Raw genomic sequence first — 55,617 nt, 5'->3', positions numbered from 1 at the left:
GCACGACCGGCTGACGGTCCGTCGCGTCCAGGGTCAGCGCGGTGACCAGCGTCTTGCCGAAGTCCGTCGAACGACGCAGCGCCAGCCCCTCCATCACCCACACCGTGCCGTCGCTGGCGAGCTGAGGTTCGTTCTGGAAACTCTGCTCGACCCAGGTCGCGCCGCCATCCGCCGTCGCGCGCAGGCGGTAGCCGTCGACCAGCGCCAAGGTGTTCGCGCCGGCCAGCTGGAGTTTGGGCGAGTAGGACTGGGCCGTGCCCACCGGTTGCAGCGTCCAGTGAGCGCCGCCGTCCGTGGTGCGCAGCAACGCGCCGAAGTCGCCGACGATCCAGCCGTTCTTCGCGTCGGCGAAGCGCACGCTGTTCAGGCGGGTCGTCACGCCGCTGGCGACCTTGGACCAGGTCTGCCCGCCGTCGACGGTGCGCAGGATCTCGCCGGCATCGCCCACCGACCAGCCGGTGTTGACATCCAGGAAGCGCAGATCGTTCTGCGTGGTGCCGGTCGGCCGCGGCGCCTGCCAGCACCAGCCGGCGTTGTCGGCGGCCGTGCAGTTCAGCCCCAGGACGTGGGCGCGGTTGAGCACCGTCACCGTCCACTTGACCTCCTTGGACGCGCCCGCGGCGTTCGAGACCTTCAGCGTCACCTGATAGTCGCCGACCTTGGCGAAATCATGCTTCGGACTGGCGTCCGTGCTGGTGCTGCCGTCGCCGAAGGTCCAGGCGAAGGTCAGCCCCGTGGTCGCGGCGGCGTTGCTGGTGAACGCGGTGGCCGAGGTGACGTCGGTGGTCGCGGACGCGGCGATCGCCAGGTTGTCCGGAATCGCCACGCCCTGCACCGGCGGGGGCGGCGGAGGCGGGGTCGGGGCGTCGTCGCCGCCGCCACCGCAGGCGCTCAGCAGCGCGGCGCTGATCAGCACGCCGGCCCAGCCGGCGCGCATGCGTTCATTCATGCTCATGGAATCCTCCCGATGTTTCAATTTGTTTGCTTTTTTAGCGGGCGGATTCTGCACCAGCTTCACGCGATCTGAACGCCGACTCATCTCGCCCGAACGGGGGATCGCCCCGAGGCAGAATCTCGTCCACATGACTCAGGCCAGCACCGCTCCATCGCCACCGCCGCCGCCCGCCAAGCCGGGTCGCGCGGGCTCGGGCCCGGATGCGGCGCCGGCCAAGTCCGCGCCGCAGAAGGCGATGGAGAAGATGGGGCTGACGCGCGACATCGACCTCGCGCTGCACCTGCCGCTGCGCTACGAGGACGAGACCACGCTGACCCCGCTGGACCGCGCCCACGACGGCGACACGCTCCAGTGCGAGGGCGAGGTGATCGAGTGCCGCATCGAGATCCGCGGCCGACGCCAGCTGCTGGTGAAGTTGCGCGACGACGACGGCGCGCTGGTGACGCTGCGCTTCCTCCACTTCTATCCCGCGCATCAGAAGACGATGGCGGTGGGCCATCGCGTGCGCGTGCGCGGCGAGATCCGCGTCGGCTTCTTCGGCCGCGAGATGGTCCATCCGAACTTCCGCAAGGTCGACGCGGACACGCCGCTGTCGACCTCGCTCACGCCGGTCTACCCGACCAGCGCCCAGTTGCCGCAGGCCTACCTGCGCAAGGCCGTCGCCTCCGCGCTGCGCAGAGCGCCGCTGGACGAAGTGCTGCCGCTGGCGCTGGTCCCCAAGGGCCTGCCCGCGTTGCGCGACGCACTGAACTTCCTGCACCACCCGCCGCCGTCGGCCGGTCTGTCCACGCTCGAGGACCACACGCATCCGGCCTGGCAGCGGCTCAAGTTCGAGGAGCTGCTCGCCCAGCAGCTCAGCCAGCAGCGCGCCCAGCGCGAGCGCGCCCATCTGCGCGCCCCGGCGCTGCGCGGCACGCCCGGCGGGCTGCATGAGCGGCTGCTCGCCGCCCTGCCCTTCGCGCTGACCGGCGCGCAGCACCGCGTGGCCGAGGAGATCGCCGCCGACCTCGCCAGACCGCAGCCCATGCACCGGCTGCTGCAGGGCGACGTGGGCTCCGGCAAGACCGTGGTGGCCGCGCTGGCCGCCGCCGTGGCCATCGACGCCGGCTGGCAGTGCGTGCTGATGGCACCCACCGAGATCCTCGCCGAGCAGCACTTCCGCAAGCTCATCGGCTGGCTGGAACCGCTGGGCATCCGCGTCGCCTGGATCACCGGCAGCGTGAAGGGCAAGGCGCGGCAGAAGATGCTGGACGCGGCCGCCTCGGGCGAGGCCACGCTGATCGTCGGCACGCACGCGGTGATCGAGGACAAGGTGCGCTTCCACCGCCTCGGGCTGGCGATCATCGACGAGCAGCACCGCTTCGGCGTCGCGCAGCGCCTGGCGCTGCGCAAGAAGCTCGCGGACGAGGCCGCCGGGGCCGCCGAGCCCGGTTCAGGCCCGCTCGAACCGCACCTGCTGATGATGAGCGCCACGCCGATCCCGCGCACGCTGGCGATGACCTACTTCGCCGACCTGGACGTGTCGACCATCGACGAACTGCCGCCGGGTCGCAGCCCCATCGTCACGCGCGTCTTCGCGGACGGCCGGCGCGACGACGTGATCGAGAAGATCTCGGCCGCCGTCGAGGACGGGCGGCAGGTCTACTGGGTCTGTCCGCTGATCGAGGAGTCCGAGGCGCTGGACCTCAAGAACGCCACGGAGACGCACGCGGAACTCGGCGCCGCGCTGCCGGGGAAGATGGTCGGGCTGCTGCACGGCCGGATGCCGGCGGCGGAGAAGGCGGCGGTGATGTCGCTGTTCACGGCCGGGCAGATGCAGATCCTGGTCGCGACGACCGTCATCGAGGTCGGCGTCGACGTGCCCAACGCCAGCGTCATGGTGATCGAGCACGCGGAGCGTTTCGGCCTCTCGCAGCTGCACCAGCTGCGCGGACGCGTCGGGCGGGGCTCGGTCGCCAGCGTGTGCGTGCTGATCTACACCGGGCCGCTGTCGGACACCGGCAAGTCGCGCCTGCGCGCGATGGCGGAGACCACGGACGGCTTCGAGATCGCGCGACGCGACCTGGACATCCGCGGGCCGGGGGAGTTCATGGGCGCGCGCCAGAGCGGCGCGCAGCTGCTGCGCTTCGCCGACCTGCAGGAGGACGCGCCGTTGCTGAGCGCGGCGCGGGCGCTGGCGCCGCGGCTGCTCGACGAACAGCCGCGCGCCGCGCAGCTGCAGGTCGAGCGCTGGCTCGGCCACAAGACCGAGTACCTCAAGGCCTGACCCCTGGCGCCGGGCCGCGTAGCGCGGGGCCCGGGCGCCCGGGGGACCCGATCACTTCAGGCGGATGACCCAGTACAGCAGGACTTCCGTCGCCGTCGCTTCGGCGCCGCTGAAGAGCTGCGGCTCGGCGTTGATCTTGTCGACCGTGGCCTGGCCCAGGATCACGCGGCCGAACGCGGCGTAGCCGGGATCCGCGGCGGTCTTGTAGTCCAGCACGGTGCTGTTGTCGACCGAGTTGAAGAAGAACTGGCTGGTCGCCGAATCGGGCACCGAGGTGCGCGCCATCGCGATCGTGTACTTCAGGTTGGACACGCCGACGTTGGTCTCCAGCTTGATCGCGCCGCCCAGGTCGCTGCCGGGGGCCTTGGAGACGTAGCCGGTGGTGAAGCCGCCGCCCTGCGCGACGAAGTTCGGCACCACGCGATGGAAGATCGTGTTGTCGTAGTACTTCGCGGTGACGTACTTCAGGAAGTTGGCGGTGGTGATCGGCGTGCGGGAGTCGAGCTCGACCACCATCTCGCCGTCGCTGGTGAGCATGCACACGACGGCGGTCGCGGTGCTCTGATTGGCCGCGGCGATGCCGGCGGCGCTGCAGGTCGTGGTCGGCGCGACCGGCACCGGGTTCGGCTTGGGCGTCTGCGACGGGTTGCCGCTGTTGTCGTCGCCGCCGCCGCCGCAGGCAGCCAGCATCAACGCGCCGCCCAGTGCGGCGGAGAGCGCCAGCAGACGGGGCTTGGAGGAGATCGAGGAGGTGAGGGTGATCGACTTCATGTGGGCTCGCGTTGGAAGCTCGTGGCTCCCGCTTTCTGGCAAAGAAGCGCGAAGTATCGAGGGCAGATTGACACAAGTCATGGGGGCGGGTGCGCGCGCCGCACGAAATCTGATCGGGGTTTCCCTAACGCGCTCTTTACAGAGTGTCGGACCTCACCGAGCGGGTTCCGGAAGGCCCAGGATCCCGTCCGGAAAGACACGTCCGGTTTCAGTCGGCTTTCAGAACTCGAGGTTGTCGATCAGACGCGTCTGGCCGATGCGCGCGGCGGCCAGCGCCACCAGCGGTTCGCCGTCACGCGCCGCGCCGAGGTCGTGACGCCGGCGCAGCGTCAGGTAATCCGGCACCCAGCCCGCGTCGCGCAGCGAGGCCATCGCGTCGGACTCGATGCGGTCGAGGTCGCGCTCGCCGGCGGACCAGCGCGCGATCATCGCCTTCAGGGTGCGCGACAGCAGCAGCGCGTCCTGTTTCTGCTGCTCGCTCAGGTAGCCATTGCGCGAGGACAGCGCCAGGCCGTCGGCGTTGCGCTCGGTCTCGCCCGCGAGGATGCGGATCGGCATCGCCAACTGGTCGACCATGCGGCGGATCACCATCAGCTGCTGGTAGTCCTTCTTGCCGAAGACGGCGACGTCCGGCTGGACGATCTGGAACAGCTTGGCGACCACCGTGCAGACGCCGATGAAGAAGCCCGGGCGGAAGTGGCCTTCGAGGATGTCGGCCAGCTCGACGGGCGGGTGCACCTTGTAGCCCTGCGGCTCGGGGTACATCTCGCGCTCGTCGGGTGCGAAAACGAGGTCGCAGGTCGCGCCTTCCAGCAGTTCGGCGTCGCGGGGGAGCGTGCGGGGATAACGGTCGAAGTCCTCGTGCGGCGCGAACTGCAGCCGGTTGACGAAGACGCTGGCGACGACGAGGCCGTCCGGACCGACCGCCGCGCGGGCCTGGCGCACCAGCGCCAGATGGCCGTCGTGCAGGTTGCCCATCGTGGGCACGAACGCGACCGGGCGGCCGCCCGCGAGCGCGGCGCGCAGGCCGGCGATGTCATGGTGGATCTGCATGATCAGTAGGTGTGTTCGGCGGCGGGGAAGGCGCCGGACTTGACGTCGCTCACGTAGCGCGAGAAGGCCTCGCCGATCGAGCCCGCGCCCTGCATGAAGTCGCGCACGAAGCGCGGCTTGCGGCCGCCGCCCACGCCCAGCATGTCGTGCATCACCAGCACCTGGCCGGAGCATTCCGCGCCGGCGCCGATGCCGATCACCGGCACGCCCAGCGAGCGGGTCAGCTCGCCGGCCAGCGCCGCCGGCACCATCTCCAGCAGCAGCATCTGCGCGCCGGCGTCGACCAGCTCGCGTGCGTGCGCCTTGATGCGCGCGGCGCCGGCCTCGTCGCGACCCTGCACCTTGAAGCCGCTCAGCGCGGTGACGGTCTGCGGCGTCAGGCCCAGATGGGCGCAGACGGGGATGCCGCGTTCGGTCAGGAAGCGGACCGTCTCGGTGGTCCAGCCGCCGCCTTCGAGCTTGACCATGTGCGCGCCGGCCTGCGCCAGCTGCATCGCGTTCTTCCACGCCGCCTGGGGCGACTCGTGGTACGAGCCGAACGGCAGGTCCGCCAGGATCCAGGCGGTGCGACGCGCGCGCGCCACGTTGGCCGTGTGATAGACCATCGCCTCCAGCGTCACCGGCACGGTGGTCTGCAGGCCTTGCACGACGTTGCCCAGCGAATCGCCGATGAGGATCGAATCCACGCCGGCGTCCTCCATCGCATGCGCGAAGGTGGCGTCATAGGCGGTCAGCATCGCGATCTTCTCGCCGGCGGCGTGCATGTCGAGCAGGCGCTGCAGCGTGACGGGCTTGCGGTCCGGCGACGAGCCCGCGGGACGCGGCACGGCGTAGAGGGACGTCGGCGAGGACGCCGGGGAAGAGCTCGGAGGGGCGGTCGGTTCGGTCATGCGTGTCCCCTGGAGGGAGGTCCGGGGAGGGTCCGGGGGGTGGGGCGGCAGTGTACCGGGACGGTGTCACGATGCCGCTTTCTGAGGACAATGCCGGCCCATGACCCTCACCGAACTGCGCTACATCGTCGCCGTCGCCCGCGAGCGCCACTTTGGCCGCGCCGCGGAAGCCTGCTTCGTCTCCCAACCGACCTTGTCGGTGGCGATCAAGAAGCTGGAGGAGGAGCTCGACGTCAAGATCTTCGAGCGCGGCGCCAACGAGGTGACGATGACGCCGCTGGGCGAGGACATCGTGCGCCAGGCGCAGTCGGTGATCGAGCAGGCCAGCGCGATCAAGGACATCGCCAAGCGCGGCAAGGATCCGCTGGACGGGCCGCTGCGGCTGGGGATCATCTACACGATCGGGCCCTACCTGCTGCCGGAGCTGGTCAAGCACTGCATCGACCTCTATCCGCGCATGCCGCTGATGCTGCAGGAGAACTTCACCCAGAAGCTGCTGGACATGCTGCGCACCGGCGAGTTGGACTGCGCGATCATGGCCGAGCCCTTCCCCGACGCGGGTCTGGCGGTGGCGCCGCTGTACGACGAGAGCTTCGTCGTGGCGGTGCCGGCGGTGCATCCGCTGGCGAAGAAGGAACGCATCAGCGCCGAGGAGCTCAAGGCCGAGACCATGCTGCTGCTGGGCAACGGCCACTGCTTCCGGGATCACGTGCTCGAGGTCTGCCCGGAGTTCGCGCGTTTCTCCACGGACGCCGAGGGCATCCGCAAGAGCTTCGAGGGCAGCTCGCTGGAGACGATCAAGCACATGGTGGCGTCCGGGATGGGCGTCACGGTGGTGCCGGCGCTGAGCGTGCCGGACCACGTCCCGCCGCACCTGCGCTACGTGCCCTTCGAGGCGCCGGCGCCGACGCGGCGCGTCGTGCTCGCCTGGCGCCGCACGTTCACCCGCTACGAGGCCGTCGCGGCACTGCGCAACGCGGTGTATGCGTGCACGCTCAAAGGGGTGACGTTGTTGTCGTGAAGCCGCGCAAGACCCGACCCCTTGCCAATGCCGCCTCCGGGCGGCTTTAGTTTTTCCCAATCGCCACGCTTAAGCTATCCAAATATCGCCATCGATAGCATTTCTCTAAAGTCCTCCTCATGCGCCGCTCAGGTCTTCCTTCCGGGGGAGTTCAAGGGCGGTCCGGACCCCTACAAAGCGTCCCTGTCTGAAGCATCGAGGAGTGCCCATGAGTGCCAAGCCCCAACATCCCGCCCAGTGCCCGGTCATGACGACGAGCGCCGGCGCGCCGATCGCCGACAACCAGAACTCGCTGACCGCCGGCCCGCGCGGCCCCGTCCTGATGCAGGACTACCAGCTGATGGAGAAGCTGGCCCACCAGAACCGCGAGCGCATTCCTGAACGCGTCGTGCATGCCAAGGGCTGGGGCGCCTTCGGCACGCTGACCGTCACGCAGGACATCTCCCGCTTCACCCGCGCCAAGCTGTTCGGCGCGGTCGGCAAGCAGACGCCGATGCTGGCGCGCTTCTCGACGGTGGCCGGCGAGCAGGGCGCCGCCGATGCTGAACGCGACGTCCGCGGCTTCTCGCTGAAGTTCTATACCGAGGAAGGCAACTGGGACCTGGTCGGCAACAACACCCCGGTGTTCTTCATCCGCGACCCGCTCAAGTTCCCCGACTTCATCCACACGCAGAAGCGCCATCCGGTCACCAACCTGCGTTCCGCCACCGCCGCGTGGGACTACTGGAGCCTTTCCCCCGAAAGCCTGCATCAGGTCACCATCCTGATGAGCGACCGCGGCATTCCCGCCAGCCCGCGCTTCATGGACGGCTTCGGCTCCCACACCTACAGCTTCTGGAACGCCGACGGCGAGCGCTTCTGGGTGAAGTTCCACTTCAAGACCCGCCAGGGCCATCGCACGCTGACGAACGCCGAAGCGGCCGCCGTCATCGGGCAGACCCGCGAGAGCTACCAGGAAGACCTCTTCGGCGCGATCGACCAGGGTCAGTTCCCGCAGTGGACGATGGCCGTGCAGGTGATGCCGGAACTCGACGCGGACAAGACCTCCTACAACCCCTTCGACCTGACCAAGGTCTGGCCGCATGCCGAGTACCCGCTGATCGAAGTCGGCGTGCTGGAGCTCAACCGGAATCCGGAGAACTACTTCGAGGAGATCGAGCAGGCCGCGTTCTCGCCGAGCAACATCGTGCCGGGCATCGGCTTCAGCCCCGACAAGGTCCTGCAGGCGCGCATCTTCAGCTACGCCGACGCGCACCGCTACCGCCTCGGCACGCATTACGAAGCGCTGCCGGTGAACGCGCCCAAGTGCCCCGTCCACCACTATCACAAGGACGGGTCCATGAAGTTCTTCCGGACGCCGAGCGGCAACCCGAACGCGTACTACGAGCCCAACAGCTTCGGCGGCGCGACGCAGGATCCGTCGGTGGCCGAGCCGCCGCTGCGCCTGCAGGGCGACGCGGCGCGCTTCGACCACCGGGAGGGCAACGACGACTACGCGCAGCCCGGCGCCCTCTTCCGCCTGCTCGGCGAAGCGCAGCAGCAGCGCCTCGGCCGCAACATCGCCGAATCGATGCGCGGCGTGCCGGCTTTCATCGTGGATCGTCAGCTGGGTCACTTCGACAAGGCGGATCCGGACTACGGTCGCGTCGTCCGCGCCGCGCTCAGCGCGCTCGACATCGAGTTCACCGTCTGACCCCGTCGGCTGTCATCTGCAAGGAGCAAGACATGACCCCTCGTTCCGGACAACGCACACTCGGATGGCTGCTGGTGGCCGCCGGCGCCGCGCTCAACGTGCAGTCGCTGATCGACTGGATGCAACACAGCGTCGCCTGAACAGCACCCACCGGTCGCCCCGCAGTCACTGTGCCGATCACCCGGATCGGTTAGGCTGCGGGGCGTCTTTTTCCTTCCATTTCCGCAAGGAGTTTCACGATGGCCAAGAAGAGCCCCTCTCCCGCCAAGGCAATCTCCGCGAAGGGTGCGCCGTCCATCCAGATCGGCATCAGCGACAAGGACCGCGCGGCGATCGCGCAAGGCTTGTCCAAGCTGCTGGCCGACACCTACACGCTCTACCTGACCACGCACAACTTCCATTGGAACGTGACGGGTCCGATGTTCAACTCGCTGCATGCGATGTTCATGGCCCAGTACACCGAGCTGTGGAACGCCGTGGACCCCGTCGCGGAGCGCATCCGTTCGCTGGGCCACAAGGCGCCGGGGTCGTACGCGCAGTTCGCGGCGCTGAGCTCGCTGCCGGACGCACCGACCACGCCGCCCAAGGCGCTGGACATGGTCCGCATCCTGGTCGACGGTCATGAAGGCGTCGCCCGCACCGCGCGCGCGTTGTTCGACCTGGTCGACAAGGCCAGCGACGAGCCGACCGCCGACCTGCTCACCCAGCGCCTGACGGTGCACGAGCAGACCGCGTGGATGCTGCGCTCGCTGCTGGAAGAGTGATCAGCCCACGGCCTTGATGCGCCCGTCCCGGCGGGCCTGCGCCAGCATCGAGGCCAGCGCGCACGACGCGAGCCGCGCCGTGCGCGAATCGGCGCGGCTGGTCAGCACGATCGGCACCTTCGCGCCGAGCACCACCCCGGCCGCGTAGGCCTGCGCCAGGAAGCTCAGGCTCTTCGCGAGCATGTTGCCGGCGTCCAGGTCCGGCACGATCAGCACGTTGGCCTTGCCCGCCACCGGCGACACGATGCCCTTGATGCGCGCCGCCTCGGCGTCGATGGCGTTGTCCATCGCCAAGGGGCCGTCCAGCACCGCGCCGGTGATCTGCCCGCGGTCCGCCATCTTGCACAGCGCCGCCGCATCCAGCGTCGACGGCACCTTCGGATTCACCGTCTCCATCGCCGACAGCAGCGCCACCCGCACCTCCGGCAGGCGCAGCGCGCGCGCGAGGTCGATCGCGTTCTGCACGATGTCGACCTTCTCCTCCAGCGTCGGCGCGATGTTGATCGCCGCATCCGAGATGACCAGCGGCTGCGCGTGTCCCGGCACGTCCATGACGAAGCAGTGGCTGATGCGCCGTGAGGTGCGCAGTCCGCCTTCGCGTCGCACCACCGCGCCCATCAGTTCGTCGGTGTGCAGGCTGCCCTTCATGAGCGCGTCGACCTCGCCCTTGAGCGCCATCGCCACGGCCCTCTCCGCCGCCGCATGGCTGTGCGGCACGTCGACCTGCGCATAGCGCGAAAGGTCTACACCGGCCGCCGCGGCGGCTTCGGCCACCTTGCCCGCCGGGCCGATCAGGATCGGTTCGATCAGACCCAGCGCCGCCGCTTCCGTCGCCGCGAGCAGGGACACGTCGTTGCACGGATGGACGACCGCCATGCGCAGCGGCGGCAGCTCGCGCACCGCCTCGATGAGGCGGTCGTAGTGCGGATGGGCATGGGGCGTTTGTTCGGTCATTGGTCGATCACCCTGCGTCTCCCTCGGACATTGACAACGAGTCGCGGTCGATGATGCATGCTGCGGTGCAACAAATCAAGCCGAGCGGACCTCGCGAGGCGGTGCTGGGAGCAAGGCGAATGTCCGGAAATTCCGACTGGATCCACGACTGGCAAGCGTACGCGACCGACGCGTGGCAGCGCACGGTGCTGACGCTGGACACGATGCGCGAGCGCGGCAACGTGTTCCTCCACCATCTGCAGGCCGGCAAGCCCGCGCTGCTGAAGTTCGAACATGAACTGCTGATCGACGGCCGCGACCTGCCGCAGCCCTGCAACTATGCGCTGCTGCGCATCCTGCCGGCGGACGGCGACATCGTCGATCCCGCGCGGCGGCCCATCGTCGTCATCGATCCGCGCGCGGGCCACGGGCCCGGCATCGGCGGCTTCAAGCCGGACTCCGAGATCGGCGTCGCGTTGCGCGCCGGCCACCCGGTCTACTTCATCACCTTCGAGCCGGAGCCGGTCGAGGGTCAGACCTTGCTCGACGTCGCACGCGCCGAGGCGCACTTCATCGAGGACGTCGCCCGCCGCCATCCGAAGGCGCCGGGCCTGCCCGCGGTGATCGGCAACTGCCAGGCCGGCTGGGCCGTTGCGGCACTGGCGGCCGTGCGCAGCGACCTGATGGGCCCCATCATCCTGAACGGCGCACCGCTGTCGTACTGGGCCGGCTCGCCGGAGCAGAACCCGATGCGTTACGCGGGCGGCGCGCTCGGCGGCGCGTGGATGTCGGCGCTGTCGGCGGACCTCGGCGGCGACCGCTTCGACGGCGCGCACCTGGTCTCCAACTTCGAGAACCTCAACCTCGCCAACAGCTGGTGGGACAAGTACTACCACCTCTACGCCAACGTCGACACCGAACGCGAGCGCTTCCTCGACTTCGAGCGCTGGTGGGGCGGCTACTTCCGCATGACCGGCGAGGAGATCGAGGCCATCGTCGAGAACCTGTTCATCGGGAACCGCCTGGCGCGCGGCGAGGTCGAACTCGAAGGCTACCGGCTGGACCTGCGCAACATCGCCGCGCCGATGGTGATCTTCGCGTCCTGGGGCGACAACATCACCCCGCCGCAGCAGGCGCTGGACTGGATCATCGACGTCTGGGGCAGCGAGAAGGCGCTGGTCAAGGCGGGTCGCACCATCGTCTACATGCTGCATCCGAAGATCGGCCACCTGGGCATCTTCGTCGGCGGCGGCATCGCGCGGCGCGAGCATGAGCAGATTCTCGACACGCTCGAACAGATCGTCGAACTGCCGCCCGGCCTCTACGAGATGAAGATAGCTGCCCGCGATCCCGAAGCGCCGCTGGCGGCGCTCGAATCGGGCGACTACTCGGTGAGCTTCGAGACCCGCACCGTGGACGACCTGCGCGCGCTGAACCCGGAATGCCGCCGCGATGAAGCCCTCTTCTCCACGATCGCGCAGGTTTCCGAGATGAACATGCGCCGCTACCGCCAGTGGCTGCAGCCCGCCGTGCGCGCGGTCGGCAGCAAGGCGTTCGGCGACTGGCTGCGCTGGGTGCATCCGCTGCGTCAGCAGCATCTGGCCCTCTCCGATCTGCATCCGCTGGCGCCGTGGATCAAGCAGGCCGCCGACGACGCCCGAGAGCGTCGTCAGACGGTCGACGCGGAGAACGCCTGGCTGAAATGGGAGCAGCTCGGCTCCCGCGCGATCAGCGAATCGCTGGACCGGCTCGGACACCAGCGCGACGCGACGCTCGTGCACTGGGTCGAAGCGGTCTACGGACCGGGCGGTCTGGGCGCGCTGCTGCCGCCGCGGGAATCGGACCTCGCCTCGGGCGCCGCGCACGCGGCCGCCGATGAACGCGAAGGTCGTCGCATGGCGCTGGAACAGGTCGGGCAAGGCGGCTTCGCCGACGCGGTCTGCCGCATCCTGCTGGCGGGGCTCGCCCATCGCGGCGTCGTGCAGCGGCGCGGACTGGTGCTCGGCCAGTTGCTGGCCGATTCCCACCGCCGCATGGCCGAGGACGCCGAAGGCGCCGTCGCCGCCGAGGCGGTCCCCGGCGAGGACTGGGCGACGCTGCTGCACCGGCAGGCGCTGATCGTGACCTTCGCGCCGGAGGAGGCGATGGCGGCGCTGCCGACGCTGCTGCCCACGCTGGAGGACCGCGAACAGGCGCTGGCGCTCGCGAGCGCGGTGCTGATGAGCGAATCCGAGCTCGCCGATCCGAAGTCGCCGACCGCCCGCTACGTCCACGAACTGCTGCACGTCGACCCGGCCCGCGTCGCCGACATGGCGCTCGCGCTGTCCGCGCCCGGCGCGACGACGGCGACCGCGGCCACGGTCTCGATCGCGGCCTCCCCCGCAGCGAAGACGGCGCGTCGCCGCAAGGCGGTCGCATGAACTCCGCCGCCGTGCAGTTCGGCCGGCTGCTGGCCGGGCGCAAGGTGCTGATCACCGGCATCGCCAACGACCAGTCCATCGCCTACGGCTGCGCCCGCGCCTTCCGCGCGATGGGCGCGGATCTGGCGCTGACCTACCTCAACGACAAGGCGCTGCCGCACGTGAAGCCGCTGGCCGACGCGCTCGGCGCCGACATGCTGCTGCCGCTGGACCTGCGCGATCCCGAGGCGCTGGACAGCGTCTTCGCCGCCGTGTCCGAGCGCTGGGGCGTTCTCCACGCGGCGCTGCATTCGATCGCGTTTGCGCCCAAGGACGACCTGCACGGACGGCTCGTCGACAGCAGTGCGGCCGGTTTCGCGCTGGCGATGGACATCTCGTGCCACAGCTTCATCCGCATGGCGCGGCTCGCGGAGCCGCTGATGCGCGCCGCCGGCGGCACGCTGTTCACGATGAGCTTCCAGGGCGCGAGCAAGGTCGTCGAGCACTACAACCTGATGGGCCCGGTCAAGGCCGCGCTGGAGGCCTCGGTGCGCTACCTCGCGCACGAGCTGGGTCCGGCGGGCATCCGCGTGCACGCGATCTCGCCGGGGCCGATCGCGACGCGCGCGGCGTCAGGACTGGAGGAGTTCGACCAGCTGCTCGCGGATGCCGCCGCCCGCGCGCCGGCCCATGCGCTGGCGACGATCGACGACGTCGGCTACGCGACCGCGATGCTCGCGGGCGATCACGCGCGGCTCATCACCGGCTCCACGCTCTACGTGGACGGCGGTTATCACATCATGGGGTGAGCGATGGATGCACGACTTGAAGGCGAATTCATCGCGGTCGTCAACGCGGGCTCCTCCAGCATCAAGCTGTCGATGTACTCGCTGCACGAGGACCGCCGGCTGGGGCCGCTGAGGCTCGAACTGCGCGCGCAGGTCGAAGGCCTCGGCACCGCCAAACCCCACTTCGAGGCGTCGCATGCCGACGGCTCGAAAGCCGGCTCGCGCGACTGGCCCGTCGGCGACACGCTGACGCATGAGGGCGCGCTCGATCACCTGGTCGAATTCGTCACCCACGAGTTCCCCGGCATCCGGATGCTGGGCATCGGCCATCGCGTCGTGCACGGCGGCACCGCGTTCGCGCAACCGGTGCGGGTGACGCCGCCGGTGCTGGCGCAACTGGAGACGCTCACGCCGCTCGCGCCGCTGCATCAGCCCCACAACCTGGCGCCGATCCGCCGCGCTTTCTCGGCCCTGCCCGGGCTGCCGCAGGTCGCGTGCTTCGACACCGCCTTCCACCGCGGCCAGTCCGACGTCGCCGACGCCTTCGCCCTGCCCTATGCGCTGTTCGAAGCCGGCGTGCGCCGCTACGGCTTCCACGGCCTGAGCTACGAGTACATCGCCTCGCGGCTGCCGGCGCTGTCGCCGCGACTCGCGGACGGGCGCGCCGTCGTCCTGCACCTGGGCAACGGCGCCAGCGCCTGCGCGCTGCACCGCGGCCGCAGCATCGCCAGCAGCATGGGCTTCACCGCCGTCGACGGCCTCCCGATGGGCACGCGCAGCGGCGCAGTGGATCCCGGCGTGCTGATCTACCTGATGGATGAGCAGCGCATGGACGCCCGCGAGCTCGAGACGCTGCTCTACAAGCAGTCCGGGCTGCTGGGGCTGTCCGGCGTCTCCAGCGACATGCGCCAGCTGCTGGCCAGCGACGCGCCGCGGGCGCGCTTCGCGATCGACGTCTTCGTCCACCGCGTCGCCCGCGAGATCGGCGCGCTCGCCGCGGAAATGGGCGGCCTGGACGGGCTGGTCTTCACCGCCGGAATCGGCGAGCATGCCGCGGAGGTCCGTCGCCGTGTGCTGTCGCGCTGTCTGTGGCTGGGAGTGTCGGTGCAGGACGCCGCGAACCGCGAGGGACCGGCCGAGCGCCGGATCAGCACCGTCGACAGCCGGTGCGAGGCCTGGGTCATCCCCACCGACGAGGAACTCATGATGGCCCGCCACACGTTCCGGCTGCTCGCCGGGGAGGAGTGACCATGCGAACGCCCAAGCAACGCTACAGCCACGAGGAATGGGAGAAGACCGTCGAGGACGTGGACCTGCAGATCGCGCAGCTGGCGATCATGTGCCACGTGCGGCTGCTCGATCCCGGCGTCATCGAGCGGGTGCTCGACAACGACCTGCGCATCTGCGGCGACGGCCACGAGAGCGGCTTCGAGAAGCTGCGCGGGATGCTCTACCTGCACTACGAGGTGCAGACCCGGCTGGCCGAGGAACTCGGCCCGGTCGACGCCGCCGAGGTGGTCCAGCGCGTGCGCCAGCACCTGCTGGTGCGCATCGGCACGCAGCTCGGCACGCTGGGGACGCCGCAGGCGCCGGGCACCGGCACCGGCAACGGCGGCAACGCCGGCTCCGGCGGTCAATAACCCCGACGGCTTGGGCGGGGCGGTCGTCGGCGCTACAGTGGGCCGCATCGCCTTGCGGGGTCACTCCATGCGCATCGCCATCCTTTCCTTCGACGGCTTCAACGAGATCGACAGCTTCATCCCGCTGGGATTGCTGAACCGGCTCAAGCCGCTGGGCTGGTCCGCCGAGCTCTGCGGACCCGGTCCGACGGTCACCTCGATGAACGGCGTGACCGTCCAGCTCAAGCATCCGCTCGAATGGGCCAACGAGGCGGACGCCGTCTGGTTCGGCTCCGGCATCTACACGCGGGCGATCGCGGAGAACTCGGCCGTGCTGGACCGGCTGCAGCTCGATCCGACGCGGCAGCTGATCGCCTCGCAATGCTCCGGCGCGCTGCTGGTGGCGCGGCTGGGGCTGCTCGGCGACGCGCCGGCCTGCACCGATTCGTCCACCCGGCCCTGGCTGGTCGAAGCCGGCGTGCGGGTCCTCGACGAGCCCTTCCACGCCCGCGGCCCGGTGGCGACGTCGGGAGGCTGCCTCGCGTCGCAGTACCTGTCCGCATGGCTCATGTGGCGCAAGGCCGGCGAGTCCGCCGCGCGCGATGCGCTGACCTACGCGGCGCCGGTCGGGGAGAAGGACGAGTACGTCGAGCGCCTGCTGGCCCGGGTGCGCCCCTTCATCGGCGACATGTAGACGGACTTACCGTTCTGCCAATCCATCGCAGTCTTCGGAGTAGAAAGAGCCGCTCCAAGATACCGGCCAATCGTGGTATCCGGAACCTGGAGGAAGCCGCCGGGCGGCGACGACGATGACCTCACGGATCCGCACGGGCCCATCGTCGGCGTGGAGACGCAGGGTCGGCGCAAAACTCCATTGAGGCACTTCGACGGGCCTCAAACCGCGTCGAGCTCTGATCAGGGAGGACGAATCGTTCGGCGCGTGCAAGGATCTCGATCCGCCCCTGGACCAAGTGTGATAACACATCGTCCCCTCTGCCGAGAATCGCATCATCAGTCCGACGAACTTGTCGCCTTGCCGCTGTAGCGGATCCCGCAAGCGGCCCAAAGTCCCCCCCGTCTTCACCATCACCTGGGACTCACTGGGCCCTCCCACGTACGTCGACATATCGAGCTGTGAGGGATCGTGGGACAAGTTCAGGGTCAACCAACCACCGTCTTCCACGTCCGCCGTCACAAGAACGCCGGGTTGGCGGGACAGGTGCCAAACGTCCATGGGGATGGCCTTGGAATTGTCTGGCTTCAGCACGAGATCATCGAATCGTTCATGTCTGACGATCTCCGGGGCCCGGCACCAGTGTCCTGAGGACTTGTAACCGTCGATTCCCCAGACCGAACGGTGGTGCTCGCCACAGATCAACGCTTTGACGGGAGGAAGTCCCGGCCCAGGACACAAGCCGGCATGAATTCCCGCGCCCAGGAAGTTGAGGCCTCCCTTGCGACAGGGGACAGGTTTTTCAGCCTCGCGCCTCTTGAGCTCGACATCCGCGGGACGCGAGCAGTTGACCCCGTCAAATGAATGGCACATGACGTGCCCTTCCGCAGTCGTCGAAAGCAGCATGTCGAGTCCCAGCGGGCGGTAGTCCGTCCATTTGGCAAACAGCGCGGCATGGGCCGCGTTGCACCAATGATCGGCGGACTCATAACCGCTGACGCCGTAATGCTTGCGATGTTCGTCGCCACACGACAAGGATTTCCATTCGGCATATTCGCCCTGGTCATACAGGTCGTGAAACAGCAGATGAAAGCCGAAGGACTCGGAAAGTGTGGAGGGCTTCTTCTGAGGCCGATCCCCCGGACCCGCGCACTGAACGCCATCGCGGGACCGGCAGCTGAGGTCGCCCTGCGCATCGATTCGGTAGTGCCTGCCGTTCCACTCCCTCCAGCCACCCTGCGCCGCCGCCGCCATGGGCAGCAGGACAGAGACAGCAAAAAGGACGGAAGAAGCCGCGCGGAAGGCAGTCAGCGATTTCATTGAAACGGGCAAGAGGTTGTTGTCTTCCTGTAGTCAGTCGACTTGCCGCGTGCACATGACAACCTTCCAACCGAGGCCTTCGGGGCCGCCTGTCGACCATCGTCGATAATCCCGCCCTTCGCCGCTGCCGCGGCGGTCCATTCCCGCGCCCGACGCCGATCGCGCGCCGCACGCCATGTCCACCGACCTCTCCCGCATCCCCTCCGAAGTGCGCCGTCGCCGCACCTTCGCCATCATTTCCCACCCTGACGCGGGCAAGACCACGCTGACGGAGAAGCTGCTGCTGTTCTCCGGCGCGATCCAGATCGCGGGGTCGGTGAAGGCGCGCAAGGCCTCGCGGCATGCGACCTCGGACTGGATGGAGATCGAGAAGCAGCGCGGCATCTCGGTGGCCTCGTCGGTGATGCAGATGGAGTACCGCGACTGCGTCATCAACCTGCTGGACACCCCGGGCCACCAGGACTTCTCGGAAGACACCTACCGCGTGCTGACCGCGGTCGACGCGGCGCTGATGGTGATCGACGCGGCCAACGGCGTCGAGCCGCAGACCCGCCGGCTGATCCAGGTCTGCCGCGCGCGCAACACGCCCATCCTGACCTTCGTCAACAAGATGGACCGCGAGGTCCAGGAACCGCTGGCGCTGATGGACGAGATCGAGCGCGAGCTGGGCATGACGGTGGTGCCCTTCACCTGGCCGGTCGGCATGGGCAAGCATTTCCACGGCGTGATGGACCTGCGCCAGCAGCGCATGCGGGTCTTCGCGCCCGGCGAGGACCGCGCCGCCGGCACCGAGGAAGTGCTGGACGGCCTGGACAACCCGGCCTACGCCGAGCGCTTCGGGATGCAGTACGACAACGCGCAGGGCGAGATCGAGCTGGTCAAGGAAGCCGCGCCGGCCTTCGACGAGGACGCCTTCCTCGCGGGCCAGCAGACGCCGATGTTCTTCGGCTCCGCGGTCAACAACTTCGGCGTGCAGGAAGTGCTGGACGCGCTGGTCGAGCTGGCGCCCGCACCGGCCGAACGCGCCGCGATGCAGCGCGTCGTGCAGCCGGAAGAGCCCAAGTTCACCGGCGTCGTCTTCAAGATCCAGGCCAACATGGACCCGGCGCACCGCGACCGCATCGCGTTCCTGCGCGTGGCCTCGGGCCACTTCGAGCGCGGCATGCGCCTGAAGGTCGTGCGCTCCGGCAAGGAGCTGCGCCCCAACACGGTGGTGAGCTTCCTGTCGCAGCGCCGCGAGCTGCTGGACGAGGCCTTCGCCGGCGACATCATCGGCATCCCCAACCACGGCGTGCTGCAGCTCGGCGACACGATCACCGAGGGCGAGGCGCTGCAGTACACCGGCCTGCCCTTCTTCGCGCCGGAAATGTTCCGGTCCGTGGAAGTCGCCGACCCGCTCAAGACCAAGCAGCTGCGCGAGGGCCTGCGCCAGCTCGGCGAGGAGGGCGCGATCCAGGTCTTCCGTCCCGAGGCCGGCAGCGTGCTGCTGCTGGGCGCGGTCGGCCAGCTGCAGTTCGAAGTTGTCGCGCACCGGCTGGAGCATGAGTACGGCGTCAAGGCCCGCGTCATGCCGGCGCGCTACAACGTCGCGCGCTGGGTGACCTGCGACGAGGCGGACGGCGGCGAGAAGGAACTGCGCCGCTTCATCGACCACAACGCGCACCGCGTCGCCTGGGACGCGGTGAACGCGCCGACGGTGCTGCTCGAATACGCCGGCGAACTCCGCGCGATGCAGGAGAACTGGCCCAAGATCAAGTTCCACGCGCTGCGCGAGCACGCCGGCCTGGTCTTCCAGAAGCAGATGGACGCCTGAGGGGTCAGGTCTTTCTCCGCAACCCCTCCTTGGAGGGACTGGGTTCCCGAGGCGGGCCGCCGTGACCTTGTTGACGTTTCTGCAACGACACCGTTGTCGGCCTGTCACCGCCCCTTCCTACACTGCCGCGATGCCCCACGAGATCCAGCCCCTGCCGGAGCGCCGTCTGTGCTGCCTCCTGCTGGCGGCTGGCCTGCTGCCGGGCGCCCTGCCCGCGGCGATGGCCTCGACGGCAGCGCGTCCGTCGGCGCATGCGGGCACGGGCGAGCTGGTCGCCTTCACCGAGAACCTCCCGCCGCTGAACCACGCCGAGAACGGCGAGGCGCGCGGCTTCAGCACCGAACTGCTGAAGTTGATGGCGGCCGAAGCCGGCATGCCGCTGCGCGTGCAGGTGCTGCCGTGGCAACGGTCGGTGCAGGAAGCGGCGCGGCGCACGGACAGTGTGCTGTTCTCGCTGACGCGCACGCCCGAGCGCGAGAGCCAGTACCGCTGGGTCGGGCCGATCAGCCCGCGGCGCATCCTCGTCTACCGGCTGAACCACCGCACGGACGTGCGTCCCCAGAGCCTGAAGGAGCTGAACGGCCTGCGCCTGGGCGTGACGCGCGATTCGGCCGCGGCGCGGCAGTTGATCGCGGACGGTCTGCGGCCCGAGGTCGAGCTGGAACTCGCCGTCGACGACGCGACCAACCTGCGCAAGCTGCTGGCCGGCCGCATGGATCTGATCGTGATGCTGGACTGGGCCGCGGCCTGGCACCTGCGCGAGCTGAAGCTGCCCTACGCCACCTTGACCCCGGTGCTGCCGATGGACGTCGACAAGTCCTACTGGTACGGCCTGCCGGCGGACAGCGATCCGGCGCTGGCGCGGCGTCTGCAGGCCGCGCTGGACCGCATCAGGCGGGATGGCCGCTACGAACGCCTGCGGCAGCACTACTTCGATTGAAGGTCGCCGAGGCCTGAGCGGCGGGCAGGCAACCCAGTGACTCCAAGGTGCGCTCGATCGCGACATCGAGCGGCGTGTGCGGGACGCCTCCGATGTCAGCCAGTTCGGCGGTCAGGCGCGCCTCGCCCATGCGCAGCGGCTCGCGCCACAGGTAGCGCATCTCCGCCACTTCCCGGAACAGCGGCACCACCGGCTGAGCCAGACGCACGGCCCACCAGGGGAAACGCGTGATCCGCGCCTGCACGCCGGTGCGTCGCTGCACGATGCGGCGGATCGCTTCCGCCATCTGGCGCCCGTCGGCATCCCAATGGCCCGCGAAGTGGAAGCGCGCGAAGGCCGGCAGCCTGTCGCAACGCTCGATCAGCGCGGCCATCGCCGTCGCGACGTCGGGCAGATAGGCCCATTGGTGGCCGACGCCGTCCGTCCCCGCCTGCTGGATCCGCGTCACCGGCTTGCCCGGCGTCACGAGGCCCTGCGAGAACCAGCTGTTCGCCGCGCCCGGGCCGAAGAAGTCCCCGGCGCGCAGGATGACGGCGCGGAAATCTCCGCGCTCGGCGCCTTCCTGCAGTCGTCGCTCCATCTCGACGCGGATCGCGCCCTTGCGCGTCACGGGACGCTGCGGCGAATCCTCCGTGGGGTGCGGCATCGCGTCGGGTCCGAAGTTGTAGACGGTGCCCGGCAACACGACGGTCGCGCCACGCGCCTTGGCGGCCGCGATGGTGTTGTCGAGCATCGGCAGCACCAGCTCGCTCCAGCGGCGGTAGCCGGGCGGATTCACAGCATGGACGATCACGCTGCAGCCCTGCGCGGCGCGCTGCACGTCGTCGGCGACGAGCGCATCGCCGCGCAGCCAGTGCAGGCCGTCCCGGTGTTCCGATTCGCTGGCCAGTCCGCGCTTGAGCGCCCGCACCGTCCAGCCCGCATCGCGCAAGGCCCTGGCCACCGCGCCGCCGATGCCGCCGCTCGCGCCCAGCACCAGCGCCGTCCGCCGCGCCACCGCCGTCATCGCGGCCAGCACACCGATCGCATCCATCGAAGTCATCGCATCCATCGTCAGCTCCTGCCGGACCGCCGGGGTCCTGTTGGGTGAAGGCATGGCATGGATTCTGGAAAGAAGCGTCTTTCCTGAAAATTACCGAGCATGAGCGAGCGGCTATACATTTCTGCATGGCTTCGAAGCACTCCCCGCGATCTGTGGATACCCCTGCCCCTGCGAATTCCACAGTCGCGACCTCCGACTCCTCGCGCTCCTCCGCGTCCTCCAGCGCCGGCATCGCCTGGGAGTGGTATCGCTCCTTTCTTGGCGTGCTGCGGGAAGGCTCGCTCTCAGGCGCCGCGCGGGCGCTGGATCTGACACAGCCGACCGTGGGCCGGCATGTGGCGGCGCTGGAAGCGCAGGTGGGGCAATCGCTCTTCGTGCGCACGCCCACCGGCCTGCTGCCGACGGAAGCGGCGCTCGCGCTGAGGCCCTACGCGGAGGCGATGGACAGCACCGCGGCCGCGCTCGAGCGCACCGCGCGCAGCCACGGCGACGGCGTGCGCGGCATCGTGCGGGTGACCGCGAGCGAGGTCGTCGGCGTGGAGGTGCTGCCGCCGTTGCTCGCGGAGCTTCGCGAGCGCCATCCGGCGCTGATCGTCGAGCTGGTGCTGAGCAACCGCGTACAGGATCTGCTGCGGCGCGAGGCCGACATCGCGATCCGAATGACGCCGCCGAAGCAGGAGCAGCTGATCGCCCGACGCGTCGGCGTGATCGAGGTAGGACTGCATGCGCACGAGCGCTATCTGGCGGCTCGCGGAACGCCGGCTTCGATGAAGGCGCTGGTCGCGGACGGCCACGTGCTGATCGGCTACGACCAGCCCGCGCCGTACGTGCGCGAGCTGGCGCGACGCTATCCCGTGATGGTGCCCGAGCACTTCGCGCTGCGCACCGATAGCGACCTGGCCCATCTCGCCCTCGTCCGCGCGGGCGCGGGACTGGGCTTGTGCCAGGTCGCGCTGGCCCGGCGAGATCCGGCGCTGCGCCGCGTGCTCGCGGAGGAGCTCAGCATCCCGCTGGAGACGTGGATCACCATGCACGAGGACCTGCGGGACAGCCCGCGATGCCGGGCGGTGTTCGATGCGCTGGTCGCCGGCCTCGAGCGTCACGCCGAAGCCGGCGGTTCCGGCGATTCAGTCGAATCCGCCCGCGCTAGCTGATCACGGCTTGATGCTGTAGTTCGCCGGCACCCAGCGGTAGCCCTTGCCGTCCGCGGCCACGTGGCCGAGGCCGGGGAAGGACACGTGCGCGATGGCGACCCAGTAGCCGTTCTTCGCCGCATCCGCGTAGGCCTTCTGGCGCTGCGGCATCGCCTGCTTCGAATCGCTGTCGAAGTTGATCGTGACCGACGGATCCGGGAACTGCACCGCCGCGACGTGCATCAGGTCGCCCCACACCGCCAGTTTCTGGCCCTGGCTCTCCACCATGTAGACGGTGTGTCCCGGCGTGTGGCCGTAGGCCGCATGGGTGCGGATGCCCGGCACCAGTTCCGTCTCGCCGCTGAACGGCTTCAGGCGGCCCGCATCCTGGTACGGCTTCAGCGCTGCGATCGCCGCACCGAAGAAGTCCTTGTGACCCGGCGCGGCCTTCGCCGCATTCGCCGTGTTCAGCCAGTAATCGGCGTCGTGCTGATCCATCCGGACCACGGCGTTCGGGAACACCGCCTGTCCGTCCTTCGTCAGGCCCGCCGCATGGTCCGGGTGCAGGTGGGTGATGTAGACCTCGTCGACCTGCTCCGGCTGGTAGCCCGCCGCCTTCAGGTTGGCGAGCAGCTTGCCCGTCGTCGGACCGAACACGCCGTTGGCGCCGGTGTCGATCAGCACCAGCTTGGTGCCGGTGTTGATCAGGTAGCCGTTGATCGAGGTCTCGACCGGCGGCTTCAGGTAGTTCTTGCTCAAGGCCTTCACCACCGTGCCGGGCTTGGCCTTGTCCATCAGCTGGTCGACCGGCAGATCGATGGTGCCGTCGCTCAGCGCGGTGATCTCGAAGTCGCCCAGCATCAGCCGGTAGTAGCCCGGCGCCTGCGTCTTCACCTGCGGCGCGGCCGCCTGCACGCCCGCGGCGGCCAGTGCGATCGCGAGGCCGAGTGCGGCGAATTTTCCGGAACGGATCATGGGGAACCTCCTGTGCATGTCATGCATGTGTTCGAGCAGGCGCGCAGCATAGCCACGCCTCACGCCGATCGCCCGACCCGTTCGCAAGAAGCACCGTCCGCCCGCAGGAGATTCCGGTGACATGCGCTCGTCAAGACAGCGTTGTGGCATGTCCTGGCCCCTTCAAAAAGACGCCGCTGCGGACCGCTGCGTCAGCCCCGTGAAAGTCACGTGCGGCGTCATGTGGAACCCCCGCGCCGCTGCGTCCACAGAGGCCCGAGGGTTAGCCCTTGCGCAATGCTGCGTAAAGGGTTTTACGCTGTCGAGGGCCCCCGCCAGGGCCCCTATATTCCTGGCTCCACTACAGAGGCACCGGACCACCGGCGCCCACCCTTGCGCCGATGAGCAACCTCATCCTGGAGACACGCAAACTGACCAAGGAGTTCAAAGGCTTCACCGCCGTGGACTCGGTCGACCTGCAAGTGCAGCGCGGGCATATCCACGCGCTGATCGGCCCCAACGGCGCCGGCAAGACCACCTGCTTCAACCTGCTCACCAAGTTCCTGACGCCGACCCGCGGGCAGATCCTGTTCAACGGCCACGACATCACCGGCGAGAAGCCCGCGCAGATTGCGCGCCGCGGCGTGATCCGCTCGTTCCAGATCAGCGCGGTGTTCCCCCACCTGACGGTGCTGGAGAACGTGCGCATCGGCCTGCAGCGCTTCACCGGCACCAGCTACCACTTCTGGAAGGGCCTCAGCGGCCTGTCGAAGCTGGACGGTCGCGCGCTGGAGCTTCTGGAACTCGTCGACCTGCGCGACATGGCGTCCCTGCGCGCCGCCGACCTGCCCTACGGCCGCAAGCGCGCGCTGGAGATCGCCACGACGATGGCGATGGAACCCGAACTGATGCTGCTGGACGAGCCGACGCAAGGCATGGGCCACGAGGACGTGGACCGCGTCACCGCGCTGATCAAGCGCGTCGCCGAGGGCCGCACCGTGCTCATGGTGGAGCACAACATGAAGGTGATCAGCAGCATCGCCGACCGCATCACCGTGCTGGCCCGCGGCGCCGTACTGGCCGAGGGCGACTACGCCACCGTGTCCCGCCATCCGAAGGTGCTGGAGGCCTACATGGGGTCCGAGGCCACCGAGCTGCAAGGGGCGCACTGATGGCGTACGCGCTCGAGATCAAAGGGCTTCAGGCCTGGTACGGCGAGAGCCATATCCTGCACGGCATCGACCTCGCCATCCCGCAGGGTCAGGTGTTGACGCTGCTGGGCCGCAACGGCGCCGGCCGCACGACGACGCTGCGCGCCATCATGGGCCTGACCGACCGCCGCAGCGGCTCGATCAAGGTCCACGGCCAGGAGAGCGTCACCCTGCCGACGCATCGCATCGCGCGACTCGGCCTGGGCTACTGCCCGGAGGAGCGCGGCATCTTCGCCTCGCTCAGCACCGAGGAGAACCTGCGCCTGCCGCCGGTCTTCAAGAGCGGCCGCGGCAAGGTCATGTCCGAGGACGAGATCTACGCGATGTTCCCCAACCTCGCCGAGCGCCGGCACAGCCCGGGCACGCGGCTGTCCGGCGGCGAGCAGCAGATGCTGGCCGTGGCCCGCATCCTTCGCACCGGCGCGGACATCCTGCTGCTGGACGAAATCTCCGAGGGCCTGGCCCCGGTCATCGTCCAGGCGCTGGCCCGCATGATCACCGCGCTGAAGGCGCAAGGCTTCACCATCGTGATGGTGGAACAGAACTTCCGGTTCGCCGCGCCGCTGGCGGACCACTTCGTCGTGATGGAGCACGGTCAGGTGGTCGAGTCCTTCAGCGCCGCGCAGCTCGACAGCAAGCGCGCGCTGCTGGACGAGCTGCTGAGCGTGTAAGCCCCGTCCGCCTACCGACATCCGCCTACTGATTCCCCGAGCTTCGAGTCTGAAACCCGCATGGGCCCGATGAGGCCGTTAGAACAAGGAGACAAGCGATGAAGACGACCCTCAAAACCGTTGCCCTGGCCTCGGTGCTGGCCTGCGGCAGTCTTGGCGCGCAGGCGCAGATTTCCGGCGACACGATCAAGATCGGCATCATCACGGACATGTCGAGCGTCTACGCCGACATCGACGGCGCCGGCGGCGTGGAGGCCATCCGCATGGCCATCGCCGACGCGAAGGGCCAGGTCGCCGGCAAGAAGATCGAGCTGGTCTTCGCCGACCACCAGAACAAGGCCGACGTCGCCGCCTCCAAGGCGCGCGAGTGGTTCGACACGCAAGGCCTGGACCTGCTGATCGGCGGCACCAACTCCGGTACCAGCCTGGCGATGGCCAAGGTCGCGGCGGAGAAGAAGAAGCCCTTCATCTCGATCGGCGCCGGCACCTCGCGCCTGACCAACGAGGAATGCACGCCCTACACCATCCACTACGCCTACGACACGGTGGCCCTGGCCAACGGCACGGGCGCGGCGGTGACCAAGTCCGGCGGCAAGACCTGGTACTTCCTGACGGCGGACTACGCCTTCGGCACCTCGCTGCAGGCCGACACCTCGGCGGTGGTGACCAAGTCCGGCGGCCAGGTGCTGGGCGCGGTGAAGCACCCGCTGAACGCGAGCGACTTCTCCTCCTTCCTGCTGCAGGCGCAGAGCTCCAAGGCGCAGATCCTGGGCCTGGCCAACGCGGGCGGCGACACCATCAACGCGGTGAAGGCGGCCAACGAGTTCGGCATCACCAAGACGATGAAGCTGGCCGGCCTGCTGATGTTCATCAACGACGTGCACTCGCTGGGCCTGAAGACCACCGAGGGCATGTACCTGACCGACAGCTGGTACTGGAACCAGAGCCCCGAGGCGCGCGCCTGGTCGCGCCGCTTCTTCGAGAAGATGAAGCGCATGCCGTCGTCGCTGCAGGCGGCGGACTACTCGGCGGTGACGCATTACCTGAAGGCGGTGGAGGCGACCAAGTCCGACGACGGCGACAAGGTGATGGCGCAGATGAAGGCCACGCCGGTCAACGACTTCTACACCAAGGCCACGATCCGCAAGGAAGACGGCCGCGCGGTGCACGACATGTTCCTGCTGCAGGTGAAGTCGCCGAAGGAATCCTCCGAGCCGTGGGACTACTTCAAGGTCGTGACCCGCATCGCGGGCGACGACGCGTTCACCAAGCTGGCCGATTCGAAGTGCCCGCTGGTCAAGAAGTGAGCTGAGGCCGGAGACACCGCATGACCGACTTCTTTGGCGTCCCGTTGCCGGCGCTGCTCGGCCAGCTCCTGCTGGGGCTGGTGAACGGGTCCTTCTACGCGATGCTGTCGCTCGGGCTTGCGGTGATCTTCGGCATGCTGAACATCATCAACTTCGCCCACGGCGCGCTCTACATGATGGGCGCGTTCCTGGCGTGGATGGGGTTGGAGTACTTCGGCATCAACTACTGGGCGATGCTGCTGATCGCGCCGCTGATCGTGGGCGTGTTCGGGCTGGTGATCGAGCGGCTGCTGCTGCAGTGGCTCTACAAGCTGGACCACCTCTACGGCCTGCTGCTGACCTTCGGGCTGACGCTGGTGATCGAGGGGGTGTTCCGCTCCTTCTTCGGCGTCGGCGGGCAGCCGTACTCGGCGCCGGAGGCGCTCTCGGGCGCGACCAACCTGGGCTTCATGATCCTGCCGAACTACCGGGCCTGGGTGGTGGTGGCCTCGCTGGTGGTGTGCCTGGGCGTGTGGGTGCTGATCGAGAAGACCTCGCTGGGCGCGACGCTGCGCGCCGGCACCGAGAACCCGAAGCTGGTGCAGGCCTTCGGCGTGAACGTGCCGCGGCTGGTGACGCTGACCTACGCCGGCGGCGTGGCGCTGGCGGGCTTCGCCGGGGTGCTGGCCGCGCCCATCCTGCAGGTGAATTCGCTGATGGGCTCCAACCTGATCATCGTCGTCTTCGCGGTGGTGGTGATCGGCGGCATGGGCTCCATCCTGGGCTCGATCCTGACCGGCCTGGGGCTGGGCGTCGTCGAGGGCCTGACCAAGGTCTTCTATCCGGAGGCGTCCAACACGGTGGTGTTCGTCGTCATGGCCCTGGTCCTGCTGGTGCGTCCCGCCGGCCTGTTCGGCAAAGAGAAATGAACAAGAAACCGCTGGGCTACGCCGCCCTGTTCATCGCCGTCGCGCTGCTGCCCTTCCTGGGCGTGTATCCGATCTTCGCGATGAAGGTGATGTGCTACGCGCTGTTCGCGTGCGCCTTCAACCTGCTGATCGGCTTCACGGGGCTGCTGAGCTTCGGCCACGCGGCCTTCCTCGGCGCCGCGGCCTACGCGGCGGGTCATGCGATGAAGGTCTGGGGCTTCCCGCCGCTGATCGGCATCGCCTTCGGCACGCTGATGGCGGCGGTCGCGGGGCTGGTGTTCGGGCTGCTGGCGATCCGGCGCTCGGGGATCTACTTCTCGATGATCACGCTGGCGCTGGCGCAGATGCTGTTCTTCTACTTCCTGCAGGCGCCGTTCACCGGCGGCGAGGACGGCTTGCAGTCGGTGCCGCGCGGCAGCCTGCTGGGCATCAACCTGGAGAACGACAGCGCGCTGTACTACCTGGTGCTGGCGATCTTCATCTTCGGCTTCTGGCTGATCTACCGGACGGTGCATTCGCCCTTCGGGCAGGTGCTGACCTCGATCCGCGAGAACGAGGCGCGGGCGACCTCGCTGGGCTACGACGCGGCGCGGTTCAAGCTGATGGCCTTCGTGCTGTCGGCCGCGCTGGCCGGTCTGGCGGGCGCGACCAAGACGCTGGTGCTGGGCTTCGCGACGCTGACCGACGCGATCTGGACGACGTCCGGCCTGGTGATCCTGATGACGCTGGTGGGCGGCATGGGGACGATGGTCGGTCCGATCGTCGGGGCGCTGGTGATCATCGCCCTGGAGAACAAGATCGGCGACCTGGGCCAGTGGCTGGCCAACCTGACCGGCATCCAGTGGTTCACCGGGCTCGGCGAGTCGGTCAGCCTGGTCACCGGGCTGATCTTCATCGTCTGCGTGCTGGCGTTCCGGCGCGGGCTGGTGGGCGAGGCGGGCGCGCTGTGGGAGCGGGTGCGCAAGCCGGTGAATGCTCGTTAAATCGAGCGCTATCGCTTTAAGGCTCGATTTAACGAACATCGAATCGGCTTAGCTTTGCTAGCCATTTCGACAGAATGCTCGTAATATCGAGCCTTATCGCGTTAAGGCTCGATTTAACGAACATGAAAGTCGACCAGGCTTCCGTGCTCCCCGCACACTTGCAGACCGAGAGCGCCCAGTTGGGCGAGCGCCTCGCCCGGTTGCGGGTGGCCCGGCAGATCAAGCAGGCTGACGCAGCCATCCGGGCTGGACTGTCTCGCAATACCGCCTACCGGATCGAACGAGGTGACCCCGGCCTCGCCATCGGCCAGATCCTGCGTTATCTGGACGCGATCGCCCCGGGGCTGACGCTCACGCATCTCCTGACCGAAAGCGACCCGGCGCTTTTCCAGCAACAGCAGGAAGAGCAGCGCCAACGCGTACGCGGGCTGACGCAGGCGGAAATGCAGGAACTGGATTTCTAAGGGCGATTCATGGCGGCCAAGGAAACCAAGCTCACCGTCTTCGCGCATCTGGGATCTGCCTGGGCACCCTGCGGCCAGCTCCAGCTGAACGAGCAGGATCAGGAACTCCAGGGTTCGACGCTGGCCTACGGGTTGAACTACCTGCGACGGCCAGACGCCATCGAGATCGATCCGGTGAGCCTGGGTCTGCTCGATCGTGAACGGGTCCGTGGTCAACGGTTGCGCCCGATCAACAACCTCCCCTTCTTCGGCGGCATCCGCGACGCGGCGCCAGACGCGTGGGGACGCCGAGTCATCGAAGCCAAGCTGCGCGTGCCGGCCAACAGCCTGCCGGAATCCCAATACCTGATCCACGCCGGCAGTGAACGCGTCGGCGCGCTCGATGTGCGGACGGGGCTGGCCGACAGCCCGAGTCCGGGTGTCAGTTCCTGGCACACGCTGCAGCACCTGATGGAAGCCGCGGAGCGCATCGAAGAAGGTGCGCCCGTCCCCGCACATCTGGATGCCATCTTCATGAACGGCGCGTCATTGGGCGGTGCGCGCCCGAAAGCCTCAGTCCGGGACGACGACGGCGTGCTGTGGCTGGCGAAATTCGCCAGCCGCCAGGACCGCATGGACATTCCCGCCATCGAATGCGCCGCGTTGCGCCTGGCGGCCGAGGCCACGCTGTCCGTGCCGCCCGTCAAGACGCTGACCATCGGCGACCGTCACGTCATGCTGATCCGACGTTTCGATCGCTACTGGTCCTCCGATCAACTGCCCGCCGTCGAGGACGATCCCACCCTGCTCAAGGCAATACCGGCCGACGGCCTGGCGGAACGACGACTGGCGTTCAACAGCGGCCTGACCTGGCTGGGGTGCGAAGAGAGCGAGTCGCGGACCAAGGCGTACGCGGACCTCGCTGCGGCGATCCGCCGCTACGCGCATCCCGATACGGTCCGCGCCGGCAACACCGAGCTCTTCAAGCGCATGGTGTTCAACATCCTGGTCAGCAACGACGACGACCATCTGCGCAATCACGGCTTTCTGTGGGATCCGCGACTGCAGGGCTGGCGACTCAGCCCGCTCTACGACGTGATGCCTCGACCCAGCCTGGCAAGCGAACGATTCCTCCATCTGGGCATCGGGCCGTCAGGTCGATTGGCCACGCTCGACAACGCGCTGGCAGCGCACGGCGGATTCACGCTTTCCGAGCGCGATGCGGCACTCGCCATCGACGAGGTCTGGTGCGTCGTCCGCCAATGGCGCATGTACTTCGAGCAGTTCGGCGTCGGCGCACAGGAGATGGATCGGATCGCCCCCGCGTTCCGCCACATCGACGACATCTCGACAGCGGAGCTGCGACGCAAGCTCGGCTGAGCGATCCCCGACAGGCGAGCGGCTTGCGCGGCGCGACAATGAGCGCCATGACCTCCGCAGCCCCCGCTCCCGCCGCGCCGTCGCGTCTGTCGCTGTACCTGAACCTGATCCGCTGGGACCGCCCGGCCGGCACCTACCTGCTGCTGTGGCCGACGCTGGCCGCGCTGTGGATGGCCGCCGACGGCTGGCCGGGCTGGCACCTGCTGCTGGTCTTCACGATCGGCACCTTCCTGATGCGCAGCGCGGGCTGCGCCGTCAACGACGTCGCCGACCGCGACTTCGACAAGCACGTCAAGCGCACCGCCCAGCGGCCGGTGACCTCGGGGCTGATCTCCGTGAAGCAGGCGCTCGTGCTCGGCGCCGCGCTGGCGCTGGTCGCCTTCGCGCTCGTGCTGACGACCAATCCGCCGACCATCCTGCTGTCGTTCGCCGCGCTGGCGGTGACCATCCTATATCCGTTCACCAAGCGCTGGGTGTCGATGCCGCAGGCCGTGCTCGGCGTGGCGTTCTCGTTCGGGATCCCGATGGCGTTCTCCGCGGCGCTCGGCGGCCACGAGTGGAGCCTGCAGGCAATCTCCGCCTCGGTCCCGCTGGCCGCCTGGGGACTGCTGGTCGCCAACCTGTTCTGGGTGCTGGCCTACGACACCGAGTACGCCATGGTCGACCGCGACGACGACATCCGCATCGGCATCAAGACCTCGGCGCTGACGCTGGGCCGCTTCGACGTCATCGGCGTGATGGCGTTCTACGTCGCGTTCCTCGCGCTCTGGGCCACGCTGGGACTGCGGCTGGGCATGGGCCATTGGTTCCTGGCCGGCCTCGCGGCTGCGGCGGCGCAGGTGGTCTGGCACTACACGCTGATCAAGGACCGCAGCCGGGACGGCTGCTTCAGGGCCTTCCGCGAGAACCACTGGGTCGGCTTTGCGATCTTCGCGGGAACGGTGGCGGATCTGGCCTTGCGTTGAGCCGTCCGGCTCAGGACAGCCACTGCACGATCGCGTCCGGGTGCAGCGGCCATCCGGCCAGTCCCGCCACGCCCATCAGCACGCCGAAGACCGTCGGCACCATCGCCGCCGCGTACAGCCACCACAGCTGCGTCAACGCGGTCACCGCCAGCATCGCGATCGAGATCGCCAGCAAGGCGTCCGACAGGTCGAACTGGTCGTCCCGGTAGTTGAGCGCGTCGTAGCGCTGCTGGTCGGCCTCGGCCTGCTTGCGGAGCTCGTCCTTCTTGGCGGCCTGGTCCGCAGCGAGCGTCTCGTAGTGCGCGATGGCCTCGCGGTAGCCATCGGCGGCCGACGCCGGCGCGCCGATCGCCTGCAGCTTCAGCTGCGTCAGCGCGGCCTTGGCGACCTCCTCCCGCGCGTTGCGCGCCTGGTAGAAGGACCAGTGGTCGATCTTGTCCGCCTGCGCCTGCTGCATGCCCTGGCCGATGTTGTCGTCCTTGATCTTGCAGATACCCATGAACGTGGCCAGCAAGGCCACCGTCAGCGCCACCGCCACATTCAGCCGCGACTGCGACGGAGAGGCCTCCGCCCGCTCGTTGGCCTGGCGGGCGGTCTCAATCAGTTCGTCGGGGTCGATGTCCATCGGCGGCACGGTGTTCAGGATCGGCCGCGGCAGCATACCCAGCGAAGCTGAGCGGGACCTGTACGTCCGCTTAGCCCCGGCTCAGGCGTGGTTCAGGTGCCGCTCAGAACCGCTCCACCCGCGCCAGCGCCGCCACCAGGTCCGACTGGGTCAGGATGCCGACCAGCCGCGCCTCGTCGCCGACGATGGGAATGTGGTGATGGCCCGTGGCGGCGAACAGTGGCACCAGGTCCGCCAGCGGACGGTCCGCGCTGGCCACGCGCACCTGCCGGCTCATGATCTGCCCGACCACCTCCGGCTTGTCGCTGTGCGTGGTCGGCGTCGGACGGATCAGGTGGCGCAGTCGCGTCGCCCAGTCGTCGTGCACGTCGAGCGAGGCCCCTCGCATGAAGTCCGCCAGCGTCACGATGCCGACCACCCGCTGCGCCCGGTCCACCACCGGCAGCGCCTTGATGTGATGGGTCCGCAGCAGCGACCAGGCCTCCTGCAGCGGCGTGCCCCACGCCACCGACTTCACGTCGCGCGACATCACGTCCGCGCAGCGCAGCGTGGTGATCCGTCGCCGCGCCGCCAGGAGCGCGGCCTCGTCGACGATCGCCTGCAGGTCGTCCCTCGGAATGTCCAGCACCTGGTTGTAGTGCGCCAGCACCGTGTCCAGGTCGACGCCGGTGAACGGCGGTGCGTCCCCCGCAGCCCCGGCGGCTCCACCGGCCCCGGTCGCGGCGCCGCCCTTCGCCGGCGCGGCGGTGACCGTTGCCTGCGGGTGCGGGTACTTGCGGCCGGTGACGCCGTTGTACGCCATGCCGGCGAGCACCATCAGCACCGAGTTCAGCAGCACGGGATCGAGCGCGAAGTGCCAGTCGTGGACGCCGCTGAGCACCATCAGCAAGGCCGCGGCGCCGCCGGGCGGATGCAGGCAGCGCAGCAGGAACATCAGCCCGATCGCACCGCCGACGGCGATCGCGGCGGCCAGCTCCGGCGTGCCGCCGAACAGATGCGCGCAGGCGATGCCGACCAGCGCCGATGCGGTGTTGCCCATGACCACCGCCCACGGCTGCGCCAGCGGACTCGCCGGCACGCCGAACACGAGCACCGCGCTCGCGCCCAGCGGCGCAATCAGCCACGGCACGCCCGGCATGTGGCGCGAGAGCAGTTCCGTGAGCACGCCTGTCAGCAGGAGGCCCACGATCGCGCCGGCCACCACGCGCAGACGTTCTCTCGCGTCGACGCGCATGGGCGCCGGACGGAACGCCTGCAGCCAGAGGCGGAATCGATCCATCATCGGCGCGCCTTCGATTTGCGTCTCAGCGGTCCGGGATCGCGCAAGGCGACCTCGGGCACGAACATCTCCATCACCCGCAGCTGCTGGCCGTGCCGGGTGAAGACCGAGTTGCGCGACCACTGCATCTGCGCGGGTGCTTCGGTCCCGGTAGCCGCGAGCCATTGACGCTGCATCTGACGGTTCGTCGCGCCGTGCCGCGTGACGCGTCGCGGCTGCAGCTCGCTGCGATGGATGCGGGGGTCGTCGTAGAGCAGATGGCCGAGCGGCCGGCTGCCCAGCCCCTTCAGCGCCTTCCACGGACCGGCCACCGCGTGGCCGTGCACCGCCGACCGTGCCCATACCAGGGGTTGGCCGTCGACGCGCAGCAGCACCTCGCGCACGAGCGTCAGCCCGCGCTTGGGCAGCCCCAGCGCGGCACGTTCCTGCGGTCGCAAAGGCGCGGTCGTCTGGCGCAACACCTGGACCTCATAACGACGGCCGGTCGCGGCCAGCCGCTTGCTCAGCGAACCCGGCGCGCGCAGCCACGCGCGCAGGCCCCAGCGATCAGCGATCCCCATGGATGGAAGCGGCTCTCAGATATCAGTCAGTTGGCGGCCGGCGACGTCGGGCGCGGTCGCGCTCAAGCGCGGCCGAATTCGTCGCCCAGCTCGCCGGCGCGCCGGTGCGCGGCCTTCACGGCGCGTTCGACCGCCTCGCCGACGCCGTCGGCCTGCAGGCTGGTGATCGCGGCGTGCGTGGTGCCGCCCTTGGAGGTCACCTTCTCGCGCAGCGCGGTCGGCGAGTCGCTCGATTGCAGCGCCAGCGCCGCGGCGCCGCCGCAGGTGGCCAGCGCGAGTTCGCGCGCCTTGGCCTCGTCCAGGCCCAGCGCGCGCGCAGCGGCGACCATGTGCTCGACGAGGAAGAAGAAGTAGGCCGGCCCCGAGCCCGACAGCGCGGTGACCGTGTCGAGGTCGCCCTCGTTGTCGACCCACAGCGTGCGGCCGGTCGGCTGCAACAGCTGCTCGACCAGCGCGCGGTCCTCGGCCGTGACGGCAGCGCTCGCGCACAGGCCGGTGATGCCCTGCCCGATCAGCGCCGGCGTATTGGGCATGCCGCGCACGACGCGCGGCGCGCCGGTGGCGCGTGCGATCGCATCGCTGCGCAGGCCCGCCATCACCGACAGCTGCAGCGCGCCGGCGACATGCGGCGCCACCGGAACGGCGGCTTCCTGGAAGAGCTGCGGCTTCACCGCCCAGACGACGGCGCGCGCGCGCGACAGCGAAGCGTCCGCCGCGGCGAGCGGCCGGATCCCGAAGTCCGCGGCGAGGCGCTCGCGCTGCGCCTCGAAAGGCTCGACCACCAGCAGGTCCTCGGCCGGGAAACCGGCCCGGCGCAGGCCGCCGACGATGGCGCTGGCCATGTTGCCCCCGCCGATGAATGCGATGCAGGAATTCATGGGGCGGCAGTTTAGTCCCGCCCCGTGGGCGGGACCGGTCCCGCGCGGGCGTTCAGCGCGCTCTGAGCATCGACGCGCAGAGCTCGCCGAGCGTCGCGATCGCGCGCCGTTGCGCGTCATCCATCGGATTGCCGGCGTTGATGCGGATGAAGTTGTCGAAGCGCTCGGAGTTCGAGTACATCAGCCCCGGCCCGAGCCGGATGCCCTTCTCCAGCGCGGCGTCGAACAGCGCGAGCGAGGACAGCCCCTCGGGCAGCTCGACCCACAGGCTCGGCCCGCCCGGCGGCAGGCTGAGCCGCGTGCCCGCCGGCAGTTCGTCGGAGAGCGCCGCCACCATCTGCTCGCGCTGCGTCGCGAGCTTGGCCCGCAGCGCGCGCAGGTGGCGCTCGATCTGGCCGCCGGCGAGGAACTCCGCCAGGATGGCCTGACCGAGCATCTCGTTGGGCCGGCTCTGCGCGTACTTGAGGATCTCCACGCGCGGCTGCCAGCGCCCCGCCGAGATCCAGCCCACGCGCATGCCGGGCGCCAGCGTCTTGTGCATCGACGAGCAGAAGATCACCCGCCCCGTCGTGTCCCAGGACTTGATCGCGCGCTGCGGCGTCTCGCACAGCAGCGCGTAGGTGTCGTCCTCGATGAGCGCCAGGTCGCGGGCCTCGCAGACCGCCAGCAGCGCCTGCTTGGCCGCGTCGGGCATCACCGCGCCGAGCGGGTTCTGCAGGTTGGGCACGACGACCACCGCCTTGAGTCGCGGCTCGCGCATCGCCGCCGCTTCGAAGGCCTCGACGGACAGGCCTGTGTGCGGACTGGTCGGGATCTCCAGAGCGCGCAGGCCCAGGCTCTCCAGCAGCTGCAGCAGGCCGTAGTAGGTCGGCGACTCGACCGCCACCGCGTCGCCCGGCGTCGTCACCGCGCGCAGCGCGACGCTGAGCGCTTCGGTGCATCCATGGGTGATCACGAGTTGCGACGGGTCGAGCTGGATCTGCGCGTTCAAGGCCATGCGCGACAGGCCCTGGCGCAGCGCGAGCAAGCCCTGCGGATCCGGCTGGGTGCCGAGGATCTCCGGCCGCCGTCGCAGCAGCCGCTGGCCGTGCAGCGCCAGCGCGCGCGTCGGATACAGCGAGGGGTGCGCGCACGCGCCGGAGAGGTTGACCTCCGGCTTCGCATTGATGCCGCGGGTGAGGATCTCGGAGATGCGCTCGTGCACGCCGACGAAACGCGCCGGATCGGCCTGCGTCTCGCGCGGCTCGGCCGCACGCGCGAGCCGGTTCGGGCGCGGCGGTCGGACGAAGTAGCCGGCGCGCTGGCGCGCTTGCAGCAGCCCCTGGCTTTCGAGCAGGCGGCAGGCCTGCAGCGCGGTGCTGAGGCTCACGCGGTGCAGGCCCATCAGCGTGCGGACCGACGGCATCCGGCTCCCCGGCGGCATCGTGCCGGCCGCGATGGCCTGGCGGTAATGCGCGGCGACCTGCGCGTACAAGGGGTCCGAAGCGTCCATGCCGGCGATTCTGCGCCCGCGCTCGCGCGAGGCACCGGAACAGCCGGCGCGCAGTCGATACGGAACAGCGGCGCCGCGGTCGCTGTTACGCAGAACAAATGGCGCCGCTGTGCCTGTCAGGCCGCGTCGCCGATGGGAACACTGGACGTCCGTTCCAACGAGGCGCCTCCGGGCGAAGCCGTCATGTTCCTCGCCGCCGTCCTGAGATTCCTGCCCACTCCCTGGCCGTGGTCGGCCGCTTCAGCTCGGGTGGTCTCGCCATCGCGGGCCGCGCCTGCATCGGCCATGCCCGCCCGCCTCCCGCAGCCGTCGACGGCGCCTCAGGAACTCGAGCTGGCCGCAGGTCAGGCGCTGATGCTGAAGCTCGCTCGAGGCACCGTGATGCACCTGCAGACCGGGGTCGTCGATGTCGAGGATGCTCCCGCGCTGTGGGCGGACCAATGCTGGCCGCAGCCGCGGCGCTTCAGGAGCGGCGAGGTCTGGATCGTGCCGCGCACCGGCTGGTGGCGGCTGGAAGGCCGGGTCTCGCGCGACCCGGCCTGCCGTATCAGTGCACGCCCGCCAGCAGCGCGGCGTTCCCGCCTGCCGCCGCCGTATTGATCGTCAGCGTCTGTTCCGCGACCAGGCGGTAGAGCTGACGCGCGTCGGCCAGCTCGACCATCGGCACGACCGGCAGGATCGCGCCGTCGCGGCCCGCCAGCTCGCGCTGCACCGGCACCTGCAGCGCCGCCGGGGCGATGACGCCCGCCAGTCGCGTCGCCCGCAGCACCGCGCCGAGCTGGTCCGCCGGCAGCAGCTGCATCGCCGCCGCCGTCACACCGCCGCGCATCAGCGCCGTGCGCAGTTCCTGCGCCACATCGCCGCCGCCCACGATCGCGACCGCATTGCCCGCCACCAGTGCCGCACCCAGTGCGCGCGCCAGTTCCTCCGGCGAGGCGCCCTGCGCCAGCACCGCGATCACGCCGCGGCCGTGCAGGCGCAGCTCGTTGCTCTCGCCGGTCGGACCGGGCAGCTTCACGTCGACCAGCGTGCGCCGCGCGCCGGCGGCCAGCGTGCGCCAGGCCCCGGCCACCATCGGCCCCTGGCCGGCGGCGGAGCGCTCCAGCGCCGTCGCGCGCTCTTCGACGGGTCGCTCGGCCCAGGCTTCATGCGCGGTGAACAGCGGCGACAGGTCCGCGCCCGCGCCGGTCGTCGACAGCGCCGGCGCCTCGGCCGGCGCTTCCACCTTCGGCTGCGCGACGAAGCGCAGCAGGTAGTGCGGGCCGCCCGCCTTCGGGCCGGTGCCGGACATGCCTTCGCCGCCGAACGGCTGCACGCCGACCACCGCGCCGATGATGTTGCGGTTCACGTAGACGTTGCCGATGCGCGCCTCCGACGCCAGCCGCAGCGCGCGGCTGTCGATCCGGGTCTGGATGCCCAGCGTCAGGCCGTAGCCCAGCGCGTTGATCTCGCGCACGACGCCGTCGACGTCGCCGTTCCAGCGCACCACGTGCAGCACCGGGCCGAAGATCTCCTTCTTCAGCGAGGCGATGCTCGGCAGCTCGACCGCCACCGGCGCCAGCAGGCGCGGGCAGCCGTCGGCCGGCACGGCCTCGGCGATCAGCGTGGCCTCGCGCTTCAAGCGCTGGACGTCCTTGGACACGCCTTCGAAGGCCTCGTCGTCGATCAGCGGGCCGACGTCGGTCGCCAGGTCTGCCGTGTCGCCGACGCGCAGTTCCTTCACCGCGCCGCGCAGCATCTCGATGACGCCGTCGGCGACCGCCTCGTGCACCGCCAGCAGGCGCAGCGCCGAGCAGCGCTGACCCGCGCTGCGGAAGGCCGATTGCACGACCGCATCGATGACCTGCTCCGGCAGCGCCGTCGAGTCCACGATCATCGCGTTCAGGCCGCCGGTCTCGGCGATCAGCGGCAGCGCCGCGGCGCCGGGCTTGCCCGCCAGCTGGCGGTTGATGATCTGCGCCACCTGGGTGGAGCCGGTGAAGCACACGCCCGCGGTCTGCGGTGCGGCCACGAGGCGCGCGCCGACGGTCTCGCCGCGGCCGTGCACCAGTTGCACCGCGTCGACCGGAACGCCGGCCGCATGCAGCAGCGCGACGCACTCGCGCGCGACGACGGGAGTCTGCTCCGCGGGCTTCGCGGCGACGGCGTTGCCGGCGGCCAGCGCCGCCACGACCTGGCCGGCGAAGATCGCCAGCGGGAAGTTCCACGGCGAGATGCAGACGAACACGCCGCGCCCGTTCAGCGCGACGCCGTCGGCGGCCAGGCGCTCGGCCTCATCGGCGTAGTAGCGCAGGAAGTCGATGGCCTCGCGCACCTCGCTGATCGCGTCGCCCAGGCTCTTGTAGGCCTCCTTGACCAGCAGCGCGCAGTACTGCGGCAGCTGCGCCTGCAGCGCGTCGGCGGCGCGGCGCAGCACGGCGGCACGCTCGGCGACCGGCGTCGCGTTCCAGCCGGCGAAGCCGCCTTGCAGGCGCGTCATCACGGCGTCGACCTCTTCCGGCGTCGCCTCGACCATGGCCGGCACCGTGCCGGCCGCCAGGGCGTCCAGCAAGACCTGACGCTGCTCCGGCACGGCCAGGTCCAGGCCCGACGAGTTGTCGCGACCGCGGCCCGCCGTGTCGCGGTACAGATCGATCGGCAGCGGCAGCGAGGCCTCGTCGCGGATCTCCGTCATCGGCGAGGACAGCAGCTCTTCCGGCGCCACGGTGGGATCCGCCAGTTGGTGCACGAACGACGAATTGGCGCCGTTCTCCAGCAGGCGCCGGACCAGGTAGGCGAGCAGGTCGCGGTGTTCACCGACCGGGGCGTAGACACGGCAGGGGATGGTCCCGTCCTTCAGCACTTCGCGATAGACGCCCTCGCCCATGCCGTGCAGGCGCTGCATCTCGAACTTGGCGCCCAGCGCGCGCGCCATCTGCAGGATGGCGGCGACCGTGCCGGCGTTGTGGGTCGCGAACTGCGGGTAGATGACCTCGTGGTGCCGCAGCAGCGCCTGCGCGCAGGCCAGGTAGGAGACGTCGGTGTGCGGCTTGTGCGTGTAGACCGGGTAGAACGGCAGGCCCTGCTCCTGGGCGCGCTTGATCTCGCCGTCCCAATAGGCGCCCTTGACGAGGCGCACCATGAATTTCAGCCCGTGCTTGCGGGCGATCGCGGCGACCGCCTCGACGACGTCGCGGGCGCGCGTCTGGTACGCCTGCACCGCCAGCCCGAAACCGCGCCACTGCGGGAAGTGCGTCGCGATGCGCGCCGCGAGCGTGTCCAGCAGCTCCAGCGAGAGTTCCAGCCGGTCGACTTCCTCCGCGTCGATGGTCAGGTTGATGTTGGCCTGCGCGGCCTTCTCGACGAGCTGCCACACGCGCGGCAGCAGCTCGGCGTAGACGCGCTCGCGCTGCAGGACCTCGTAGCGCGAGAACAGCGCCGACAGCTTGATCGAGATGCCGTCGCTGCCTTCCGGCGACTCGGCCTTGCGGCCCGCGGCGATGGCGGCGATCGCGTTCAGGTACGACGCCTGATAGCGCTCGGCATCGCGCTCGGTGCGGGCGCCCTCGCCCAGCATGTCGTAGGAGAAGCGCAGTTGAGCCTGCGCCTTGCGCGCGGTGTCGGCCTCCTTCATCGCTTCCTGGATGTTGCGGCCCAGCACGAACTGGCGGCCCAGCAGCTGGATGGCGCGCACCGTCGCGGCGACGACCGTCTGCGCGCCCAGGCGCTTCATCAGGCCCGAATCGGCCTCCGCGTCCGGCAGGAACTTCTTGGACAGCGAGATCGCGCTCGCCGCCAGGCCCGCCAGCATCTTGTGCGGACCGTCCGAGGCGCCGTCGAAGTCGGCGCGACCCAGCTGGTCCGCGGTCAGGGCGATGGCGGTCTCGGCGTCGGGCACGCGCAGCAGCGCTTCGGCCAGGCGCATCAGCGCCAGGCCCTCGGCGCTGGTGATCGGGTACTCGCGCAGCAGCGATTCCATCGCCCAGAACGGCGCCGGGTTGCCGCGCACCTGCTGCACCCACGGGCGCGCCTGGTCGACCACCGCGGGCCAGTTCAGCCCCTTCATCTCCGCGGCCAGGGCGCGGACCAGCGGAAGCTCCTCGCGGTACGGGTCCGGCAGGCGGGAAGTTTCCGGCGGGAGGGGGAAGGCGGTCATAAAATCCTCGGATGTTCGTGCGAGGGGCGCTCCCCTAGCGAATAGCGGGAGTTTAGGAAGTAACGCTCCGAATTACTCACCAATGTTTCAGGCCCCCACCGGATGGAATCCAGCATGAGCAGCGTTGAAGACCTGGACAAGATCGACCGCCGCATCCTGGGCCTGTTGCAGCAGGACGGCCGCATCAGCAACCTCAAGCTGGCCGAGGAGGTGCAGATGTCCGCGACGGCCGTGCTGGAGCGCGTGCGCCGCCTCACCCGCGACGGCTTCATCCTCGGCTACGAGGCGCGCTTGAACCCGGCCAAGCTGGGCGCGCAGATGCTGGTGTTCATCGAGATCCTGCTCGACCGCACGGTGCACGACGTCATGGACAACTTCCGCGCCGCGGTCCAGGCCCGGCCCGAGATCCTGGAGTGCCACCTGGTGGCCGGCGGCTTCGACTACCTGCTCAAGACCCGGGTGTCCGACATGGCCGCGTACCGCGAGTTCATCGGCGCGGTGATCTGGACGCTGCCCGGCGTCCGCGAGACGCGCACCTACGCGGTCATGGAAGAGGTGAAGAACACGACCGCGCTGCCGCTGTGAACGGGACCGCGCTGTCCCGGCGCCGGCGCGATCTGCGGCTGTGATTTCCACACACCGCCGACCAATGCAAGCGAATTCAAGGGGGATATCTCCTCCCCCGTCAGCCCCTCCATCTGCGGGCTGACGTGCGGCGTCCGACAGGATCACCATGGAGTGCCTCTCCCCGTGATACCGAGGTTTCCGAGATGAAGTACCGGTCCTCCCTGACCCCGTCCCAGCTGCCGCGCACCGCGTCCAGGTCGTTCGCAGGCGGCGGGCCTGACAGCGAACTGCCGAGCCATTACGGCGACAGCCACTTCAGCCATGGCCACAGCCGCTTCTCCGACAGCGGCAGCACCTTCGGCGATTCCGATTTCGGCGCCGCACCGCCGCCGCGACGTTCCCTCCCGGGGCCGGTGGAAAGCTGGCACGACTCCAGCTTCATCCTGCGTCGCGGGCTCGAAGTGCGCGAGGTCAGCGCCAAGGAGTGGCGGGTGTGGGCGGAAGCGCCTTCCTCCCCCTCGTCCGTGGCGTCCAACTCCTCCGGGCTGATGCCGCCGCGTCGGCGGACGAACGGCGATGGCAATACCTGATCGGCGTTCTGATCGGCCTCAGGCCAGCTGCAGACGCTTGGGCGCGCGGCGCAGCGGCTCGGGCGGCGGCGTGACGACGAAGTCCTCCGGCGGCATCGGGCGACCGTAGTACCAGCCCTGCGCCCAGTCGCAGCCCTCGCGGCGCAACCATTCCGCCTGCTCGATCGTCTCGACGCCTTCGGCCAGCACGTCCAGGTTCAGGCTGCGCGCCAGCACGATCACCGTGCGCGCGATCGCGGCGACGTTGGCGTCGCTGCTCAGCTCGTTGACGAAGCTGCGGTCGATCTTCAGCGTGCTCACCGGCATCCGCTTCAGGTAGGCCAGCGACGAGTAGCCGGTGCCGAAGTCGTCGATGGCGATGCGCACGCCGCGGTTGGAGATGCGCGTCAGCAGGCTGATGGCCTGCTCGGCGTCTTCGAGCAGCAGGCTCTCGGTGACCTCGAGTTCCAGCGCGCTCGGCGGGCAGCCGGTCTCGCCCAGGATGAAATCCAGCGTCTCGATGAAGTCCGGTTGTCGCAGCTGGCGGGCCGAGACGTTGACCGCGACCTGCTGCGGCTTGCCTTCCTGGCCCTGCCAGCGCGCCACCTGCGCGCAGGCCTGCTCCAGCACCCAGCGGCCGATGGGAATGATCAGGCCGGTCTCTTCGGCCAGCGGGATGAAGTCCGCCGGCGAGATCGGACCGCGCGTCGGATGGCGCCAGCGCAGCAGCGCCTCCGCGCCGATCAGCGTGCCGTCGCTCAGACGCACCTGGGGTTGGTATTCGAGTCGGAATTGCGCGGCCTCGTTGGCCTGTCGCAGCGCATGGGTCAGCTCGAAGCGCTGCTGCACCGCCTGCGTCAGCTCCGGCCGGTAGGCCTGCACGGAGCCCCGCGCGTGCAGCTTGGCGCGCACCATGGCGACCTCGGCGTTGCGCAGCAATTCGTCGACGTGCGTGCCGTCGGCCGGGAACAGCGCCAGGCCGATGCTGGCGCCGACGTTGAAGCGGTGGTGGTCGATGAGGATCGGCTCGTCCATCGCCTGGATCAGCCGGTCGCCGAGCCGCATCGCGGTTTCCTCATCCACCAGCCCCGACAGCACGACCACGAACTCGTCGGCGCCGACGCGCGCGACCGAGTCGCTCAGCCGCGTCACGTTGGCGAAGCGCGCCGCCGCCGTCAGCAGCACCTGATCGCCTGCGGCATGGCCGGCGATGTCATTGACGTCCCGGAAGCCGTCCAGGTCGATGTACAGCACGGCCACGCAGGTGTGCTCGCGCTGCGCATTGCCGACCTGGCGCGCGATGCGGTCGCGCAGCAGCGCCGCGTTGGGCAGGCCGGTCAGGCTGTCGTGCAGCGACTGGTGCAGCAGCTCCGCCTCGGTCTGCTTGATGCGGGAGATGTCGGTCAGCACGCTGAGGTACTGCACCTGCTCCGGATCGCCCGACGGCGCCGGCACTTTCACAAAGGTCGCCCACATCGGGATCGAGTCGCCGTTCTTGTGGCGCTCGGTCACCTCGCCGCTCCACTTGCCGCGGGTCTCGATGTCGGCCCACAGGGCGCGCAGCTTTTCCGGGTCCTGTTCGGCGTCGCGCAGCAGCAGCGGGCGCTTGCCCAGCAGGGTCTGCCGGTCATGGCCGACCATCGCGACCAGCGCCGGATTGACGTCGACGATGCGCAGCTCGTGGTCGATGACCATGATGCCTTCGCCGCAGTGCTCGTACACGGTGGCGGCGCGGCGGGCGGCGTCGGTGGCCTGCTGCAGCTGGGTCACGTCGCGCGCGATGGCCACCTGGCCCAGATACTGGTCGTCGTCGAACACGCGGGCGCTGGACACGTCCAGGCAACGCGCGCCGCCGCCGGCGTCGCTGCCGTCATCGCGCCAGGTCAGGAGGCGACCGTCGGACTGCGTGTCGACCCAGCCCGGCGGGTTGGGCAGGTCGGCGTCGCGGCGACCGATCAGTTCCTGTTCGGTGAGGCCGACAGCGCGCTCGAAGGCCGGATTGCAGCCCTCATAGGCGCCGTTGGCGTCCTTGAAATACATCGGATCGGGGATCGCGTTCAGCAGCGCGCTGAGGCGGGCGCGTTCGTGGCGAACGCGCTTGAGTTCCTCGCGACGGCGGTGCAGGCGGCCGCGCTGCTGCAGGAAGAGGCTGACCATCACGCCCAGCGTCAGCCCGCCGATCACGCAGCCGGCGCCCAGCCAGAACACGGTGGAGCCCGAATCGATCCAGGCCGGCAGTTGCGCGACCATCGCCCGCGCCGCGGACGGCACCGCGGCGGGGACGGACGCGGACGCACCCGCCCACGCCGGCGTGCTCAGGCACGCAGGCAGCAGCGCGGACACGACAAGGCGCCCCCAACGACGGTTCAGGCGAAGACGCATGGCTCACCCAAGGATCTTTTTATGAATGGAGGGGCAACAACTGGCCCCATGTCGGCGCCGCCCGCGGGTGGCGGGGGTTCCCTCATGCACGACCGGCGGAGTATCGACGCCCGCCGGAAAATGTTGCTAGGGGTTACAGCGAGGCCGCCACTCTCGTTCCCTGCAGGATTGCACGCTTTGCATCCAATTCTTTGGCCTCGGCCGAACCGCCGATCAACTGCACCGACCGGCCCGCCGCGCGCAAGGGCGCCTCGAGTTCGCGCAGCGGTTCCTGGCCCGCGCACAACACGATGGTGTCGCAGTCGATGCGCTCGGGATCGGTGCGATCTTCGCCCTGGCTGATCCACAGGCCGTGCTCGTCGATGCGCTCGTATTGGACGCCGCCGACCATCCGTACACCGTGCGTCTTCAGCGCGGCGCGATGGATCCATCCCGTGGTCTTGCCCAGGCCCGCGCCGAGCTTGCCGGCGCGCCGTTGCAGCAGCGTGACTTCGCGCTCGGCGGGCTCGGGCTGCGGACGGGCGAGACCGCCGCGCGTCTGTTCGGGGTCGCCGACGCCCCAGTGCTTGCGCCATGCCGGTGCGTCCAGCGCCAGCGAGTGGCCCTGCTCCAGCAGGAACTCCGCCACGTCGAAGCCGATGCCGCCCGCGCCCACGACCGCGACGCGACGTCCGACCGGCTTCTCGCCGCGCAGAACCTCGAGGTAGGTCAAGACCTGACCCCGCGCGATGCCGTCGTCCTGTCCGGGGATGCGCGGATCGCGCGGGGTCACGCCGGTGGCGAGCAGCACCTCGTCGTAATCCATCAGGTCGGCGGCCGCCACGCGACGTCCCAGTTGCGGCGTGACGCCGAGCAGTTCCAGCCGCCGCTTGAAGTAGCGCAGCGTTTCATGGAACTCTTCCTTGCCCGGGATCCGCTTGGCGAGGTTGAACTGGCCGCCGATCTCCTGGGCGGCGTCGATCAGCGTGACGTGGTGACCGCGTTCGGCGAGCGTCGTCGCGGCCGCCAGGCCGGCCGGTCCCGCGCCGACGACCGCGACGCGCTTGCGTGCCTGGTCCGCGGCGACGGGCACGATGCGCAGCAGCGTCTCGTGGCCGGCACGCGGGTTGACGAGGCAGGAGGCGACCTCCTGCTTGAAGACGTGGTCCAGGCAGGCCTGGTTGCAGGCGATGCAGGTGTTGATCTCGTCGGCGCGTCCTTCCGCGGCCTTGCGCACGAAGGCCGGATCGGCCAGCAGCGGGCGCGCCATCGACACCATGTCCGCCGAGCCGTCGGCCAGCACCGCTTCCGCGACCTCGGGCGTGTTGATGCGGTTGCTGGTGATCAGCGGCGTGCGGATGCCTTCGGCGTGCAGCTGGTCGCGCAGCTTCTTCGTGACCCACGCGAAGCCGGCACGGGGCACGCTGGTGGCGATCGTCGGGATGCGGGCCTCGTGCCAGCCGATGCCGGTGTTGATGATGGTGGCGCCGGCCTTCGCGACGGCGCGCGCGAGCTGCAGCACCTCATCCCAGTTCCCGCCGTCGGGCACCAGGTCCAGCATCGACAGGCGGTAGATGATGATGAAGTCCGGTCCGACGGCCTCGCGCATGCGGGTGAGGATCTCGACCGGCAGGCGCATGCGGCGCTCGAAATCGCCGCCCCAGGCGTCGGTGCGCTGGTTCGTCGCTTTGATCAGGAACTGGTTGATGAAGTAGCCCTCGGAGCCCATCACCTCGACGCCGTCGTAGCCGGCCTCGCGCGCCAGCACGGCGCAGCGGACGAAGGCGCGGATCTGGCGTTCGATGCCGCGCTCGCTCAAGGCATGCGGGGTGAACGGCGAGATGGGCGACTTCAACGCCGACGGCGCCACGTTGAACGGGTGGTAGCCGTAGCGACCCGTGTGCAGGATCTGCAGCGCGATCTTGCCGCCTTCGGCGTGCACGGCGCGCGTGATGGTCTGGTGCCGCCGCGCGGCGCCGCCGGTCATCAGCGTGCCTGCGAAGGGTTTGGTCCAGCCGGCGATGTTGGGCGCGTAGCCGCCGGTGACGATCAGGCCGACCTGGCCGCGGGCGCGCTCGGCGAAGTATTCGGCCAGGCGGTCGATGTGCTTGCGCGAGTCCTCGAGCCCGGTATGCATGCTGCCCATCAGCACACGGTTCTTGAGGGTCGTGAAGCCCAGGTCCAAGGGCGACAGCAGCTGCGGGTAGGCGTTCATCGCGCGGATGCTAGCGCCGGACCTCGCGCGCGTTTAGAGAGGTGGTACCAGGGGGAGTTCCCGGGTGGCACCGGGGCGGTCCGCGGGGCCGGACGGTGAGACGCGCCGGCGACGCCGGCAACTCTGTGTCGACGCTGATATCGAAGTTCACAAAGCTGGCAAGCGGCCACAAGCCCCAGCAACACGACCCGCGTTCAATCGCCGCATTCTCAATCGGAGTGTCGGACGATGCGATTCAAGACCTGGGCCTGGGGCCTGAGCGTGGCCACCGCCGCCCTGCTGGCCGCCTGCGGCGGCGGCGGCGACAGCAGCTCGGCGCAGATGCGCCTCCTCAACGCCAGCATCGGCTATGCCGCGCTGGACATGGCCGTGGACAGCACGACGGTGAACACCGGCGTGACCTATGCCGGCGTGGGCACCTATGCCGACGTGAAGACCGACGCCACCGGCACCGAGGTGCAGAGCAACAACGTCGGCAGCACGCTGGCCTCGTCGACGCCGACGCTGGCCTCCGGCAGCCACTACACGATGATCGCCTACGGGTCCGCGGGCTCGGTGCGCACGACGCTGCTGCAGGAAGACCAGGACGCGGCTGCCTCCGGCAAGTCCAAGCTGCTGGTGCTGAACCTCGCGCCGGACGCCGGCGCGATGGACGTCTACGTCACCGGCGCCGACGAGTCGCTGGACACCGCCTCCACCGTGGCCAGCGGCATCGCCACCGGCTCGGGCAGCGGCTACATCACGCTCAACAGCGGCACCTTCCGCGTGCGGATCACCGCCGCGAACTCCAAGTCCGACCTCCGCCTGGACATCCCCAGCCTGACGCTGTCCTCGACCGGCGTCTCGACGCTGGTCCTGACCGGCAGCACCGGTGGCGTCCTCGTCAACGGCATCCAGCTCCAGCAGCAGGGCGCGACGGCCAACTTCCCCAACACCACCGCCCGGGCCCGCCTGGTCGCCGCCGTGGGCAGCAGCGCGCTGGTGTCGGGCTCGATCGGCCAGACGTCGCTGATGCCGACCTCGGTGGCGCCCACGATCGGCGACTACACGACGGTCACGGCCGGCACGGCCGACCTGTCGGTCTACGTCAACGGCGCGCTGATGTCGTTCACCAAGCCGCCGCTCACGGCCGGCAGCGACTACACGCTGATGGTGTGGGGCACGGCGGCGGATCCCAAGCTCGCCGTCCTGACCGACGACAACCGCCTGCCGACGAACCCGACGACGACCGCCAAGATCCGGCTGGTCAACGGCGTGGCGAGCGCCACCACCGGTCTGACGCTGAACGTCGACTACAGCGCGCTGGCCTCGAACGTGGTGGCCGGCACGTCGTCGACGCCGCAGGCGACCTCGGCGTCGACCTCGGCGTTGCTCACGGTGACCTCGCCGTCCTCGACGACGCCGGTCTACAGCCTGAGCGAACTCGGCATCCAGGCGGGCTACGTCTACACCGTGTTCGTGATGGGCGACAGCAATGCGATGGTCGGTTCGCTGCGCCGCGAGCGCTCGTCGAACTGATCTTCGGACGCCCCGCCGGGGCGTCATCGACCGGGAACAGTCTCCGGTCCCGGGCCACTGAACGCGCAACCCAGCGCGGCGGTCACAACGACCGCGGCCCGGCGCAACCTCCTCCCTGTTGGCCACGTCCTCTCACGAGGCGTGGCCTTTTTTTGTGCGCCCATCGAAAGCATCGCGGCCACTGTCAATCATTCGAGTCAGCGGACTCTCTGTTCCAGTCGGAACAATCGAAAAAACCACCAATTGGAGTTGGTGCGCGGGCAAGGCCTGACCCCTAGCCTTCGGAGGCTTCTTTCACACCATGCCCGCCGTCCGGGCCGCTGCCTCCGACCATGAACACTCCGAACCGATGCCTCACCCGATGGCTGTCTGCTTCTGCCGTCGTCGCCGCCACGCTGCTGACCACCGCCTGCGGCGGTGGTGACGACAAGCAGGCGCAGATCCGTTTGCTCAACGCGAGTCCCGATCTGGCCAGCGCCGACCTGGCGATCGACAAGGACAAGCTGGCGGGTCCGGTGGCCGCGCTCACCTTGGGCGCCTATGCCGGTCGCGGCGAAGGCCCCGTGTCGCTGCAGGTGCGCAACAGCACCGGAAGCGCCACAGTTGCCACGTCGCCGGCAACGCTGAAGGCGGACGCGCACTACACCGTGATCGCTTACGGGACCGCCGGGGCCATGCGCACCAGCCTGCTGGAGGAGAAGCAGGACGAGCCCGCCTCAGGGAAGAGCAAGCTGATGGTCCTGAATCTCGCGCCGGATGCCGGACCCGTCGACGTCTTCCTGACCGAGCCCAACGCCGCGACGGGCGCGGCAACGCCGTTCGCCGCCAACGTGGCGGCCGCCGGCAGCAGCGGGTTCCTGACGCGCGACAGCGGCACCTACCGCCTGCGCGTCGCCGGTGCCGGGAAGCGGGACGATGTGCGCCTCGACCTTCCCGCCGTGACCCTGGAATCAGGCAAGGTCGCGACGCTGGTGTTGCGCGGCGGCGTGGGCGGCGCACTGGTCCACGCGCTGCTGCTGCCCCAACGCGGGCAGCTGCAGCGTCTCGACAACGTATCGGCACGCGCGCGGGTGGTCGCGGCGATGCCGGGCGGTCGAGTCGATGGCAGCCTCGGCGGCCAGTCCCTGTCTGCGGGTCAGACCTCGCCGTCGATCGGCGCGTACCGGCTGGTGCCGGCCGGCGAGCAGTCGCTGTCGGCCACGGTCGACGGCCGGCCCGTCTCGTCCACGCTGCCGACGCTGGTGGCGGGCGGCGACTACACCGTCCTGCTGCGCGGAACGGCCGCCGCGCCCATGGTGACCACGGTGAACGACGACAACCGCCTGCCGACGGTTCCCGGCCAGGCCCGCCTGCGGCTGACCAATGGTCTGGGGATCTCCGTCACGATGAATGTCGACTACAGCCCGGTGGCGTCGGGCGTCGGTCCGGGCAGCTCGACCCTTGCCACCGTGGGCGCCGCCAGCGCCGCGCTGTTGACGATCTCGTCGACCGGGTCGACGACGCCCCTGCACACGGATCGCGGCGTCACGATCGCCGCCGACAGCGTGTACACGATGTTCATGGTGGGCGACGACACCGCCCCCTCGGCCATCCTGCGGCGCGAGCGTTGAGCGCCGCAGGGGCGTCCGGACCGTCGAGGCCGGCGCCCTCGTGGCGATCCTGCTGACGGCGCGTGTCAAGGACATGCGGCAACATCGCCGCATGTCCCCGCCCGCTTCCCGTGCCACCGTGATCCAGGTCCGCCGCCTGCGCCAGCTCTGGCGCTCGGCCGGCTGGCCGTGCCAGGACATGCTGGAGGTGGAGCTGCTGGCCATGGGCTGGCTCGAACGGCGGGTCGATCCGCACGGCCGCGAGACCTTGCGGCTGACCGCTTCCGGGATCGAGACGCTGCACCTCGGGCTCCAGAAGAACCGGAGCGTTCGCAACCGCCACGAGGACCTGGTCGCTCGCATGGCGGTCGAACTGCAGCGTGCAGGTCGCGTCGTCTGGCGCGGGCTTTCGCTGCGCGCCGGCCTGCCGCGCGAGGACGAGCCCGAGCGGATGCGGTGGGTGAATGCGATGCCGGATGTCTATTCGGTGCGCAACACCACCGTCGAGGACTACCTTGAACCGGCCGTGCACGAGATCAAGGTCAGCCGCGCCGATCTGCTGTCGGAGCTTCGCCGCCCCGCCAAGTCGCAGGCCTACCTGGCGCTCAGCGGACAGTGCTGGTACGTGCTGCGCGCGGGCATCGCCGAGGTCGAGGAGATTCCACCCGCCTTCGGCGTGCTGTTCGCCCATGACCTGATCGACGGCGCAGGCTTCCGGTTCGAGCTCGGTCGGCCTGCGCCGCGCCGCGCCATGAAGCCGGACTTCGGCACCTGGATGACCCTCGCCAAGGCGGCACCGGAGTCGCCGCCGCTCGACGAAGGTCAGGACCTGCTGGGCGAGGTGTGACGTCGAACCGCTATCCTGCGCGCTCGCATCAGGAGGCCCCATGACCGACGCACAAGACACCTTCGAAGGCGGCTGCGACTGCCGCCAGGTCCGCTACCGGATGACCAGCCGCCCGCTGATCGTCCACTGCTGCCACTGCCGCTGGTGCCAGCGCGCGAGCGGCGCGGCCTTCGCGCTCAACGCGATGATCGAGGCCGACCGGGTCGAGCTGCTGGCCGGGGAGCCCGTGCCCTTCATGAATCCGAGCGAAAGCGGCAAGGGCCAGAAGATCTGGCGTTGCCCGAGCTGCGCGATCGCCGTCTGGAGCAACTACGCCGGCGGCGGCGACGCGGTGCGCTTCGTTCGCGTCGGCACGCTCGACGAGCCGGACCGCCTGCCGCCGGACATCCACGTCTTCACCGCATCCAAGCAGCCCTGGGTCCAGTTGCCGCCCGAGGCGGTCGCGATGCCGGAGTACTACGACGTCCGCCAGCACTGGTCGCCGGACAGCCTGGCGCGCGGCGCCGTCCTGCGCGCCAAGAAAGGTTAGAAGCGTCCCGCATATCGGCTTAGTCGGCGCGGCGCCACAATCCGGCTTTCCTCGACATCGGCCGGCTCACGAGGCCGCGATCACCGCCATGACTTTCCACACCTCGATGGCCCGTCGTCTTCGCTCGGCCGCCCGCCTGACCGCCTTCGCCGCGGCCCTGTCCACGATCGGAGCGCTGCCGGCACTGATGCCTGCGGCCATGGCCGCCAGCGCCTCGGCCTCGGTGTCCTGGCAGGAGGCCTCCGGCGATGCCGACATCGAGCGCGCCTTCACCCAGGCGCGCGGCGAGAAGAAGCCGGTGCTGCTGTACTGGGGCGCCAAGTGGTGCCCGCCGTGCAACCAGTTGAAGGCGACCCTGTTCAACCGCGCCGACTTCATCGAGCAGTCGCGCGCCTTCGTCGCGGTGCACATCGACGGCGACAACCCCGGCGCCCAGCGCCTGGGCGCGCGCTTCAAGGTGCGCGGCTATCCGACGATGATCCTGTTCAGCAACGACGGGCAGGAGCTGACGCGGCTGCCGGGCGAGGTCGATGCGCCCCAGGTGCTGCGCGTGCTGCAGCTGGGCCTCGCGGGCGGACGTCCGGTGAAGACCGTGCTGGCCGACGCTCAGGCCGGCAAGAAGCTCTCCGCCAACGAGTGGAAGCTGCTCGGCTTCTACTCCTGGGAAACGGATGAGCAGCAGCTCGTCCCGGCCGCTCAGCGTCCGGCGCTGCTGGCGAAGCTCGCCGCCGCGAGCCAGGGCATCGACGACGAAACCACCACCCGCCTCTGGCTGAAGGCGCTGGCCGCCACCGAAGGCGGCGGCTCGCTGAAGGCTGACGCGGCCTTGCGCGGTCGCGTCGAGCAGGTGCTGGCCGATCCGGCCGCCGCCCGGGCGCAGATGGATGTGCTGAGCAACAACGGCGACGACATCGTGCGCGCCCTCGCCCCGGCTGCCGGCACCGACCGCCAGGCACTGGTCGCGAAGTTCGACGTCGCGCTGAAGCGCTTTGAGGCCGACGCCTCGCTCTCGCGCGCCGATCGGCTGCAATCGCTGCTGGCGCGTGTCGAGCTGGCGCGCCTGGACCAGAAGAAGGACGACATCGCGCCCAAGCTGCCCGCGCCGCTGCTGACCGAGGTCAAGGCGCATGCGGCCAAGGTCGACAAGGAAGTCACCGACGGCTATGAGCGCCAGGCGGTGATCACCTCGGCGGCTTATCTGCTCGGCCGCGCCGGCCTGTGGAGCGACAGCGACGCGCTGCTGAAGTCCAGCATCGCCAAGAGCCACAGCCCTTACTACCTGATGAGCTCGCTGGGCAGCAACGCCCGCAAGCAGGGCAAGAAGGAAGAGGCGCTGCGCTGGTACGAGGAGGCCTTCAACAAGAGCGAAGGTCCGGCCACCCGTCTGCAATGGGGATCGAACTACCTGAGCGCGCTGGTGGAGCTGGCACCGCAGGATTCGGCGCGTATCGAGAAGGCCGCGGCACAGCTGCTGGCCGAGGCCGAGAAAGACAAGGGCGCGTTCTACGAACGCAGCGCGCGCTCGCTGCAGAAGGTCGGCAGCCAGCTGGTGGCGTGGAACGCGGGTGGGCAGCACGACGCCGCCCTCGGTCGTCTGCGCACCCAGCTGGACGGCGTCTGCGCCAAGCAGGAAGCCGGCGACAAGGGCGCCTGCGAGTCGCTGCTCAAGAAGAAGGGCTGAGGTCGGGAGACCTCGCCAGGAGGCCTCGGCACTGCCGCGGCCGCTGGCCCTCACCCCTGCCCTCTCCCGCAAGCGGGAGAGGGAGTAAGACCGGCACCCGCGCTACGTCGTCAGGCCTGCTTCAGCAGGCCTTCGGCCTTCATCGCTTCCTGGACTGCCGGCCGCGCCGCGATGCGGCCGCGGTAGGCAACCAGGTCCGGATAGGCGGACAGGTCGACGCCGACGTGCTGGCCCCAGTTCGACACGGTGAACAGGTAGGCGTCGGCCACCGAGAACTGGTCGCCCATCAGGAACTGCTTGCCGGCGAGCTGGCCGTCGACCCACTTGAAGCGCTCGTGCAGCTTGGTCCGGAAGACGCCCTTGGCGTCGTCGGAGATCGCCGGGTTGAACAGCGGGCTGAAGGTCTTGTGCAGCTCGGTGGTGATGAAGTTCAGCCACTCCTGCAGACGGTAGCGTTCCATCGTGCCGTTGGCCGGCGCGAGCTGCTTGCCCGGCGCCTGGTCGGCGATGTACTGGATGATCGCCGGACCTTCGCTCAGGCGCTGACCGTCGTCGAGTTCCAGCAGCGGCACATAGCCTTTCGGATTGATGCCGTAGTAATCGGTACCGTCCTGCAGCTTGTGGGTCTTGGTGCTGGCCAGGACCGGTTCGAAGGCCAGGCCGGCCTCGCGCAGGACGATGTGGGGCGACAGCGAGCAGGCGCCGGGACTGTAGTAGAGCTTCATGGGGGGGTCTCCTTCAGGGACATCGATCCTACTCGTACAGTCGGCCGGTCGACATCCCGCCCGAGGCCCTTCCCCATGAGCACCGCTTCCCCCGCCAAGACCTATGCGTTCGAGGACTTCACCGTCGGCCAGGTACGCGAATTCGGCTCGCGCCTGGTCGACCGCGAAGAGGGCCTCGCCTTCGCGGCCGCGTACGACCCGCAGCCGTTGCACCTTGACGAAGCCGCCGCGGACGCATCGGTCCTGGGCGGACTGTCGATCAGCGGCTGGCAGACCTGCGCACTGGTCATGCGCATGATGTGCGACGCCTACCTGCTGGACTCCACCAGCCAGGGGTCGCCCGGTATCGACAACCTGCGCTGGCTCAAGCCGGTGCGCCCCGGCGACACGCTGCGCGTACGCATGACCGTTCAGGAAACGAAGGCCAGCCGCAGCCGCCCGACGATCGGCCTGGTGCGTTCGAGCTGGGAAGTCTTCAACCAGAAGGACGAGCAGGTCATGAGCATGGAGGGATGGGGGATGTTCGGCCGCAGGGAAAGCAGTTCCGGAAGCTGACCGAAGGCACCCTGCCGCGCGCCTCCCGCTCGCCATAATCGCCGGGCACCATGGAGGAGCGAGTTGATGACGATGCGTCCCGGGGCAAGCCCTGTCCCCCGAGCCCGGCCGTTCCGCGCCCGGCCCCTGATCGCGACGGCCGCCGCATGCGCCGCGTTCGCCGTGCCGGCGATCTTCGCCGGCAGTGAGGCCTGGGCCGCTGCGGGCGCCCCCGACCAGGCGCTGAAGCCGTGTCGCGTCGACGGTGTCCCCACCGAGGTCCTGTGCGGCAGCGTCCAGCGCCCCCTTGATCCAGCCCGCCCCGACGGCGTCCGCATCGACGTGCGCTACGTCGTCGTGCCCGCGCTGGCGCGCAACAAGCTGCCCGATCCGGTGCTGCTGCTCGCCGGCGGTCCCGGGCAGAGCGCCATCGCGCTGACGGCCAGTGTGATGCCGCGGCTGTCCCGCCTGAACTACCGCCGCGACCTGGTGTTCATCGACCAGCGCGGCACGGGACGCTCCGCGCCGCTGGCCTGCCCGGACAACGACGCCCGCAGCCTCGACGAGCTGCTCAAGCCCGGTGCCAAGGTCCGGCTGCTGGAGCAGTGTCGCGATACGCTGAAGCAGCTGCCCTACGGCGATCTGCGCTTCTTCACGACGACCATCGCCATGCAGGACATGGACGCCGTGCGCGAGGCGCTGGGAGCCGCGCGCTGGAACCTGGTCGGCGCGTCCTACGGCACGCGCGCGGCGCTCGAATACCAGCGGCAGTTCCCCGATCGCGTGCGGCGCAGCGTCATCGACGGCGTCGCCCCGCCCGACATGGTGCTGCCGGTCACGTTCTCGCAGGATTCCCAGCGCGCGCTGGACGCCGTGTTCACCGCCTGTGCGGCCGATGCGGCCTGCTCCGCGCGTTTCCCCGGCCTTCAGTCCGAATGGCAGGCCTTGCTCAAGAGCCTGCCGCGCAAGGCCTCGTTCACGCATCCGCTGACCGGTCGACCGGAAGAGGCCACATTGACCCGCGAAGGCCTGCTCGGCCTGGTCCGGCCGCCGCTGTATGCGCCCAGCGTCGCCGCCGCGCTGCCGGCCGCGCTGCATGAGGCGTCGCTGGGACGCTTCGACGCGTTGGCGGGTCTGGCGGGACAACTGGGCGGCGGCTCGCGCGCGATGCGGATCTTCGAAGGCATGCACTTCTCGGTGGTCTGCGCCGAGGACGCGCCGCGCATCGCCACATCGACCGAAGCCCCCGCGCCCGACTTCGGCACGCTGGACCGCGACCTCTATGCCCGCGTCTGCAGCGCCTGGCCGCGCGGCGACGTGCCCGCGGCGTTCTACACGATCCCGCCTGCGAAAAGCCCCGTCCTGCTCACCAGCGGCGGCAACGATCCGGCCACGCCGGAGCGGCACGGGCAACGCGTCAAGGCGGCGTTGGGAGATCAGGCCCGTCACGTCGTCGTCGGCGCCGCCGGTCACGGCGTCGCGCTGACCCTGCCCTGCATGCGCGACGTGCTGTTCCGTTTCATCGACGCCCCGCGCGACGCCGACGCGCTGCAGGTCGACGCGAGCTGCGCCAAGGGCGTCCCCCGCCCGCCCGCCTTCCTGCCCCCCACGCCGGCCGCCATCGCAGCCGCAGCATCCGCCGCCCGGGAGTCCGACCGATGATCCGCCTGCATGCGCTCCAGAAGACCTTCCAGACGCGCGGAGGCGGCTCGCTGAGCGCGCTGTTCGGCAAGAAGGGGCAGGCCCGAACGGTCGTCGCCGTCGAGCACCTGAGCCTCGATGCGCCCAACGGCCGCATCACCGGGCTGCTCGGCCCCAACGGCGCGGGGAAGACCACGTCGCTGCGGATGCTCGCGGGCCTCTTCCCGCCTGACCAGGGCAGCATCGAAGTGGACGGCGTCGACGTGCTGAAACAGCCGCGCGCGGCGCTGGCGCGCATGGGCATCCTCGGCGACGCGCACGGCCTGTACCCGCGCCTCACGGCGCGCGAGAACATCGTCTACTTCGCGCGGCTGCAGGACATGCCGATGGACCAGGCACAGGCGCGGGCGGAGTCGCTCGCCGAGCTGCTGGACCTGCGCGCCATCCTCGACCGCCGGGCCGAAGGCTTCAGCCAGGGCGAGCGGATGAAGACCGCGCTGGCCCGCGCGCTGGTCCATGACCCGGCCAACATCGTGCTGGACGAGCCGACCAACGGCCTGGACGTGGTCGCCACGCGCGCGCTGCGCGAGGTGCTGCGCCACCTGCGCTCGCCCGAGGGCGGCGGCAAGTGCATCGTCTTCTCCAGCCACATCATGCAGGAGGTGGAACAGCTCTGCGACCAGGTCGTCGTGATGTCCCACGGCCGCTCGGTCGCGACAGGCACGGTCGACGGCCTGCTCGCGCAGACCGGCCGCCAGCGCTTCGAGGACGCCTTCGTCGACCTCGCCTTCCCTGAAGCCGCGTCCGCGCGCCTGGAGTCCGCATGAACGGTCCGTTCTTCAAAGCCTTCCGCACCGTCTTCGCCAAGGAGATCGTCGACGCCCTCCGCGACCGCCGCACGCTGCTGCGCCTGCTGATCCCGTCGATCCTGATGGGGCCGCTGATGCTGACGCTGATGTCGGGCTTCGCGGCCTCGC

49 protein-coding genes (2 of these 49 running past the window's edge) are annotated in these 55,617 nt (G+C 69.5%); 32 read left to right on the top strand and 17 right to left on the bottom strand.

The features are described 5' to 3' along the window. Nucleotides 1-955, bottom strand: partial view of a YCF48-related protein gene (locus ACQZ13_RS01055; RefSeq protein ID WP_431049440.1) — the beginning only. The gene continues 1,427 nt to the left of window position 1, outside the view; the window shows 955 of its 2,382 coding nt (coding positions 1-955); the start codon lies at nt 953-955; the stop codon falls past the left edge of the window. Between the two features lie 127 nt (nt 956-1,082). Here ACQZ13_RS01055 and recG point away from each other — a divergent pair, with 127 nt between their 5' ends. After that, nucleotides 1,083-3,221 carry an ATP-dependent DNA helicase RecG gene (gene recG, locus ACQZ13_RS01050; protein WP_431049439.1) on the top strand — a complete coding sequence of 713 codons (2,139 nt, stop codon included), beginning with the start codon at nt 1,083-1,085 and terminating at the stop codon, nt 3,219-3,221. A gap of 51 nt (nt 3,222-3,272) precedes the next feature. Here the strand turns inward: recG and ACQZ13_RS01045 are convergent, their stop codons facing one another. The 3 genes from ACQZ13_RS01045 to panB all read right to left on the bottom strand — a co-directional run bounded on the left by ACQZ13_RS01045 (nt 3,273) and on the right by panB (nt 5,935). Then, complete coding sequence (locus ACQZ13_RS01045; protein ID WP_431049438.1) at nt 3,273-3,992, bottom strand: peptidylprolyl isomerase; 720 nt, start codon at nt 3,990-3,992, stop codon at nt 3,273-3,275. Nucleotides 3,993-4,211: 219 nt separating this feature from the next. Beyond that, nucleotides 4,212-5,045, bottom strand: coding sequence for a pantoate--beta-alanine ligase (gene panC / locus ACQZ13_RS01040; protein ID WP_431049437.1), 834 nt, complete (start codon nt 5,043-5,045; stop codon nt 4,212-4,214). A 2-nt stretch (nt 5,046-5,047) separates the two neighbouring features. Continuing rightward, on the bottom strand, nt 5,048-5,935 hold the full coding sequence (gene panB / locus ACQZ13_RS01035; RefSeq protein ID WP_431049435.1) for a 3-methyl-2-oxobutanoate hydroxymethyltransferase: 888 nt from the start codon (nt 5,933-5,935) through the stop codon (nt 5,048-5,050). Between the two features lie 100 nt (nt 5,936-6,035). Here panB and ACQZ13_RS01030 point away from each other — a divergent pair, with 100 nt between their 5' ends. The 3 genes from ACQZ13_RS01030 (at nt 6,036) to ACQZ13_RS01020 (ending at nt 9,413) form a co-directional block, all read left to right on the top strand. Further along, nucleotides 6,036-6,956: a hydrogen peroxide-inducible genes activator gene (locus ACQZ13_RS01030; protein ID WP_431049434.1), complete on the top strand. Its 921-nt coding sequence runs from the start codon at nt 6,036-6,038 to the stop codon at nt 6,954-6,956. A 208-nt stretch (nt 6,957-7,164) separates the two neighbouring features. Beyond that, a complete protein-coding gene (locus ACQZ13_RS01025; protein ID WP_431049433.1) occupies nt 7,165-8,649 on the top strand; it encodes a catalase in 1,485 nt (494 codons plus the stop codon). 239 nt (nt 8,650-8,888) lie between these two features. Next, nucleotides 8,889-9,413, top strand: coding sequence for a Dps family protein (locus ACQZ13_RS01020; protein WP_431049432.1), 525 nt, complete (start codon nt 8,889-8,891; stop codon nt 9,411-9,413). Here ACQZ13_RS01020 and ACQZ13_RS01015 read toward each other — a convergent pair whose 3' ends face one another. Beyond that, the gene (locus ACQZ13_RS01015) at nt 9,414-10,367 is read right to left on the bottom strand and encodes a phosphate acetyltransferase (protein ID WP_431049430.1); all 954 of its coding nucleotides are present in this window, start codon (nt 10,365-10,367) and stop codon (nt 9,414-9,416) included. A gap of 119 nt (nt 10,368-10,486) precedes the next feature. Between ACQZ13_RS01015 and ACQZ13_RS01010 the strand changes: the two genes are divergently transcribed. The 5 genes from ACQZ13_RS01010 (at nt 10,487) to ACQZ13_RS00990 (ending at nt 15,846) form a co-directional block, all read left to right on the top strand. Continuing rightward, nucleotides 10,487-12,766 carry a DUF3141 domain-containing protein gene (locus ACQZ13_RS01010; RefSeq protein ID WP_431049429.1) on the top strand — a complete coding sequence of 760 codons (2,280 nt, stop codon included), beginning with the start codon at nt 10,487-10,489 and terminating at the stop codon, nt 12,764-12,766. Next, nucleotides 12,763-13,554: an enoyl-ACP reductase FabI gene (gene fabI, locus ACQZ13_RS01005; RefSeq protein ID WP_431049428.1), complete on the top strand. Its 792-nt coding sequence runs from the start codon at nt 12,763-12,765 to the stop codon at nt 13,552-13,554. The genes ACQZ13_RS01010 and fabI overlap by 4 nt, the downstream gene beginning before the upstream one ends. Before the next feature lie 3 nt (nt 13,555-13,557). Next, a complete protein-coding gene (locus ACQZ13_RS01000; protein ID WP_431049427.1) occupies nt 13,558-14,781 on the top strand; it encodes an acetate/propionate family kinase in 1,224 nt (407 codons plus the stop codon). Between the two features lie 2 nt (nt 14,782-14,783). Beyond that, nucleotides 14,784-15,173 carry a hypothetical protein gene (locus ACQZ13_RS00995; RefSeq protein WP_431049425.1) on the top strand — a complete coding sequence of 130 codons (390 nt, stop codon included), beginning with the start codon at nt 14,784-14,786 and terminating at the stop codon, nt 15,171-15,173. 67 nt (nt 15,174-15,240) lie between these two features. Continuing rightward, nucleotides 15,241-15,846 carry a DJ-1/PfpI family protein gene (locus ACQZ13_RS00990; protein WP_431049424.1) on the top strand — a complete coding sequence of 202 codons (606 nt, stop codon included), beginning with the start codon at nt 15,241-15,243 and terminating at the stop codon, nt 15,844-15,846. A gap of 6 nt (nt 15,847-15,852) precedes the next feature. On the opposite strand, the gene ACQZ13_RS00985 is transcribed toward ACQZ13_RS00990, so the two are convergent. Continuing rightward, nucleotides 15,853-17,145 carry a hypothetical protein gene (locus ACQZ13_RS00985; RefSeq protein WP_431049422.1) on the bottom strand — a complete coding sequence of 431 codons (1,293 nt, stop codon included), beginning with the start codon at nt 17,143-17,145 and terminating at the stop codon, nt 15,853-15,855. Nucleotides 17,146-17,320: 175 nt separating this feature from the next. Here ACQZ13_RS00985 and ACQZ13_RS00980 point away from each other — a divergent pair, with 175 nt between their 5' ends. Further along, nucleotides 17,321-18,958 carry a peptide chain release factor 3 gene (locus ACQZ13_RS00980; RefSeq protein WP_088407998.1) on the top strand — a complete coding sequence of 546 codons (1,638 nt, stop codon included), beginning with the start codon at nt 17,321-17,323 and terminating at the stop codon, nt 18,956-18,958. Nucleotides 18,959-19,088: 130 nt separating this feature from the next. Beyond that, a complete protein-coding gene (locus tag ACQZ13_RS00975) occupies nt 19,089-19,898 on the top strand; it encodes a substrate-binding periplasmic protein (protein WP_431049421.1) in 810 nt (269 codons plus the stop codon). Here the strand turns inward: ACQZ13_RS00975 and ACQZ13_RS00970 are convergent. Next, complete coding sequence (locus tag ACQZ13_RS00970; RefSeq protein ID WP_431053434.1) at nt 19,849-20,913, bottom strand: NAD-dependent epimerase/dehydratase family protein; 1,065 nt, start codon at nt 20,911-20,913, stop codon at nt 19,849-19,851. The two genes, ACQZ13_RS00975 and ACQZ13_RS00970, sit on opposite strands and share 50 nt — an antisense overlap. Nucleotides 20,914-21,170: 257 nt before the next feature. On the opposite strand from ACQZ13_RS00970, the gene ACQZ13_RS00965 reads away from it, so the two are divergent. Beyond that, on the top strand, nt 21,171-22,094 hold the full coding sequence (locus tag ACQZ13_RS00965; RefSeq protein ID WP_431053432.1) for a LysR family transcriptional regulator: 924 nt from the start codon (nt 21,171-21,173) through the stop codon (nt 22,092-22,094). On the opposite strand, the gene ACQZ13_RS00960 is transcribed toward ACQZ13_RS00965, so the two are convergent. Continuing rightward, a complete protein-coding gene (locus ACQZ13_RS00960; protein WP_431049420.1) occupies nt 22,095-23,048 on the bottom strand; it encodes an MBL fold metallo-hydrolase in 954 nt (317 codons plus the stop codon). A gap of 380 nt (nt 23,049-23,428) precedes the next feature. Between ACQZ13_RS00960 and ACQZ13_RS00955 the strand changes: the two genes are divergently transcribed. The 8 genes from ACQZ13_RS00955 to ubiA all read left to right on the top strand — a co-directional run bounded on the left by ACQZ13_RS00955 (nt 23,429) and on the right by ubiA (nt 30,895). Further along, complete coding sequence (locus ACQZ13_RS00955) at nt 23,429-24,199, top strand: ABC transporter ATP-binding protein (RefSeq protein ID WP_431049419.1); 771 nt, start codon at nt 23,429-23,431, stop codon at nt 24,197-24,199. Then, nucleotides 24,199-24,909, top strand: coding sequence for an ABC transporter ATP-binding protein (locus ACQZ13_RS00950; protein ID WP_431049418.1), 711 nt, complete (start codon nt 24,199-24,201; stop codon nt 24,907-24,909). The genes ACQZ13_RS00955 and ACQZ13_RS00950 overlap by 1 nt, the downstream gene beginning before the upstream one ends. A gap of 98 nt (nt 24,910-25,007) precedes the next feature. After that, nucleotides 25,008-26,216 carry an ABC transporter substrate-binding protein gene (locus ACQZ13_RS00945; protein ID WP_088408003.1) on the top strand — a complete coding sequence of 403 codons (1,209 nt, stop codon included), beginning with the start codon at nt 25,008-25,010 and terminating at the stop codon, nt 26,214-26,216. 20 nt (nt 26,217-26,236) lie between these two features. Then, the gene (locus tag ACQZ13_RS00940) at nt 26,237-27,124 is read left to right on the top strand and encodes a branched-chain amino acid ABC transporter permease (RefSeq protein WP_088408004.1); all 888 of its coding nucleotides are present in this window, start codon (nt 26,237-26,239) and stop codon (nt 27,122-27,124) included. Then, nucleotides 27,121-28,107: a branched-chain amino acid ABC transporter permease gene (locus ACQZ13_RS00935; protein ID WP_431049417.1), complete on the top strand. Its 987-nt coding sequence runs from the start codon at nt 27,121-27,123 to the stop codon at nt 28,105-28,107. The genes ACQZ13_RS00940 and ACQZ13_RS00935 overlap by 4 nt, the downstream gene beginning before the upstream one ends. A 122-nt stretch (nt 28,108-28,229) precedes the next feature. Beyond that, the gene (locus tag ACQZ13_RS00930; RefSeq protein WP_067283361.1) at nt 28,230-28,571 is read left to right on the top strand and encodes a helix-turn-helix domain-containing protein; all 342 of its coding nucleotides are present in this window, start codon (nt 28,230-28,232) and stop codon (nt 28,569-28,571) included. Nucleotides 28,572-28,580: 9 nt separating this feature from the next. Then, the gene (locus tag ACQZ13_RS00925) at nt 28,581-29,930 is read left to right on the top strand and encodes a type II toxin-antitoxin system HipA family toxin (RefSeq protein ID WP_431049416.1); all 1,350 of its coding nucleotides are present in this window, start codon (nt 28,581-28,583) and stop codon (nt 29,928-29,930) included. 47 nt (nt 29,931-29,977) lie between these two features. After that, entirely contained in the window at nt 29,978-30,895 is a 918-nt protein-coding gene (ubiA, locus tag ACQZ13_RS00920; RefSeq protein ID WP_431049415.1) for a 4-hydroxybenzoate octaprenyltransferase, read from the top strand. A 10-nt stretch (nt 30,896-30,905) separates the two neighbouring features. On the opposite strand, the gene ACQZ13_RS00915 is transcribed toward ubiA, so the two are convergent. The 5 genes from ACQZ13_RS00915 to ACQZ13_RS00895 all read right to left on the bottom strand — a co-directional run bounded on the left by ACQZ13_RS00915 (nt 30,906) and on the right by ACQZ13_RS00895 (nt 35,729). Further along, the gene (locus ACQZ13_RS00915) at nt 30,906-31,556 is read right to left on the bottom strand and encodes a DUF4337 domain-containing protein (protein WP_431049414.1); all 651 of its coding nucleotides are present in this window, start codon (nt 31,554-31,556) and stop codon (nt 30,906-30,908) included. Between the two features lie 67 nt (nt 31,557-31,623). Next, nucleotides 31,624-32,799, bottom strand: coding sequence for an HPP family protein (locus ACQZ13_RS00910; protein ID WP_431049413.1), 1,176 nt, complete (start codon nt 32,797-32,799; stop codon nt 31,624-31,626). Beyond that, entirely contained in the window at nt 32,799-33,359 is a 561-nt protein-coding gene (locus ACQZ13_RS00905; protein WP_431049412.1) for a chorismate--pyruvate lyase family protein, read from the bottom strand. The genes ACQZ13_RS00910 and ACQZ13_RS00905 overlap by 1 nt, the downstream gene beginning before the upstream one ends. Before the next feature lie 62 nt (nt 33,360-33,421). After that, the gene (gene proC, locus ACQZ13_RS00900) at nt 33,422-34,237 is read right to left on the bottom strand and encodes a pyrroline-5-carboxylate reductase (protein WP_431049411.1); all 816 of its coding nucleotides are present in this window, start codon (nt 34,235-34,237) and stop codon (nt 33,422-33,424) included. Between the two features lie 52 nt (nt 34,238-34,289). After that, nucleotides 34,290-35,729, bottom strand: a complete 1,440-nt coding sequence (locus ACQZ13_RS00895; RefSeq protein ID WP_431049410.1) for a PLP-dependent aminotransferase family protein — start codon at nt 35,727-35,729, stop codon at nt 34,290-34,292. Between the two features lie 285 nt (nt 35,730-36,014). On the opposite strand from ACQZ13_RS00895, the gene ACQZ13_RS00890 reads away from it, so the two are divergent. Beyond that, complete coding sequence (locus ACQZ13_RS00890) at nt 36,015-36,329, top strand: hypothetical protein (protein ID WP_431049409.1); 315 nt, start codon at nt 36,015-36,017, stop codon at nt 36,327-36,329. On the opposite strand, the gene ACQZ13_RS00885 is transcribed toward ACQZ13_RS00890, so the two are convergent. After that, nucleotides 36,277-39,864 (bottom strand): L-glutamate gamma-semialdehyde dehydrogenase, encoded by a 3,588-nt coding sequence (locus tag ACQZ13_RS00885; RefSeq protein ID WP_431049408.1) that lies wholly within the window; start codon nt 39,862-39,864, stop codon nt 36,277-36,279. The genes ACQZ13_RS00890 and ACQZ13_RS00885 overlap by 53 nt on opposite strands. Before the next feature lie 114 nt (nt 39,865-39,978). Between ACQZ13_RS00885 and ACQZ13_RS00880 the strand changes: the two genes are divergently transcribed. Together ACQZ13_RS00880 and ACQZ13_RS00875 are read left to right on the top strand one after the other, a co-directional pair. After that, the gene (locus ACQZ13_RS00880; protein WP_088408014.1) at nt 39,979-40,449 is read left to right on the top strand and encodes an Lrp/AsnC ligand binding domain-containing protein; all 471 of its coding nucleotides are present in this window, start codon (nt 39,979-39,981) and stop codon (nt 40,447-40,449) included. Between the two features lie 185 nt (nt 40,450-40,634). Continuing rightward, nucleotides 40,635-41,021 carry a hypothetical protein gene (locus ACQZ13_RS00875; RefSeq protein ID WP_431049407.1) on the top strand — a complete coding sequence of 129 codons (387 nt, stop codon included), beginning with the start codon at nt 40,635-40,637 and terminating at the stop codon, nt 41,019-41,021. Nucleotides 41,022-41,039: 18 nt separating this feature from the next. Here the strand turns inward: ACQZ13_RS00875 and ACQZ13_RS00870 are convergent, their stop codons facing one another. Together ACQZ13_RS00870 and ACQZ13_RS00865 are read right to left on the bottom strand one after the other, a co-directional pair. Then, the gene (locus tag ACQZ13_RS00870) at nt 41,040-43,343 is read right to left on the bottom strand and encodes a sensor domain-containing protein (RefSeq protein ID WP_431049406.1); all 2,304 of its coding nucleotides are present in this window, start codon (nt 43,341-43,343) and stop codon (nt 41,040-41,042) included. A 172-nt stretch (nt 43,344-43,515) separates the two neighbouring features. After that, nucleotides 43,516-45,576, bottom strand: a complete 2,061-nt coding sequence (locus tag ACQZ13_RS00865) for an FAD-dependent oxidoreductase (RefSeq protein ID WP_431049405.1) — start codon at nt 45,574-45,576, stop codon at nt 43,516-43,518. Between the two features lie 228 nt (nt 45,577-45,804). On the opposite strand from ACQZ13_RS00865, the gene ACQZ13_RS00860 reads away from it, so the two are divergent. The 5 genes from ACQZ13_RS00860 to ACQZ13_RS00840 all read left to right on the top strand — a co-directional run bounded on the left by ACQZ13_RS00860 (nt 45,805) and on the right by ACQZ13_RS00840 (nt 51,740). Then, nucleotides 45,805-47,094 (top strand): DUF4397 domain-containing protein, encoded by a 1,290-nt coding sequence (locus ACQZ13_RS00860; protein WP_431049403.1) that lies wholly within the window; start codon nt 45,805-45,807, stop codon nt 47,092-47,094. 332 nt (nt 47,095-47,426) lie between these two features. Further along, entirely contained in the window at nt 47,427-48,704 is a 1,278-nt protein-coding gene (locus ACQZ13_RS00855; RefSeq protein WP_431049402.1) for a DUF4397 domain-containing protein, read from the top strand. 91 nt (nt 48,705-48,795) lie between these two features. Beyond that, nucleotides 48,796-49,530 carry a hypothetical protein gene (locus tag ACQZ13_RS00850; RefSeq protein ID WP_431049401.1) on the top strand — a complete coding sequence of 245 codons (735 nt, stop codon included), beginning with the start codon at nt 48,796-48,798 and terminating at the stop codon, nt 49,528-49,530. Between the two features lie 40 nt (nt 49,531-49,570). Further along, nucleotides 49,571-50,059, top strand: coding sequence for a GFA family protein (locus ACQZ13_RS00845; RefSeq protein ID WP_431049400.1), 489 nt, complete (start codon nt 49,571-49,573; stop codon nt 50,057-50,059). Between the two features lie 88 nt (nt 50,060-50,147). After that, nucleotides 50,148-51,740, top strand: a complete 1,593-nt coding sequence (locus ACQZ13_RS00840; protein WP_431049399.1) for a thioredoxin family protein — start codon at nt 50,148-50,150, stop codon at nt 51,738-51,740. A gap of 110 nt (nt 51,741-51,850) precedes the next feature. On the opposite strand, the gene gstA is transcribed toward ACQZ13_RS00840, so the two are convergent. Then, entirely contained in the window at nt 51,851-52,465 is a 615-nt protein-coding gene (gene gstA, locus ACQZ13_RS00835; protein WP_088408022.1) for a glutathione transferase GstA, read from the bottom strand. A 75-nt stretch (nt 52,466-52,540) separates the two neighbouring features. Here gstA and ACQZ13_RS00830 point away from each other — a divergent pair, with 75 nt between their 5' ends. The 4 genes from ACQZ13_RS00830 to ACQZ13_RS00815 form a co-directional block, all read left to right on the top strand. After that, complete coding sequence (locus tag ACQZ13_RS00830; protein WP_088408023.1) at nt 52,541-53,020, top strand: MaoC family dehydratase; 480 nt, start codon at nt 52,541-52,543, stop codon at nt 53,018-53,020. Between the two features lie 66 nt (nt 53,021-53,086). Continuing rightward, nucleotides 53,087-54,661 carry an alpha/beta hydrolase gene (locus ACQZ13_RS00825; protein ID WP_431049397.1) on the top strand — a complete coding sequence of 525 codons (1,575 nt, stop codon included), beginning with the start codon at nt 53,087-53,089 and terminating at the stop codon, nt 54,659-54,661. Beyond that, entirely contained in the window at nt 54,658-55,467 is an 810-nt protein-coding gene (locus tag ACQZ13_RS00820; protein WP_431049396.1) for an ATP-binding cassette domain-containing protein, read from the top strand. The genes ACQZ13_RS00825 and ACQZ13_RS00820 overlap by 4 nt, the downstream gene beginning before the upstream one ends. Continuing rightward, nucleotides 55,464-55,617, top strand: the beginning of a protein-coding gene (locus ACQZ13_RS00815) for an ABC transporter permease (RefSeq protein ID WP_431049395.1). Its footprint extends 1,025 nt past the window's final position; only the first 154 of its 1,179 coding nucleotides appear in the window; its start codon is at nt 55,464-55,466; its stop codon lies beyond the right edge, outside the window. The genes ACQZ13_RS00820 and ACQZ13_RS00815 overlap by 4 nt, the downstream gene beginning before the upstream one ends.

Origin of the sequence: Roseateles sp. L2-2 (assembly GCF_050613215.1) — a bacterium.
GTDB lineage: Bacteria > Pseudomonadota > Gammaproteobacteria > Burkholderiales > Burkholderiaceae_C > Roseateles > Roseateles noduli.
Note: the sequence above shows the minus strand (reverse complement) of the source record. Positions and strands in the feature narration are given on the sequence as shown.

What these genes read in the sequence shown, in the direction of transcription:
- ACQZ13_RS00960 (WP_431049420.1), bottom strand. Translation starts at nt 23,048, where the DNA reads ATGATCCGTTCCGGAAAATTCGCCGCACTCGGCCTCGCGATCGCACTG.
- ACQZ13_RS01030 (WP_431049434.1), top strand. Translation starts at nt 6,036, where the DNA reads ATGACCCTCACCGAACTGCGCTACATCGTCGCCGTCGCCCGCGAGCGC.
- ACQZ13_RS00855 (WP_431049402.1), top strand. Translation starts at nt 47,427, where the DNA reads ATGAACACTCCGAACCGATGCCTCACCCGATGGCTGTCTGCTTCTGCC.
- ACQZ13_RS00830 (WP_088408023.1), top strand. Translation starts at nt 52,541, where the DNA reads ATGAGCACCGCTTCCCCCGCCAAGACCTATGCGTTCGAGGACTTCACC.
- ACQZ13_RS00865 (WP_431049405.1), bottom strand. Translation starts at nt 45,576, where the DNA reads ATGAACGCCTACCCGCAGCTGCTGTCGCCCTTGGACCTGGGCTTCACG.
- panC (WP_431049437.1), bottom strand. Translation starts at nt 5,045, where the DNA reads ATGCAGATCCACCATGACATCGCCGGCCTGCGCGCCGCGCTCGCGGGC.
- ACQZ13_RS00980 (WP_088407998.1), top strand. Translation starts at nt 17,321, where the DNA reads ATGTCCACCGACCTCTCCCGCATCCCCTCCGAAGTGCGCCGTCGCCGC.
- ACQZ13_RS00895 (WP_431049410.1), bottom strand. Translation starts at nt 35,729, where the DNA reads ATGGACGCTTCGGACCCCTTGTACGCGCAGGTCGCCGCGCATTACCGC.
- ACQZ13_RS00925 (WP_431049416.1), top strand. Translation starts at nt 28,581, where the DNA reads ATGGCGGCCAAGGAAACCAAGCTCACCGTCTTCGCGCATCTGGGATCT.
- ACQZ13_RS01020 (WP_431049432.1), top strand. Translation starts at nt 8,889, where the DNA reads ATGGCCAAGAAGAGCCCCTCTCCCGCCAAGGCAATCTCCGCGAAGGGT.
- ACQZ13_RS00845 (WP_431049400.1), top strand. Translation starts at nt 49,571, where the DNA reads ATGACCGACGCACAAGACACCTTCGAAGGCGGCTGCGACTGCCGCCAG.
- ACQZ13_RS01015 (WP_431049430.1), bottom strand. Translation starts at nt 10,367, where the DNA reads ATGACCGAACAAACGCCCCATGCCCATCCGCACTACGACCGCCTCATC.
- ACQZ13_RS00985 (WP_431049422.1), bottom strand. Translation starts at nt 17,145, where the DNA reads ATGAAATCGCTGACTGCCTTCCGCGCGGCTTCTTCCGTCCTTTTTGCT.
- ACQZ13_RS00940 (WP_088408004.1), top strand. Translation starts at nt 26,237, where the DNA reads ATGACCGACTTCTTTGGCGTCCCGTTGCCGGCGCTGCTCGGCCAGCTC.
- ACQZ13_RS00950 (WP_431049418.1), top strand. Translation starts at nt 24,199, where the DNA reads ATGGCGTACGCGCTCGAGATCAAAGGGCTTCAGGCCTGGTACGGCGAG.
- ACQZ13_RS00820 (WP_431049396.1), top strand. Translation starts at nt 54,658, where the DNA reads ATGATCCGCCTGCATGCGCTCCAGAAGACCTTCCAGACGCGCGGAGGC.
- ACQZ13_RS00890 (WP_431049409.1), top strand. Translation starts at nt 36,015, where the DNA reads ATGCCCGCCCGCCTCCCGCAGCCGTCGACGGCGCCTCAGGAACTCGAG.
- ACQZ13_RS00945 (WP_088408003.1), top strand. Translation starts at nt 25,008, where the DNA reads ATGAAGACGACCCTCAAAACCGTTGCCCTGGCCTCGGTGCTGGCCTGC.
- ACQZ13_RS00975 (WP_431049421.1), top strand. Translation starts at nt 19,089, where the DNA reads ATGCCCCACGAGATCCAGCCCCTGCCGGAGCGCCGTCTGTGCTGCCTC.
- ACQZ13_RS00860 (WP_431049403.1), top strand. Translation starts at nt 45,805, where the DNA reads ATGCGATTCAAGACCTGGGCCTGGGGCCTGAGCGTGGCCACCGCCGCC.
- proC (WP_431049411.1), bottom strand. Translation starts at nt 34,237, where the DNA reads ATGAATTCCTGCATCGCATTCATCGGCGGGGGCAACATGGCCAGCGCC.
- ACQZ13_RS00875 (WP_431049407.1), top strand. Translation starts at nt 40,635, where the DNA reads ATGAAGTACCGGTCCTCCCTGACCCCGTCCCAGCTGCCGCGCACCGCG.
- gstA (WP_088408022.1), bottom strand. Translation starts at nt 52,465, where the DNA reads ATGAAGCTCTACTACAGTCCCGGCGCCTGCTCGCTGTCGCCCCACATC.
- ACQZ13_RS00995 (WP_431049425.1), top strand. Translation starts at nt 14,784, where the DNA reads ATGCGAACGCCCAAGCAACGCTACAGCCACGAGGAATGGGAGAAGACC.
- ubiA (WP_431049415.1), top strand. Translation starts at nt 29,978, where the DNA reads ATGACCTCCGCAGCCCCCGCTCCCGCCGCGCCGTCGCGTCTGTCGCTG.
- panB (WP_431049435.1), bottom strand. Translation starts at nt 5,935, where the DNA reads ATGACCGAACCGACCGCCCCTCCGAGCTCTTCCCCGGCGTCCTCGCCG.
- ACQZ13_RS00880 (WP_088408014.1), top strand. Translation starts at nt 39,979, where the DNA reads ATGAGCAGCGTTGAAGACCTGGACAAGATCGACCGCCGCATCCTGGGC.
- ACQZ13_RS00840 (WP_431049399.1), top strand. Translation starts at nt 50,148, where the DNA reads ATGACTTTCCACACCTCGATGGCCCGTCGTCTTCGCTCGGCCGCCCGC.
- ACQZ13_RS00885 (WP_431049408.1), bottom strand. Translation starts at nt 39,864, where the DNA reads ATGACCGCCTTCCCCCTCCCGCCGGAAACTTCCCGCCTGCCGGACCCG.
- ACQZ13_RS01010 (WP_431049429.1), top strand. Translation starts at nt 10,487, where the DNA reads ATGTCCGGAAATTCCGACTGGATCCACGACTGGCAAGCGTACGCGACC.
- ACQZ13_RS00915 (WP_431049414.1), bottom strand. Translation starts at nt 31,556, where the DNA reads ATGCTGCCGCGGCCGATCCTGAACACCGTGCCGCCGATGGACATCGAC.
- ACQZ13_RS01025 (WP_431049433.1), top strand. Translation starts at nt 7,165, where the DNA reads ATGAGTGCCAAGCCCCAACATCCCGCCCAGTGCCCGGTCATGACGACG.
- ACQZ13_RS00930 (WP_067283361.1), top strand. Translation starts at nt 28,230, where the DNA reads ATGAAAGTCGACCAGGCTTCCGTGCTCCCCGCACACTTGCAGACCGAG.
- ACQZ13_RS00910 (WP_431049413.1), bottom strand. Translation starts at nt 32,799, where the DNA reads ATGGATCGATTCCGCCTCTGGCTGCAGGCGTTCCGTCCGGCGCCCATG.
- ACQZ13_RS00825 (WP_431049397.1), top strand. Translation starts at nt 53,087, where the DNA reads ATGACGATGCGTCCCGGGGCAAGCCCTGTCCCCCGAGCCCGGCCGTTC.
- ACQZ13_RS00935 (WP_431049417.1), top strand. Translation starts at nt 27,121, where the DNA reads ATGAACAAGAAACCGCTGGGCTACGCCGCCCTGTTCATCGCCGTCGCG.
- ACQZ13_RS00850 (WP_431049401.1), top strand. Translation starts at nt 48,796, where the DNA reads ATGTCCCCGCCCGCTTCCCGTGCCACCGTGATCCAGGTCCGCCGCCTG.
- ACQZ13_RS01045 (WP_431049438.1), bottom strand. Translation starts at nt 3,992, where the DNA reads ATGAAGTCGATCACCCTCACCTCCTCGATCTCCTCCAAGCCCCGTCTG.
- fabI (WP_431049428.1), top strand. Translation starts at nt 12,763, where the DNA reads ATGAACTCCGCCGCCGTGCAGTTCGGCCGGCTGCTGGCCGGGCGCAAG.
- ACQZ13_RS00955 (WP_431049419.1), top strand. Translation starts at nt 23,429, where the DNA reads ATGAGCAACCTCATCCTGGAGACACGCAAACTGACCAAGGAGTTCAAA.
- ACQZ13_RS00905 (WP_431049412.1), bottom strand. Translation starts at nt 33,359, where the DNA reads ATGGGGATCGCTGATCGCTGGGGCCTGCGCGCGTGGCTGCGCGCGCCG.
- recG (WP_431049439.1), top strand. Translation starts at nt 1,083, where the DNA reads ATGACTCAGGCCAGCACCGCTCCATCGCCACCGCCGCCGCCCGCCAAG.
- ACQZ13_RS00990 (WP_431049424.1), top strand. Translation starts at nt 15,241, where the DNA reads ATGCGCATCGCCATCCTTTCCTTCGACGGCTTCAACGAGATCGACAGC.
- ACQZ13_RS01000 (WP_431049427.1), top strand. Translation starts at nt 13,558, where the DNA reads ATGGATGCACGACTTGAAGGCGAATTCATCGCGGTCGTCAACGCGGGC.